Source organism: Paenibacillus sp. (assembly GCF_048976745.1).
Lineage (GTDB): Bacteria > Bacillota > Bacilli > Paenibacillales > Paenibacillaceae > Paenibacillus.
In genome coordinates, this window is the sequence record NZ_JBHGUU010000006.1 from 865,072 (window position 1) to 922,742 (window position 57,671).

Consider the following 57,671-nt stretch of genomic DNA (forward strand, 5'->3'; position numbering starts at 1 on the left):
TGCCGAGATGAATGCTAATTTGGAATATGCATATGCGGGAATTGGCAAAGCATTGCTTCGTCAGAAGGAATACGCCGAGTCTGCGAAATATTTTAAGCGCAGCATGGAGCCCAAAGGGTATTCCAAAGCTTTTCTTTTGTATCGCAAAGAGCTGATGCGTGAGCATTTTTCATGGATGATGTCCGGACTATTCCTGGCTGTTGCTGCGTTTGTCACCATCATCATCGTTCGCAGGCAGAAAAGGAGGACTACGAATGCAGGCATCAAGTAAGCAATTGTACCAGTACCCGCTGCATCTGATATTTCATCCGTTTGACGGATACTGGGAATTGAAATATGAACGGAACCAGAGAAACTCACTGCTGATTGCTTTCATGATCCTGGTGCTTCTGGTGATCACCAAAATTTTGCATGCCCAGTACAGCGGTTTTCTCATTAATCTCAGTAATCCAAAGTACCTGAACAGTCTGCTCGAAATGGTATATGTCATTATACCGGTGCTGTTTTGGTGTGTAGCCAACTGGTCGTTAACCACATTGATGGACGGGGAAGGAAAATTCTCTGAAATTTTCATGTCCACGTGTTTTGCATTGGTACCGCTTTTCCTTATTCATTTCCCATGGATCTGGCTGAGTCTTGTGATTTCTGCGCAGGAAACTGCTTTTTATTATTTCTCCAATGCACTCGCTGTCGCGTGGACAGTATATCTGTTATTTGTGGGAAATATGACAGTTCATCAGTATTCACCAGCCAAAACGGTGCTTACGATGCTGCTGACACTTGTAGCGATGGCGTTTATGGCATTTCTATGCCTGTTATTCTTCAGTCTTGTACAGCAGATTGTATCGTTTGTCGTAACTATTTATCAGGAATTAGTGCTTCGGGGCTAAGGGAGGAGGAATCGGTTATGAAATATGCCGTAGCCAAAAAAATAACAGGAATGCTGCTCGCGAGCAGTCTGCTTCTTGGTGGATGTCAATTCTCGCCAACACCGCTCGCTCAAGAGACAGTGACTGCCGCGGATCAGACGGAATTTCCCTCCCTGCCTCCCGGAGAGAAATTGAAATCATCGTTCAGCGATGTCCGCCTACCCGGCATGGTAGGCATTGCGCAGAACGCTGCGCTGAAGTTGTTCATTCATGAAGAGACAGCCGAGGTTGCAGTGATTCACACCCAGAGCGGGCAAATCTGGCGCAGCAACCCAGCAGATCGTGAGCAGGATGGAGTTGCAGCCGGGATAAATAAAGACCTTTTGTCATCACAAACAAAGCTCAGCTTCTTCAACAGCCTTGGACAGAGCAGCACCGTGAATTCCTTCACGGATAGTGTTGCACATAAGCAGATAAGCTACGAGGTGCTGCCAGCTGGCGTACGAGTTCACTACCAGTTTGGAAGCACTGAGCGATCCATCGAAGACTTGCCGATGAAGATCAGCAAGGAACGATTTGAACAAAAACTGCTTGCACAGCTAGACAAGGCTGGGCAGCGGGCCTTGAAGGTCGGATATGCGGAAGACAAGGATGAGGGTGCTTACGTCCGAATTGATAAGGCGATGCAAGGATTGCAGCTGTCCCGGGCCTTGAAGGCTTTGGACACAGCCGGTTACACACCGGAGGATCTGGTTCAGGATCATGCCGAATTCGGCATCGAAGAGGAACGAAGCGGACCACGGCTGTTTATGCTTACGATGGAATATGAGCTGGATGGAGAGGATCTGCTTGTGCGTGTTCCGTCCTCAGGCATTCATTTTCCGGAGGAATATCCAATCAACAGCATATCTGTACTGGATTACTTCGGGGCCGGGGGTGCAGATGAAGAAGGCTCCATACTGGTGCCGGACGGTTCGGGAGCACTGATCCATTTTAACAATGGCAAGCTGCAGTATCCATCCTACCAACAAGACATATATGGACCGGATATGACCATGAAACTGCGGGAAGCAAGTTCGAATGAAGCCAGAGCCAGGCTGCCGGTATTTGGACTGATTCGGAAAGAGGGAGCTTTCCTGGGCATTATTGAAGAAGGGGATGCCGTTGCTGTTGTGAATGCCGATATCAGCGGCAAGCTGAACAGCTATAACAACGTATATCCAAGCTTCTATGTCGTGAACAAGAGCGATGTGACGCTTCAGGCAAGCGATATGGTTCGTACACTTCCGAAGTTCCAGAAGAAACCAACCATGTCCGACTTCGTTGTTCGATATGCTTTTGTAGGGAAAGATAAGGCCTCTTACTCCGGGCTTGCCTCTATCTATCGGGAGTATCTGTTGCAGAATGGCGGACTTCCCGAGCTGAATGCCAGCAAGGAGCAGAGCAACGTTCCCTTTTACCTGCAACTGTTCGGTGGCATGACAACACGGAAGCATATGCTGGGCATACCGTATGATTCGACGGAGGCTTTGACCACGTTTGATGAAGCCAAAAGCATTCTCTCCGCCTTGACAGAGAAAAAGGTATCCAATATTCAGGTTCGCTATTCAGGATGGCTTAACGGCGGACTTCATCATCGACTTCCGGATTCCATCCAAGTAGACGGCGCTATAGGCGGGAAAAAGGGATTGCGGGAATTCAGCGCATACACACAAGAAGCGGGCATCGGCTTCTATCCGGATATCGCTCTGCTGAATGTGCAATCCAAAAAGGGGTTCAAACCATCCAAAGAAGCTTCACGCACATTAACTCAGGAACCAGCGGTCATGTATCCGATGAATCAGGCCATCCAGCGGCGGGACCGGGATCGTTCACCTTCCTATGTGCTTTCGCCCAACTTGCTTGAGGACGTGACGGAAGACATGTTAGATGAGCTGAGTTCTCTTCAAAAGGATGGACTTACGCTGAGCCTGAATGACTTGGCAGGGCAGTTAAACAGCGATATGAATCCGAAAAAACTGGTGGACCGAACACAAGCGCTCGGTTCCGTAAAGAAGGCTCTTGAACAGATCCGGCAGCAGGCTGGCTCGCTTGTTGCTGAAGGCGGGAACGCTTATGCCCTGCCGTATGTAACCGGTCTGACAGATGCGCCGATGACCAGCAGCCGTTTCAAGCTGGAGGATGAAGAGATTCCGTTCTATCAGCTCGTTGTACACGGTAGCATCAGCTATACAGGTACTCCATACAATCTCTCCACATATACCAACGCAAGGCAATATGTGCTGAAGTTGATTGAATATGGAGCCAGCCCTTACTTTGCATGGTTCAATGCGCCAAACCATGTTGTGAAAGAAACCGATTATGATGATCTCTACGCGGCGAATTATGAACAGTGGATCGATCTGGCTGCCGAGATCTACAACGAGGTGAACCAGGTGAACCTCTCGTTTGGCGGACGTTCCATGATGTCCCATGAATCCCTGGAGGAGGGTGTCTTCCGGACAACATATGAAGGTGGCGGGTTCGTAATCGTCAATTATAACGACTTCCCTGTGAAAGTTGACAACGATACAGTGGAAGCCCAAAGCTATGTGACTGGTGGTGAGCAGCTCTGAAGACGCTCCTGAAATGGAAATGGGGAAGTCGTACGTATGCTCAGCAGAAAGCCATGTGGGGCGTAATCTACGTGCTTCCCTGGCTCATTGGTTTTATATTGTTTTTCTTCATTCCGCTGTTAGCCTCTCTGCGATACAGCATGAGTACCATTCAAGCCAACGCAGAAGGCATAGCGATTCAATTCACAGGTGTCGCCAATTACATTCAGGCACTGACCGTTAATACAAGCTTTAACCGTGCATTAATTGAGGCAATCACAGATGTGCTCATCAACGTACCGCTTATCGTTATATTCAGTCTGTTCCTTGCCGTCGTCCTGAATCAGAAGTTCAGGGGCCGGGCTGTAGCACGGTCGATCTTTTTCCTGCCGGTTATTCTGGCATCGGGAGTAATTATGACGCTGGAGAGCACCAGCCTGATTGAAGCGGTTAATCAGAGCAGCACCGGTGGAAGTTCACTCGGGACATTTGAACTCGAAAATCTGATGGTAAACGCCGGAGTGAGCGATTGGATTGTCACGTATCTGAGTAGCGCCGTAGATCGGATCTATCAGATCGTCAGTCAATCCGGTGTACAGATTTTGATCTTTTTGGCAGGGATCCAGACGATTTCCCCTCAACTGTATGAGGCTTCGAAGATGGAAGGCGCGACGGGGTATGAAGCCTTCTGGAAAATTACGTTTCCGATGGTCAGCCCGCTTATTTTTGTCAATGCGATCTATACCATCATTGATTCGTTTGCCAATAACGCCATGACGGAACTGATCCGGGATACCGGCTTCGTCAAGTTTGACTTTGGATTAAGTTCTGCCATGGCATGGGTCTACTTTCTGGCTATTGCCATCATTCTGGTTATCGTATCCATCATTTTCTCGAAGCGAGTCTTCTATCAAGATTAGAAAGGAGGGTGTCCCACGTGAAAACATCACGATTATTATCGTTGGAGCATTGGAAAGGCTGGCTGTGGGCCATAATCCGATTCGTTCTGATTACCGGGCTTTCCTTCGTTATCCTGTTTCCCATATTCCAGAAGGTTTCAACATCCGTCAAGGATAAAGGCGATCTGTATTCGGCAGTGGTCGTATGGATTCCACAGAACTTCTCCATTGACAATTTTAAGCAGGCGATACGCGTAATGGATTACTGGGCAACGCTGTTTAATACGTTTGCTCTGTCTGCAACCACAACATTGCTGACTACAGCATCCTGTGCACTTGCAGGATACGGATTCGCCAGACTGAAATTCAGAGGAAGCAACTGGCTTTTTGCCGGTGTCATTCTGACGATTCTTGTACCGCCAACGACCATTCTTATTCCGGTATACCTTAATCTGAAAAGCTTTGACCTGATGGGGCTTGTAACGCTCTTGACCGGCAAGCCTGTTAATCTGCTCAATACGTACTGGCCTTTCATTCTGACGGCGATTACAGCAAATTCGCTCAAGGCCGGGTTGTATATCTTTATTTTCCGGCAATTCTTCAGAGGCATTCCGAAGGAAGTGGAGGAGGCGGCTTATGTGGACGGTGCGGGCATCGGGCGTACATTTTCAAGAATCATGCTGCCCAATGCCATTCCGTCCATGGTGACAGTCATGCTGTTTTCCTTCGTATGGCAGTGGAATGATAGCTTTTATACAACCACTTATCTGACTTCGAGTAAAGTCATGTCGACTCAGTTATCGTCCCTTCCGTATAATCTGGCCCAGCAGGTTACGGACGGTGCAGCTTCCCAGGCCGATCCGTTCTATCTGAGTATGATCCAGGATACAGGAATTCTTCTTGCCATTTTGCCATTGATCGTCATCTATCTGTTTGTGCAGCGATATTTCGTAGAGAGTGTAGAGCGTACGGGAATCGTCGGTTAAGTTAAGTTCTCCTGTACGTTTGAGTTGGAATTAGACTGGAAAAGGAAGGAGGAACTTCATGCAACATTCCATCTATGAAAAGGGGGCATGTAATGATCTCATGAACATTTGCTCGCAGCAGAACCGCGACCCTTCCCTACGCAGTATCCCCTTGCTGGTGTGGAACGGATTGCGGGAGCGGGCACCGACCTGAGCGATATGTTTGATCAGAGATATTTTGACGGAGCTTACCTCGCAATAGTGCAAGGCAATATATCAGATCAGGAGGAATTATAGTGAAGAAGTTCATGACATCTTGTAAACTGTTACTCATTCTAGCTTTATTGATCACCATTGCTCCATGGGGAGGCAGCCGTGCCGAAGCATGGGTGGGCATGCCGATGGGCAAGCTTCACGTAAACGGCAAAAACCTGGTGAACAGCAACAACCAGCCTGTGCTTCTGAACGGTTGGCATCAACCTTCAGGCGCCTACTGGACATATCAGGACAGCAATTATTATCTCAACCTGCACGGCAATAACCGTCACGCAGCAACACTGGCTTATCTGAAAGACATTACGGATACCTTTGCAGACACCAGCCCGAAATACGGAAGCAACCATGGCTGGAATATGAATCAGGTACGTCTGTTCATCGATCGTCAGGACATGGGTGATGTGGCTGCTGGTACATATAACTTTGCCGGTGTGCAGACGGTTACGCAAAATGTAATTATTCCATACATTCAATACGCCAAAACTAAAGGTGTTTATGTTGTCCTGGGACTGGACTTCACGTTGAAGGATGATCAGGCAACAACATCTGACAATCTGCAAAAGTTCAATCAAATCTGGGGTTATCTCGCTTCACGCCCGGAGATCAAAAGTGCAGACAACGTTCATTTCGAACTGATCAACGAACCGGTGAAATCCTATGCTAATGGACATTGGGGTGGGTACAACGGGGAAAATGATTTTGTGGATCACTGGAATGACTTGCGCAATTTCCAGAATTCCATGATTTCAACGATTCGCAGCCAAGGTGCGGACAACGTGATCTGGGCGGCTGGTCTGGGTTACAATCAATTTTACAGCTTAACGGCAAGCCATCCATTGACAGACCCGCTCAACAACTATGGATATGCGGTTCACTGGTACCCTGGTTATGGTGCATATGACAACTTCTCCATCCTGCAAGACCAGTGGAATACCAACGTGAAGGCAGCCGCTGACAAATATCCGATTAACATTACCGAGGTAACCTGGTTCAAAAACAAACCTGGCGATTCGGCTTATTGGAACTTGTTTAATGGCAGCAATGAAGGTTTTGGCACGAATACCAAAACAATCTTCAACGCAGCAGGGAATGTCAGTATTGCAGCTCATATGAACGGATTCATTCTAAGTGAAGGACCACGAAGCTCCTTTGCCGATCCTACGGCAGGCCTGAAGTGGGACGGGGATGCTTCACGGAGTGCCATGGGACGATTCCTGTTTAACTGGTACCATGAACGTGCTCAGACTTACCCGGGCAGTGGAACAGGCGGACCAACAACGGGTCTGGTATCCGGGGCAACCTATAAAATTGTAGCCCGGCATTCCAACAAGGTTATTGATGTCCCAGGTGGTGTAAACGAAAACAATCTTCAGCTCCAGCAGTGGAGTGATCTGGGCGGCAACCCTCAGAAGTGGGTTCTGACCTCGATCGGCAGCGGTAGCTATACACTGACAAGTGTGAACTCGCCGGACAAAGTCATCGATATTCGCAACGGTACCAGCACCAATGGGGAAGTGGTCCAACTCATGAGCAATCTGAACACCACCGCTCAGCATTTCAAAGTGAATGATCTTGGAAACGGATACTGGAGTATCATCAACGTGAACAGCAATAAAGCGATTGAAGTCGCCAATGCTTCCACTTCGGATGGTGCCAAGTTGCAGCAGAACACCTACACGGGTGCAACAAACCAACAATGGAAATTTGTTGCCGTCAGCAATTAAAAAGAGCCACGTTAACCAAAAACCTCCCCAAGCCATTCCTTGTCTGGGGAGGTTTTTTTGCGTTTATTTTAGATACTGGGGCGTGAGGCGGTGCCAAGGTAACACAACTCTATTTGTGCGCCAAACAGCAGATAGACAATTATTTTCATGCAAGCATTGTACGCTGTGGTAAGTAAATGTACCATAAGGAAGAAGTTGTACCTTCACCAGGAAGAAATGCCCGGTGTATCATTGAACAGCTACCTTATTACAGAGAAATGTAAGCGCTTGATTAAAAAAGGGAGGGTACATATGCAGCTCCTATGGTCCAAATTTTCACCTGTGTTCCGCCGATTCCTCATTTCGTATCTCATCATTCTGATGATTCCTCAAATTGCGGGATATGCCTCTTACCGAGCTTCCATTGAAGCGGCTCGTTCCAGCTCCATTGAGAACAGCTTGAAGTCGCTGAGTCTTGGCAAAGAGATCATTGAGCGTAACCTTCTTCAAGTCGAAGCTTTTACGAGGCAGCTTGCCGTCAATCCCGATTTGCAAAATTTAATTGCTGGCCCGAAGCCGCAGGATCTCTACAACGTCTACGGTATGAACCGCATGCAACGGAGCCTCTCCATGTACAGCAGTACCAATGATTACTTGTCTCATTTCTTCATTCACATTCCGAACTACAATGCCATCATCACACCAAGAACCGTCTATTATCGTCCGGAGCATTATTATGCGGCCAATCAGCTGGATGGTATGTCGTATGAGCAATGGCATAACCAAATTCTCAAACAACCTCACTTCAACGAAATCATACCGCTTCGAAACTATAAACGTGAAATACTCGGCACAGTGCTTGCAGACGTTCCCGCCATCACGTTTCTGCAATCTCTGCCTTTGAATAGCTTTAACAAACCCCAAGCCACGATTGGTATCATGATTGATCAGGATCAGATGGCCAGTCTCACTCAAAATATTGTGGATCAATATGGCGGCTGGACTCTCGTCACCGATGCGGAAGGGCAGATCATTTTCTCCCTTGGTATTGAACAAGCCGAGGCCGAGCGAATGGCACAGAGTCAACGGAGTGAAGGTAACGCTACAGACACGGAGCGGAACGGGCAGAACGTACAGCCTGGAAGCGATGGTCGGCTGCTGATATCGATACATTCCAGTCAAAATGGATGGAATTACATGGCTGGAATTCCGGAGAAAGCACTCATGACAAAAGCGGATCAAATCAAGCACGTTACGCTAGCTTTTACTTTGGCAACCATTGCCTTGGGTTTACTGTTCGGGTTGGTTCTGGCCTACCGGAATAGTGCACCCGTGTACAAACTGTTGGCTTCTTTTCGGGAACAAATCACCGATTTTCCTGGCAAACGGGGAAATGAATATGATTTTTTGGCAAGCCATATTAACAATCTCATTGCGAATAACGACTCACTTAAAAACGCCATGAATGAGCAGATTCCGTTATTGAGAGACGGTTTTATCAAACGGTTGTTAACCGGAGAAGTCTATACTTCACTGGAGTTGGAGGTTATCTCATCCCAGGCGCACATTTCTCTTCAGAGCAGCAAGGGCCTGGCAGGCTTAGTGAAGGTAAACGGATATGCCAATCCGGACAGTGAAGAAATTATTCATGAACTGGGCGTCGCAAGGTTGCTCGTCAAACAGGTACTTACCGAGTGGAACGCTCAGGTTCTAATCACGGATTGGGGAACCGACCAGATTGCTTTTGCCTGTCCATTGGATGAGTACCCACTAAATGAAGCTATTGGGAGATGTGAAAAAGAGCTGAACAGCTTGATGGAAGTAATCTACCAGGAGCATCGGATATCCACAACAATTGGCACAGGTTCAGCTTACGAGGTCTGGAATGATGCGGGGCGCTCCTTTGACGAAGCCAAACAAGCTCTCGATTATGCCATTCACATGGGAACAGATCATCTGGTGAGATTTGAAGATACGATGAAGGAAAATGAAATGTTCTATTATCCAATTGAGTCTGAACAGCGCCTGCTGAACACCATCAAAGTCGGCGAACCTGAAGAGGCAATACGCATTCTGGAGCAATTGTTTCTTCGTAATTTTGAAGAGCGGGAACTCTCCTACGAGATGGCGCAGCAGTTCATCATGGAGCTGAAGGGGACATTTTTGAAGCTGGACGAACCAAAATTCAAGTTGGATTCCTCCCTGCCGGAGGAATATAAAACTAGGGTGACATCCATTCAGATGACGGAAACGATTGCTTCGCTGCGTGAAAAATTCAAACAGTTAACAGAAGACATCTGCGGTGATTTTCAGAGAAGAAGAACAGGAGCGCATGCAGATACGGTAAGCGAAATGATTCGTTTTATCCAACAAAATTACGGGGATGCAAACTTGACGATCTATCGGATTGCCGAGCATATGAGCAAGTCCGAGAAATTTATATCCCAACTGTTCAAAGAGCATACGGGAGAGAATCTTTCCGATTATGTAGAACGGGTACGCATTGATGCTGCCTCGAACCTGTTGCAGTCCACCGGTCAGACCATTGACGAAATAGCGGAGGCCACTGGGTATAACAGTGCACATTCATTCCGTCGAGCTTTCAAGCGGGTACGTGGAATTTCCCCGAGTGTGTTTCGGAAAATGGACGTTCATAGCGGTTAATGTAGGGTGTTTCTGATGATATACATTCGCTTTTTGTACTTTCCCGGCGTAACTGTACCTTTACGCAATCCCCAGCCCAATCTTATGATTACTCAAAAAGTAAGCGCTACCAAACTGAGCTGAAATTCAGCACGATTGGGAGCCAAGAATGGGGGGATGATTCTGAGAACAACAATGACCAGTGAATCCAAGTCCGTGGAGAAAACAAGTAAACCGTCTGTCTTGAAGCAAGCTTTAGCCAGAAGCTGGAGGCGACATTGGCAGCTATATCTGCTGATTTTGCCACCGATTGCTTACTTTATTATTTTCAAGTATGTACCCATGGTCAATGCGGTCCTGGCATTTAAAGATTACAACGTCATCAAGGGAATCTGGGGTAGTCCATGGGCCGGAACCAAGTATTTCGAATTGCTTTTTCAGAACCCAGCATTTGTTATGCTGATCAAGAACACGCTCTACATTTCGTTTTACAGCCTGATTGTGGGTTTCCCAATTCCTATATTACTGGCGCTCGCGCTGAACGAAATCAAAAACATACGATTCAAAAAAACAGTACAAATGGTGACGTATGCTCCATACTTTATCTCTACCGTTGTGATGGTCTCCATCATTATGCTTTTTCTGTCCCCTAGGCTGGGTATTGTCAACACGATTGCAGGCGCCCTTGGTTTCGAAGCGGTGAATTTTCTCGGTGAGCCTGGACTGTTTCGATCCATCTACGTATTCTCCGATGTGTGGCAGGGAATGGGATACTCCGCTGTCATCTATCTGGCTGCTCTGGCAGGTGTAGATCCATCCCTGTATGAAGCCGCCAAAGTTGATGGAGCCAATCGAATACAGAAAATCATCAATGTTGATCTGCCCGGACTACTTCCAGCAGCCGTCATCATTCTGATCCTGAGTGTGGGGAATATCATGGCTGTCGGGTTCGAGAAAATATATTTGCTGCAAAATCCGCTCAACCTGTCTGCTTCGGAGATCATCTCCACGTATGTCTATAAAATAGGGTTACTGAATGCCAATTACAGCTTCGCTACTGCGGTTGGCCTGTTCAACTCGGTGATTAACCTGATTCTGTTATTAATCGTGAACGCGGTCGCCAAACGACTGTCCAATACAAGCTTATGGTAACGGGAGCGAAAGGAGGAGAACCAGCCCATGCCTAACACTCAGACAAATGCAGGTCGTCCGCGAATCAAGAGCAGCAGTACGATCCGTGAATCATGGGGAGACCGCGTATTTATAACGGTTGTTTACTTCATGCTGACCGTAGTACTGATTGCCGTGCTGTATCCCTTGATATATATTGTGAGTTCTTCGCTCAGCAGCCCTGCTGCCGTTTCCTCGGGAAAAGTCTGGTTGTGGCCCATTGACCTGACGTTCGACGGGTACAAGTCTGTTTTGAGGAATGATCAAGTTCTTACGGGGTATGCCAATTCCCTATTCTATACCGCTTGCGGCACTTTCATTAGCGTGGCTCTGACGATTATGATTGCGTATCCGTTATCCAAGAAGACATTTGTCGGCCGCAGCTCGTTAATGATGTTTATTACCTTCACCATGCTGTTCTCGGGTGGTTTGATCCCTACCTATCTGGTGGTCAAAACGATGGGACTGATTGATACCCGCTGGGCGCTGCTAATTCCCAATGCCGTCTGGGTATGGCAAGTCATTATTGCCCGTACCTTTTTTCAGAATTCGATACCGGAAGAGTTGTCCGAAGCAGCAGACATCGATGGCTGCAGTGACATCCGGTTTATCTTCAGCATTATCCTGCCACTTGCCAAACCGATTATCGCCGTGCTGTCGCTGATGTACGCTGTCGGTCAGTGGAATGCATACTTTGACGCCCTCATCTACCTGAAATCACAGTCACTCTATCCGCTACAGCTGATATTGCGCAGTATTCTAATCCTGAACAGCAGTACGGGGAACATGGATGCATCGGAAATGATCAAACAGCAGCAAATGGCTGAACTCATGAAGTACTCGTTAATTGTCATGGCCAGCTTGCCGGTTCTGATCATCTACCCATTTGTTCAACGGTATTTCGTGCAGGGAATGTTAATTGGCTCAGTCAAAGGATAAGTTCATTTCTATTCTATATGAGGGAGAGGATTGTATTGAAAAAAGCGGGATTCATCATTCTTGCCTGTATGCTGTTCACGTCGTTGGCACTGGCCGGATGCTCAAGTTCTGATAAGGGGAACGGGGAAGGCAGCAATCCGTCTGGCAAGACAGCCATTAATGTGTTTGCACACCAGGGTTCGGATACCAACCTGTCCACAAACAAATTCACAAAGAAAATGGAAGAGAAGTTTGATATTCAATTCAACTGGACGACAGTTCCGTTCGACGGTGCAGCGGAGAAAAGACAGATTTCACTGGCTTCCGGTGATTATCCGGACCTGTATCTGCTTATCCCTTGGGTAGACCGTTTCTCCCAGACAGATTTGTTGAAGTTTGGTCAACAGGGAGTTATTTTACCGCTGAATGATCTGATTGAGGAGTATGCTCCCAATATTAAAAAAGTGCTTGAAAGCAATGACTATTATCGGGCCATGAACACCGCTCCGGACGGAAATATCTACGGTCTGACGGGTCTGAATGAATGTTTCCACTGTTCATACCCGAACAAGATGTGGGTCAACACCAAATGGCTGGAACAACTCGGTTTGACCGAACCTGCTACAACAGAGGAGTTTAAGGAAATGCTTCAGGCATTTAAAACGAAGGACCCGAATGGAAACGGCAAAGCTGACGAAGTACCACTAAGCGGTTCGACTGAAAATTTCGGCGTGCACATTATCCCATACTTGATGAACGGTTTTATCTACGACGACGATCGGAATTATCTCATTGTCAATCAGGGTAAAGTGGAGACCGTAGTGAATAAACCGGAGTGGAAAGAAGGGCTCACCTATATCAAATCGCTGTACGATGAAGGATTGATTGATCCGGGAGCCTTTACTCAAAACGTGGGTGCGTTCAAAAAAATCGGTGATAACGCCGATGCGCAGCTTCTCGGTGCAGGAGCAGCGATGCATCCATCGTTATTTGTAACTACAGCCGAAGGTTCACCTTACGGGAATGATTACAATCCCATCCCTCCACTGAAGGGACCAAATGCCACGTATGCTACGTATAACTATCCGATTGATCCCGGAGCGTCCTTTGTGCTGACGAACAAGGCCAGTGAGGAAACGCAGATCGCAGCTATAAAGCTGCTGGATTATTTCTACACCCAGGAAGGAACGATGGCGTCTTATCTGGGAGAAGAGGGCACAAGCTGGCGCAAACCACAGGAAGGCGAAGTGGCGCTCAATGATCAGATAGAGCCGCTCTATAAAGCCATTCCGCTACCTTCCGGAGAAGAACCCCGTAACGATAGTTGGGCTGCATTGAGTCAGTACAATCATCACCGGGCATATCGGGACGCCGAAGTGCAGGGAACAGACATCTATGCCAATGATGGTTATGAGCGACGGCTCTATGAGGCTACATTGTTAATGGAGGGCAAGGAACCGAAAGACGTTTTCCCTCATTGGGCATTATGGGTTGATCCGTCTCTTGCCGATGAAGCCAGCATGATGCAGACAAATCTCAAGGATTACATTGATCAGAACGCTCTGCAATTTATTACAGGCGCCAAAAGTCTGGATAAGGATTGGGATGAATATGTAAAAGGTTTGGAAGGGCTGAACATTAATCGCTATCTGGAGATTATGCAGTCTTCCTACGATACTTCTTCAGTTACCAAATAATGAGATGTTGTTGAATGTATTTGCAAATGCAAATGTTCCCGGTTCGCAGTCAGTATATGCGAGTCGGGAACTTTTTTTGAATTCAGATGCTCAAAATTCAGCTTCAGGTTATGTTTGCACCTGTCCTGCAAGCCAAACGTTTACTGGACAGGTACAACGGCTCGTGCACATCTGCTTAGTACATGCGATATCTTCCACTTAGGGCCAGCATGCTAAAAAAATACAGGCAATTGTCGTAATAACGTCGTTCTCCCTGACGCAGGGGTGTATTCCAAAACTTGCGAACAAAGGAGTCCGCATGTGGACCGTCCGCAGCCAGTGAAGCCATGGCATTGGTAGCCAGTAAACCTACAGGATGCAGCGCAGATTCGTCAAAAGCTTCTCCATCTATGGTATAACGACGATAATCGGAAACTTCGATATCACTGAAGAAGGACTGAATCCGATTGGATTGTTCGATCTGCCATGGGTCCTTGCGGAACCATTCCCAGTCTAGCGCTATATTCGCAGCAACACGGTAAGCATCACTGTAAAAATGTCTGAAATCACCATGTGGCTGTATTGGAGCCGGAGAGCCGTCATAGTTTGCATATTCAGGTGAAAGTCCGGTTACGGGATGGCAGGCTGTATGCAGGTAAGCCCGACTAGCAGAGGCCGCTTCTTTCCAGAAGTTCCGATCTTCTTCATCCGCATATTTCGCGAATAGTTCATAAAAATGAGGCAGATGGTAGGACGGGTCGCTAAACGGTGTTTCTGGAATGAATTTGATCAGTTTCGTTTCAGGGTCCCACATCGGGTCTCCTTCACCGTCTTCGCCCTGATGTATACATGCACGAAGGATCTTGCGGGCTTGAGCCTTGTAATCATAAGGTTCAGCACCATCGCCCCAGCGGTTGGAGGCAAAAAAAAGCGCCATGGCAAAAAACTCTTCACCATCAGGAGCAGGTCCTTGTGAGAGTCGGGTACCGTCAGGCTTGCAATGCCAAGCAAAGTAATCTTTGTATCGGCCCTCGTTATGCTGCATAAACGTGTGGGAGAAATTCCAGAGTCGATCAAATTCTTCCTTCTTGTCCATCTGAACAGCCATCATCATGCCATAGGACATGCCCTCGGAACGAACATCAAGGTTACCGGTGTCCAGCAAATATCCCTTGTCCTCACCCATGGGGTAATATATTCGAGTATTTTCATCGCCATAAAACAGTTCGTTCCATGTATCTTCCAATCTGGTCGTAATCTCATTCTCATCGCAGCCTAGCTTCAGAAACAGATTCGTATAAGTACCCGTATCCAAGGCGCCTTGACCCGTGATATTCATGAGTTTCCTCCTTCATCTAAACGGTTTTTCAAAATTATAACATGGAAACAGTATACAAAATAAAGCGTTTACATGAAAAATTATAGGTGTTCTGATCTGCATGTCATTGTAGTCAACTTAAAATGATATAGTGGTTGAAATCCTATACTTTGTCAGGTTGTTGTAAAATTATGTAAGAGATACACTTTGGGAGAAGGATCACACTTGATCTACTAATCATACAAGCTGTGATCCTTTAAATGTTTTTGAGGATGTTCAGAATCTAGCCGAAAGGATGTGATGGTGTCTTATGCTCCAGGATTCAGAAGATGCAGGTGAAAACACCGAATTCACTGCACCGCGCGATCCAGTCGGAGTGACAGCGTCAGCAGTCAAACCCGAAATTGACTTTGAATCACATGGATATCGCGATATGATTGGCCGGTCTCTTCTGAACAAAGGCAACAATGTCAGATTAAAACGAGCCATTGAGAAGGCAAAAAACGGCGAACCAGTTGTTATTGCTTATATTGGAGGCTCCATTACTCAAGGTGCTGGTGCAATACCTATTCATCTCCAAAGTTACGCTTATCGGTCGTATGAGTCATTTAAATTTATGTTTGCGCTTTCAAAAGATAGTCCGATTCATCTGATTAAAGCAGGTGTGGGAGGTACTCCATCGGAATTGGGGATTGTACGTTATGATCGTGATGTATTAAGGGGAGGTACGGTTAAGCCGGATATCGTTGTCATCGAATTTGCAGTTAATGACGCAGATGATGAAACCCAAGGTAAATGTTACGAGAGTCTGGTGCTCAAAGCACTTGCTGCCGATAACAAGCCAGCAGTCATCTTGTTATTCAGTGTATTTGAAAATGACTGGAATCTACAGGATCGTCTCGCCCCGGTCGGCTGGCATTATGATCTGCCCATGGTAAGTGTGAAAGATGCTGTCGTTGATCAGTTCAACAAGACAAAAAGTGAGGGCCACATTATTTCCAAAGAGCAATTTTTCCATGATATATATCATCCGACGAACACAGGACATCGGATTATGGCCGATGGTTTGGAATATTTGTTCGACGTGACAAATTGTTCTGAGTGGGATGAGAAAGATCATGATATTGAAAAGGCTCCGCTAATTGGAAATGAATTTGTTCATGTGAAGCTGTTGGATCGAAAAAATGGCAATACCATTGCCCGTATCGATGCAGGCTCGTTTTGCAAAACGGATGCGGATCTGCAGATGGCTGAGATGGATGCTCATGACTATGGTACACCCCAGTTCCCCAACAACTGGATGCGTACAGGAGAGGGAATAGAGGATCAAAGCAGCTTTAAAATAAGTTTGCAGTGCAGTCGCCTCATTCTGATCTTCAAAGATTCTGGTAACGATGAATTCGGAACCGCACATATCAAGGTAGATGGGGTATTCGTCCAAAAAGTCGATCCGCGTAAAATCAACTGGACCCATTGCCATGCCACACTTCTGCTGAACGAAGAGCATGTTGGGGAGCACTCCATCGAGATCGAAATGGCGGAAGGTCATGAACATAAATGTTTCACCATTCTGGGGTTTGGCTATGTGGATTAACCGAAGACGGATAGTCATTCATATGTTCGGAGGAAAAGAGAATGAAATTGATCTCATCAGCAGTAGCGGGGTATGACCAATATCGGGAGAATATACCACGTGGAGCCATGGAGACGGTAGAGTATATATCCAGGACGGTTGGCAGTTTCCGTAAAGCGATGGTTTACACCCCACCAGAATTTTCTTCGACAACGATGTATCCTGTACTTTTTCTATTGCATGGTATTGGTGGCGACGAGTCTGAATGGCATACTCATGGTTCTCCGCAAATTATTCTGGATAATCTGTACAACGATAACTTGCTTGAGCCAATGATTGTTGTTTTTCCCAATGGTCGCGCAATGTTGAATGACCGGGCCGAAGGGGACCTGTTTGAACCTGAGAAAATCAAAGCATTTGAAAGATTTGAATCCGATCTGCTTCACGATTTAATCCCTTACATGGAGTCGAACTATCCTGTTCTTACAAGCCGGGATAAAAGGGCAATTGCTGGTTTATCCATGGGCGGAGGTCAATCCTTAAATATCGGATTAAGTAATCTGGACCATTTCGCATGGATCGGCGCATTCTCCGCAGCTCCGAACACCAGAGAGCCGGGGCTGCTTGTCAACGATATTACGAAAGCGCCTTCATTACTCTCGCTGTTGTGGATCTCTTGCGGTGAGCAGGACAATCTTATAGAGATTAGTTTCGGGGTTCACCGATATTTGGCGCAACACGGAGTACCTCACATCTGGCATGAGGAAAGTGGAGGCCATGATTGGCCCGTGTGGAAGAACGATCTGTATCTGTTCACGCAACGTCTATTCAAGTGAATGTGCTGAAGAACATTCATATCGGATTGTAACATCAACCAAATCTATTAAAATATCAGGAGGTATTATTCTATGTTCAAATTCGGTAAAAAATTAATGACGGTTGTTCTTGCAGCTTCCATGAGTTTTGGTGTCTTCGCAGCAACATCCAGTGCTGCAACGGATTATTGGCAGAATTGGACAGATGGTGGAGGAACAGTCAACGCCGTTAACGGATCAGGAGGGAATTACAGCGTGAGTTGGCAAAATACCGGGAACTTTGTTGTTGGGAAAGGGTGGACATATGGCACACCTAATCGGGTAGTCAATTACAATGCCGGTGTGTTCGCTCCTTCAGGTAACGGCTATCTGACCTTCTATGGTTGGACTAGAAACGCTTTAATTGAATATTACGTGGTGGATAGCTGGGGAACGTATCGTCCGACCGGAACGTATAAGGGCACGGTGAATAGTGATGGTGGCACATATGATATCTATACAACGATGAGATACAATGCACCTTCCATTGATGGTACGCAGACTTTCCCTCAGTATTGGAGTGTTAGACAGTCCAAGAGACCAACTGGTGTCAATTCTACCATTACGTTCAGCAATCATGTGAATGCGTGGGCGAGCAAAGGAATGCACCTTGGAAATAGTTGGTCCTATCAGGTGATGGCAACAGAGGGATATCAAAGCAGCGGTAACGCCAACGTGACGGTTTGGTAAAAATGATGTAAATTTGTTCAACGTCTGCACCTGTAATTGAATTCAATTTTCCGGAAGCGTTGAGGATCGTTATTCACCAGACTAACGGACCTCGACGTTGCCGGATTTATGCTTAGCAAAGGAGAATAATGGAATGAGGAAGCTGATATGGTTCACTTTAATCGCCATAGTTATTAGTCTAAGTGCTTGTTCAGTGAGTAATTCTGAATTAAGCGATGGCTTGGTATTTGTCGAAGGGGGAGCCTTCAAGAGCAGTAAGTCGAGTCAGCATGATAAAAATGAAACGTTGGATTCCTTCTATATTGGCAAATATGAAGTGACTCAAAAAGAATGGATGGAAGTTATGGGGGAAAACCCGTCTGGCTTCAAGGGAGATGACCTGCCCGTTGAAATGGTCAGCTGGTATGACGCAGTGGAATACTGTAATCAAAAAAGTATAAAAGAAAACCTGAAACCTTATTACAATATAGACAAGGACAATCAGGACACAAATAATCACAATGAAAACGACAATATTAAATGGAATGTAACGATCAACAAAGACGCCAACGGTTACCGTTTACCAACAGAGGCAGAATGGGAATACGCTGCAAGCGGAGGCCAAAAGAGCCTGAATTATACCTACAGTGGAAGTGATAATCCTGATGAAGTTGCCTGGTACTGGAAAAATGCCGGTAACAAGATTCTGACGGGTGACTGGAGCTGGCCCGCTATTGAGAGCAATCGTAATCAAACCCAAAAAGTCGGAACTCAGAAGGCAAATGAGTTGGGTATCTATGATATGTCCGGGAATGTGAGAGAATGGTGCTGGGAGTGGTACAGCGATACGGAGAGCCCAAAACAAACTTGGCGAGTTGTGAAAGGCGGAGGCTGGATGGGCGGTGTCAATAACAATGAAATATCATTCCGAGGCAAATTTGATGCCAATGGTTTTGGTCCCGATCAAGGATTCCGTATTGTGCGCGGAGAATGATTTTTTTTCCTGACAGTAGATTACTTCCGGGCTAAACCTATAGTTTGTCGGGTGAAAACCTATAGTTTATCAGGTTGTTGTACCAAAATGTAAGCGTTACACTTGAAGTGTTATCCGGCGCTTCGCTACAATCGGAGCGTTCTTATCGTACGGTCTGATGAAACCATTTCCTATGTCATGGATGAATGACGATGAGACTGGTGGAAAATTTGTTCTCCAAGTTGTGTGAGCAGACAACAATCCTGCTGTTGTTCTGCTGTTTAGCATTTTCGCAACAACTGGAATCTACCCATAGATATAAATAAAATACATGCAGCTGATCACGGACAAAAGAGAGGTGAGCTAATGTACAAGGTCATTGTCGCGGATGATGAGCCGTTTATGCTAGAAGGATGGAGAACGATGATTGACTGGCGTGCTTGTGGATATGAACTCTGCGGAACGGCAACGGACGGGGAGGAAGCACTTGCTTTATTCAACTCGGTTGAACCGGATCTTGTCGTTACGGATATTCAAATGCCTGTTATGGATGGTCTTGGTTTGATTCACACCTTGCGAGAAGATCTCGCCTATACCTCTAAAATTGTTATCGTTACAGGATACTCCGATTTTAATTATGCAAAACAAGCCATACGGTATCAAGTCGATCAGTATGTGCTTAAACCTCTTGTTCCCGAGGAAATTCATCAAATCCTTATGGAAATGATTGAATCTCTGGACAAACGCAAAAAACAGCAGAATGAAATCATGGTTACAGATGGAGCCTATGAAAATCATCTTCATGAATATCGATTAAGCGAAGCATATGATTTAGAGCAAATGATGAACATCTCCAAAGAGATCTTGTCGCTGATTGAAGCAGGAAACACGTATTCCATCGATATTGCTGTGAGTGCATTGCTAGAGAAGAGTGAAAAAGCAGAAGTTTCGTTGGAATGGATACATCATGTCATCCGATATATCCATGGGGAGTTGTTGCGGAAATATGGAAAAAGAGAGTTTTGCAGAGAAATACTATGTGAAAAAGAGTGGCACGAGGCTGCGAGCTGGTCTTCTGGCACATTGCAAGACCTGTGTGTTCGACTGTCCGAGGAACTTTTCCAGTCTGAATTGAAGCAGAAGACGGGTACAGGAGGGCTAGTTGCAGAAGCAGTGAATGAATTGAAGCAACACTATCGAAGTAAAATTAAATTACAAGATGTAGCTAATCGTATTCATGTGAATTCTGCCTACCTGGGTCAACAGTTCAAGCGGGAGATGGGAGTCAGTTTCAGTGACTATGTGCATCAGCTTCGTGTTGAGGAGGCTCGTAAACTCTTGCGACGTACCAATATGAAGATCACTGACATTGCATTCAGGCTAGGATATCATGATGCTGAATATTTCACCCAAAAATTCAGAGCGCATACAGGGGAGCTTCCATCCGTCTACAAAAACAAAAACCAAGGGTGATTATATGCGTCATAAATTCATGATGTTTCGTAACGTTAATGATATTCCTCTCCGATCCAAATTTCTGCTTATTTATGTACTGAGTATTCTCCTTCCCGTAATAACGATTAATATATTCTTCTATCAACGAACCTCTGCGGATATCAAGATTAGAGAACAGGAAAATCTGCGTAAATCCATCGACAGGGCTGCGGGGGAACTGCTTGGGATGATTGATGAGAGCGTTGCTCTGAGCCGGATTATCGCTGCAGACGATTCACTCTACGAGGCATTGGATCGGACCTATCGTTCCCCCGTCGATTATTACAACGTGTACCATGCATTTCTGCGAGATAAATTAACACGGTATATGTCAGCGAATATTCTGGAGGTGCGTATCTATACCGATAACGATACCATCCAGACGGGCAGTCATTATATCGTGATGAAAGACAAGAATGTACTTCCTGGATTGAAACAGCTGAAATCCACCAGTGGAGGCATTCTTGTCGTTGATTATTTTGAGCCATCCGGATTTAACGCGGGAAGACGGATCAGTGTGATTGGCAAAATGGATACTTATACTTCCTATGCCAATTACAACAAGTATTCCAAGATTGATCTGGAACTCAGCCGGGTGTATAGCATTTTAAATCGTGAATCAGACAGTCTTCAGCTGCGTCTGGTAGATAGCAACAATCGAACAGTCGTTTCAAGTGGGGAATTCAGCGAAACCGACGTATCCAACCCGGATAACGATTCAATAGCCAAGGAATCTGGCCATTCTGCTTATACGCTTGAGAAGTCATTGGGGAATCTAGCGTACCTAAAAGGGTGGAAATTGATTGGAGTTGCCGATACACGTCACCTTGACCACTTGCTGCAAGAAGCCTTTAAATCCATTCTGGGGTTACTGGCATTAAGTATCGTGGCCCCCTCGGTGTTGATCTACATTATTTTGCGTTCCTACCACTATCGGATTCGCAAGTTATCCAGACATATGGAGAAGGTTCGCAATGAACGATTTGATCTGATTGAAATTCAGGAAGGCCGCGATGAAATCGGCGGGCTTATTCGTACATTTAACATCATGATTGGTAAAATTCATACCCTGATTAATGACGTATATAAACTGGAAATCCGTCAAAAAGATTTGGAGCTGGATCAAGTGAGGACTGAATTGTCCATGCTTCAGAGCCAGATGAATCCACATTTTTTATTTAACACATTAAATGCCTTGCTGGTCGTTAGTACAAAGAATGGATATACGGAAGTAATTGAGATTATTAAAAGTCTGTCCAAGCTGATGAGACAGTTGCTTAGTCATTCTGACAATTTGATTCCTTTGCAAGAAGAGCTGCAATTCACGAATCTTTATCTCCAGATTGAGAAGTTTCGTTTTGGAGAGCTATTTGATTACACCTTCGAGGTTGATCCAGATGCAGCTTCGTTGCTCATTCCCCGCATGAGTATTCAACCGCTCGTTGAAAATGCCTGCAAACACGGCTTGCAGGCGCGAAAAAATGGAAGACAGATCAAGATAACAGCGAGACGAAACGCTTCTGAACTGGTTATTCAGGTGATCGATAATGGAATCGGTATGAATGCAGGGAGATTAACCGAGCTCCTGAGAGATATTCGTTCTGAAAGACCGAGGAACGGCGAGCATGTAGGACTTCGCAATGTCTACCGCAGGTTGGAACTCTTTTATGAAGGAAATGCGATATTCGATCTAAGCAGTGTACCAGGAACGGAAACCATAGCAGGATACCGTATACCAATCGCCAGGCTGGAACAGAGGAAATAGGAGGTAAACTCTCATGTATAAAGTACTGTTAGTCGATGATGAACCTTATGCCATTGAAGGGTTACAGCTTCTGATCAATTGGGAAAAGCATGGTTTTGAAATTAGAGGGGTGTGTGCCAATGGTGAGGAAGCCATCCGTATGATGCAAGAAGATCGACCTGATCTCGTGGTGACAGACATTCGGATGCCTGTCATGAATGGGCTGGAACTTGTAGAAGAAGCACGACGATTGGAACATGAATCGGTACTGTTTGTCATCACGAGTGGATACAGTGACTTTAATTATGCCAGACAAGCTATTCGATTAGGTGTCTCCAACTATCTAACCAAACCCGTTGACAGTACAGAAGCAGAAGATATGTTGGTCCGTCTCCGTGTGCAATTGCAGGAGCGTGAGAACCAGGAGCGCATTCGGGAACAGGCCAACGAGCAAAGGATCAAAGCGTTTTTGTCCGCACTGATTAAGGATAAGCAGAATATATCGGAGCAGGAGATGTCAGAGATCCTTCCTCATTTAGTCAAGTCTCATTGGGCATACCTGCGGATAGCTTTTCAGGGAGATATTCAGGAAGCCTGTTCAGTAGCCGAACAAACGGCTGATGTAACAACTTGTTGTTATGTTATAGACAAAACAAGAGACTCATTGGGACTTGTATGGGGGGAGGAGGTGAATGATAGAAATGGGAAATCTGAAGCAATTAAAGCCTTTGCCCAACGTTTGATGAGCAACATGCAAATAAACGGCTGCGAAGATATTCATATCGCGGTTGGTTTAACGGTCAACAAACTGGAGCTTTTATCTGAATCCTTCCGTTCCGCTCAGGAAGTTGGGCGTTATTTGTTTTTTAATCAAGAGCGTCTTTTGATTGCCGAAGAAATTCAGCTGGAGAATTGGCAGTTTGATCCGGAAACACTGTCAGAGGTGGACCATATTAGCGAATTGCTTGAAAACGGTTCTGTAGAGGAACTCTCAAGTTCCATTCGTAGTGCCTTTGAACTGTTTATACAGATGAAGGCTGCCCCAGAGATTGTACATATTTTCTCTACTCACATTATATTCCGCGGACTGTCCCTGTGTAGAGAATTAGGAGGAGAACCTAATGCACTAATGAACGAATTGGCGAGCGGTATTCTGGAGAAGGGCCATCGAAATATAGAAAAGGTTGCTAACAATCTGGAACATTTCTGTTTGCAATGCAAGTCAGAACTGGCTATTTTCCGGGAGAGGCAACTTGGAGGCATTCAAGCGACGGTTGCTGAATATGTGCAGATGCATTACAGGGAGACATTTACGATTCAGGAGCTTGCAGAACGATTTTACGTGAATCCAGTCCATTTAGGACAGTCCTTTTTACGAAAGTACGGCAAGGGTGTCATCGAGGTAGTCCATGATCTGCGAATGGAAGAAGCGAAGCGTCTTCTCCAGCAGACAGATCAGACATCAAGTGCGATTGCAGAGCAAGTCGGATACCGCAGTTACCAGCATTTTCTCAGGCACTTCGAAAAACGTACAGCCATGAAACCTTTAGAATACAGGCAAAAGTACACGAATTGATCCTTGAAAATGAAGAACTCCTCCTGAATAAGACCTGCAATTACAGGGGGGAGGACCTTAAATATATATATTTTGTAACCGCATACATTTCTTCATACTAAAAACAGTAAGACATACCACTTCCAAGGAGGGCAAGTACATGGGGGGACTGAAAAAAAAGAAGCTTTGGGGTTCCGTATCACTCGTTCTGGCTTTGAGTTTGGCACTTGCAGGATGCAGCGGTGACAATGAGAAAGCGACTACACCGGATGGGAAAGAGGTACTGAACATCACGGCCTTTATCGGGACGCCAAATCAGGCGCCAGCTAAAGATAACCGAATCTACAAGAAGATCCAGGATGAACTCGGCGTTAATCTTGAGATGGAGTTTCTGGTGGGCGATCTTCAACAGAAGCTCGGCGTTATGATTGCCGGTGGTGATTTCCCGGATCTGATCACAGCAGACACCAAATTGGTCTCAGCCGGTGCGGTGATTCCGCTCGAAGATCTGATTGAAGAGCATGCACCCAATCTGAAGAAACATTACGGTAAAGACTGGAACCGGATGAAAGACTCCAGTGACGGGCATATTTACTGGTTGCCTAACTATGGTGTGTATACAGGGGAGTTCATTAGTAACTATTATTCTGGTCCTGCATTCTGGATCCAAAAGTCCGTACTGAAGGATGCCGGGTACCCGACTCCTAAAACGTTGGATGATTTCACAAAGTTGATCCGTGATTATGCAGCCAAGAATCCCACTATTGATGGTCAACCGACGATTGGTTTCACTACACTGGCTTCAGACTGGCGGACGTTCCCTTTGCTTAACCCACCTGAACATCTTACGGGTCACCCCAATGACGGAGGCGTAGTCGTAGATGATAGTGGAGTCGCAACCGTTTTTGCCGACAAAGATATTTCCAAACGGTATTATAAAGAACTAAACAATCTGTATAATGAGGGATTGCTTGATAAAGAAGCCTTTGTTCAGAACTATGATCAATATTTGGCCAAAATTTCTTCAGGACGTGTGCTTAGTATGTTCGACCAGCACTGGAATTTCCAAGCCGGCGAAGACCCACTCGTAGCACAAGGGAAAATTGGCCAGACATATGTAGGCTTCCCGTTAGTCTATGATACAAGTATCACAGATCATTATCTGGATCGTCCGGTCATTAACTTGAACAATGGTTTTGGTATCAGTAAAGATGCTGAAGATCCTGTTGCACTCATCAAATTCCTCGATAAGCTTATGGACGAGAAATACCAAAAGCTCTTGTCATGGGGTGAAGAGGGTGTAGATTATCAGGTGAATGAAGAGGGAAGATTCTATCGTACGCCAGAGCAACGGAAAGAGCAGGATGATCCGGCATGGAGATTGATCAACAAAGCAGAAGGTTTCTACGCCGCTGCACCGAAGCTCGAAGGAACATTTGAAGATGGCAATGCAATTGGAGCGATCAACCAACCAGAGGAATTCTATGACAACCTCAAACCGGAAGACAAAGAACTTCTGGATGCTTATGGCTTCAAAACGTGGAGTGACTTCTTCTCTCCTGCACCAGAGAATCCTGTGTACTATCCAGCATGGCAGGTCGATCTGAAAGAAGGCTCTGATGCTGCGGTAGCGAACAAACAAATGACAGACACTTCATTGAAATTCTTGCCTAAGGCGATCATGTCCAAACCGGATGAGTTCGATAACATTTGGACGGAATATGTAGACGCTTACAAGAAAATTGATGTTAAATCCTATGAAGATCGAATTAATGAACAATTGAAATGGAGAATCGAGAACTGGTCTGTTAAATAAAAAAATGCGGCAATGATTCTCTCGGAAGGTATCAACCAGAGGGTTCCTCAGGCGAATGCCTTCCGGAGACATCATGCATAAAGTCGCTGCAAGCCAATAGGAGGAGTGAAAGATGGCGAACACGCCTGGAGCCATACCAGAGCAAACTACCCGTACAGTCGTTACCAAAACACCACTGTTAAAACGATTGCGCGGACAAAGACAACTGATGTTCATGTCCTTGCCCATCGTTGCGTACATTCTCGTATTCTCGTATTATCCCATCTGGGGCTGGGTTATGGCCTTTCAGAATTACAGTCCTGCCAAGAGTTTCTCCCAACAGGAATGGGTCGGGCTCAAACACTTCAAGTTTTTGCTAACGGACGATGCATTTCTTAACGTACTTCGTAATACCATTGCGATGAGCGTAATCAATATGGTGCTCGGATTTGCGACAGCAATTATATTTGCCATTTTACTTAATGAGATCAAACATAAGCTCTATAAACGAACCATTCAAACGATTTCGTATTTACCTCACTTTCTCTCATGGATTATTGTGACAGGTATCGTAGCAAGTTCACTATCTGTTGATGGTGGGATTGTCAATGTGGTACTCATGAAGTTGAATATCATTCAAGAACCTATCATGTGGCTTAGCGTTCCGGAATACTTCTGGGGCATTGTAGGTGCATCCCATGTATGGAAAGAAGTTGGCTGGAATGCCATTATCTATTTGGCGGCCATCACGTCTATCGATCCTTCCCTCTATGAAGCGGCAGAGATTGATGGGGCGAACCGATATAAAAAAATGCTGTATGTGACCTTACCCGGAATCAAATCCATTGTTATCATTTTGCTGATCATGAATATGGGCTGGATTTTGGAAGCCGGATTCGAAGTTCAGTATCTGTTAGGTAATGGTGTGGTTGTTGACTGGTCACAGACGATAGATATATTTGTTCTGAAATACGGACTGCAGATCGGGAATTACTCTTTAGCTACTGCGGCAGGTATCTTCAAGACAGTAGTTAGTATTACGCTGATCTTTGCGGCGAATTCTATTTCCAAACGGCTCGGGGAAGACCGATTAATATAAGGGGGACTAGAGATGGGAATCAATAAATCTCGGCTTGAACCGATTGTCTTCCATACGTTAAATGGTATACTCATGATCGCAATCGCGATTGTTACCCTGTACCCGTTTGTGAATACACTCGCCGTATCATTCAATGCCGGTAATGACACTATCCGGGGTGGGATTTATCTGTGGCCTCGGGTATGGACAGATCAGAACTACAGAGCAGTATTTGCAGGAGGAACCATCTTCAGCGCCTTTGGTATATCAGTGGCAAGAACGGTTTTGGGGACAGTTTTAAGTCTGTTCTTAACCTCCATGTTGGCTTACACACTAAGCCGTAAAGATTATATATTACGTAAGCCCATTACCATTTTCGTTGTTCTTACGATGTATTTTAGTGCAGGTCTTATTCCAACTTACTTCCTAATGAAAGATTTGCATTTGTTAAACAACTTCTTGGTATATATTATTCCTGGGCTGATCAGTGCCTTCAATATGATTGTTATTCGTACCTATATCCAGACACTGCCCGAGGGATTGATCGAATCGGCCAAAATTGATGGTGCTGGAGATTTTAGAACGTTCATATCCATTATTCTACCGCTGTGCCAACCGGTACTGGCTACGGTTGCACTGTTCATTGCAGTCGGCCAATGGAACTCTTGGTTCGATACGTTTCTGTACGCGTCTTCCAAACAAAACCTGAGCACGCTGCAATATGAGTTGATGAAACTATTATCGTCTTCCATGAATTCTAACAGCAGTGCCGCCGTTGCCAATGGGGCAGATCTTGGCGCTGCACGTAACATGGTTACTCCCATGTCTATTCGAGCAGCCATTACGATTGTAGCTGCATTACCCATCTTGGTCGTATATCCATTTTTGCAGAAGTATTTCGTTCACGGCTTGCAGCTTGGAGGGGTAAAAGAGTAAAATTAATGCAGTTCCGGATAACCGATCAAAACGGTCACTAGGGTGACCGTTTTTTTCGTGTTTTTAAACGGCGGGGCAGAGTATGTCAATTGCACACGAATCTAACTTATTCAATAATCTTGTTGACAATTAAATTAAAGTTAATATAATTTATATTTACTTGATTCACCTGTCAGTCTCTTTTCAGGGTGCCACTGCGCGCAAAAGCCCTCTATCAAGAACTGTCCACAGTGCCAGACCATCCCGAGCTCTTACCATTTTATCAAGGAGACTGAAGAGAAAATGAAAGTATTAATCGTGGAAGACTCGATTTTCGTACAGAAATTACTTACAAAGCTTATTGTTGATCATATTCCAGAATGCGAGATTCAGATTGCTAACAATGGAGAGCAAGGTTACGACCGATTCAAGGAGTTTCAACCTGATTTTATAACCACTGACCTGCTGATGCCTGGTTTGAATGGACAAGAGATGCTTCGAATGATTAGGGAAACGGATAGCAAAGTCAAGATTATTATTCTATCTGCAGATATTCAGAAGACAACTAGGGATGAAGTTGAATTATTGGGCATTTCTGGATTTTTGAATAAACCGTTAACCGCGGAAAAGGCAACGACCATGATTCAACTCATTCAGGCGGCCTATCATGCTGAATGAGTTACAGAAGGATTTGCTGACTGAACTTGTGAACGTTTACGTGGGACAAGCGGCTAACATGTTGTCGGAGATTGTAGATAAGCGTATTGTATTAAATATTCCTGAAGTGGAACTCATCTCCATATCCGATGTAGACCCTGGCGATCGAAGATACAACATTTTCTTTAGTGAAGGTCACCTGTTCAGATCCTCCTTACAGTTTGGATACGAATTTCAGGGAAAAGCATTTCTGATGTTTCCTGTTGAGCAGGCTAAAGTATTGGCAAACATCTGTCTTGGGGAACTGGGTGAGAGCGTTATACCGAACGATCCGAACCTGATGGACACGGATTTGGACGTTTTGAAGGAAGTTAGCAATGTCCTGCTTAACGCCATTATCGGAGAATTCGGAAATTTTCTGGAGATCAAATTGGAATACGTCCTGCCTGATATTGAACTGATCTATGTCACCAATTCCGATCAACAAATATTGCTTCAGAATGAAGTCTATGTCCTGGTTTTACACACCTCTTTTTTACTTGCTGATACGGATGTGACAGGGATCATTGTCATTGCATTGAGTATGAATTCCATATCAAGCCTCTTGGCCAAAATGGACGCATTGTTGGAGGCGGGCAATGGATAATCTCATTTCGCAAGCTTTGAACAAAGCCCATATGGGAATCATGATCGTGGACCGACATTTGAAAGTTGTTGTGTGGAATGCCTGGTTGGAACGGTTTACTGGCAAAAATGCAGAAGAGGTAATAGGCTTGAATCTGCTTGAGGTCAGCCCACGGTTTAAGTCAAACATGTATCTAAATATTTTGCAAAATGCGTTGTATCATGGACAGAGCAGATTTTGCTCAAGTGCTTTACATAAGGCATTCATTCTTCCTAATGACGGAGAGGAAGGGCAATTATTCAGACAAAATATGCATGTTGAACCGCTTTATCATGAAGATCGCAGTTATGCCCTTATTCAGATTACTGACATGACAAACACAAACACCCGGGTATATAAACTTAAAAATCTGATTAAAGAACTGGAGACAGAGTACGCCAAAATCAAAATCTCCGAGAAGATCAGCAAACATATGTCTTTGCATGATCCACTTACAGGTCTGCCTAATCGTCTTGCTTATAATGACCGTCTTGCCTGGGCTATCAGTCACGCTCAAAGAAACCATAGCAAACTTGCCATTATGTTTGTGGATGCGGATGGGTTTAAACAAGTGAATGATACGTATGGGCACCATGTTGGTGACCAAGTATTGCTGGAGATGGCCAAGCGATTAAGCGAAACGATTCCAAGTACGGACACAGTAGCACGGCTTGGCGGGGACGAATTCATCATTTTAAACCACCTGAAAGATGATTACGATGCTGAAATTATCGCTAAAAGATTGGAAGCTGCATTCAGTACCCATTTCAAAATTTCCGGAAACCATATCAACCTTTCGATGAGTATTGGTATCAGCCTATTTCCCAAGCATGGACAGGAGCCTTCCGAACTTCTGAGACATGCGGATGGAGCCATGTACAAGGTTAAAAAGAATGGCAAAAATGGTTACGGAATTTATGAACCTGAAAATGTTTGAGAAATCTAAACATGCCTTTTAATAAAGTTGCTATTGTAGCAACTTTATTTGTCTACATAATTAACATAAGAAAAAATTCGTTTTCAGCTAAGGATATACTTCTTCTACAATGAAGATAAGAGAGTAAGGTTACAAGAAGCGCAGGGGTGTGAAGACGAACGATGAGTCGGTGGCTCTGATGATAAGCAAGCTAGTATTAAACTATAGAGTTTAATGTTGACACGACAACATTATAAGGGACCTGATTATCGCCCCATAGAGAGCCGCCGATGAGCGGCTTTTTTGATTTTTAGCACAGATTAAACACCTCTAATGAAGGGATAAAATTGTGATAATTCAAGTTAGTTTTGTTCATTTCTTTGCTATTGAAATTACAGTACACTGAAATAACATACAAACGGAACACACTAAACATGAAAAATGTGAGTAATTATAATTGGTTGGAGGGTTAACGTGAAGACCAAAAATATCTGGTTTAATCAACCTGCTGGAACATGGGAAGAGGCATTGCCTATTGGAAATGGAACTCTGGGCGGCATGATTTTTGGGGAAACACAGATTGAGAGAATTCAGCTTAATGAAGATAGTCTGTGGTATGGTGGTCCGATGCAGCGGAATAATCCTCAAGCACTTGAATCTTTATCTCAGATCAGAAACCTGATTTTTGATGGCAAGATTAGTGAAGCAGAGGAACTCGCGGCAGATACTCTGGTAGGTGTTCCTGACGGACAAAGGCATTATGAGCCATTAGGGGATATCTATATTGCTATGGATCACAGTGAACAAGAACCGAATGAATATCAAAGACATCTCGATCTGGAACAAGGCAAGGTAAACGTGAACTATACCGTAGATCAATCCATTTACACCCGTGATTATTTTGCCAGCTACCCGGATCAAGTACTCGTTGTTCATCTCAAATCCAGCGTACCTGGAAAGTTATCTTTCTCCACTATTTTTGGCAGGGGAACTATTCTGAAATCAACATCGTGGTCCGATATTCTCAAGCATCCTGTTGGGTTCCAATCCAATCTGGATCGGATCGAGAAGCGTGGAACGAATAACTTGATTATACGAGGAAGAAGTGGGGGAGAAGAAGGAATTCGATTTTGTTGCGGGATTCGCCTTATATCCGAAGGGGGGCAGGTTCATTATTCAAGCGGCCAGCTTTCTCTGAAGGATGGTAATTCAGCGACTATCCTAATCTCGGCTTGCACCGATTTTCGAGTACCCAAAGAACAACTCGAAGCGGAGTGCCTCCAAAGAATTGATGCCGCTTCAACAAAGCCATACAGCCAACTGCTCGCCAATCATGTCTCGGACTATCAAGCCCTGTTCAAGAAAATGGATATACATCTCGAAGATGAAAATGAAGATGTTATAGCCTCTGAACTTCCAATCGATCAGCGCCTTGAACGGCTTAGAGATGGTAAGCATGATCCGGAACTGATGAGTCTATACTTTCAATTTGGTCGTTATCTGCTTATCTCAAGCAGTCGTCCAGGCTCTTTACCGGCAAACCTCCAAGGGATATGGAATAAAGACATGCTTCCAGTATGGGATAGCAAATATACGATTAATATTAATACACAGATGAATTACTGGCCTGCAGAAAGCTGCAACCTGTCTGAATGTCACGTCCCATTGTTTGATTTTATAGAACGACTGCACGTCCGAGGCAAGGAAACGGCCAGAATCATGTATGGATGCAATGGGTTTGTTGCTCATCACAATTCGGATATTTGGGCAGACGCTGCTCCGCAGGATGTATGCATGACATCGACGTTTTGGACCATGGGAGGAGCATGGCTTTCAATACATCTGTGGGACCACTACGAATACAACAACGATGTGCAGTTCCTTAAGAAAGTGTACTCCACCATGAAAGATGCGGCTGTGTTTATTCTGGATTATCTAATCGAGGATCCTTCCGGCAATTGGGTGATATGTCCTTCGTCCTCACCGGAAAATCGCTATATATTAGATAATGGAGAGTCTGGAGCTTTATGTTTTGGTGCTTCAATGGATAATCAGATTATTAGAGAACTCTTCACACGTTGCATTGAAAGTATCCGGATCTTGCAGGAAGATCTGGAATTTGGAGAAGTGCTCCGTAATGCTTTAACCAAAATACCAGAGACCTCCATTGGAAAACATGGACAGATCCAAGAGTGGAGTACCGATTATGATGAATTGGAACCTGGGCACAGACATATCTCCCATTTATTCGCCTTGCATCCAGGAACGCAAATTACGTTGCAATCAACGCCTGACTTGGCTGTGGCAGCTCAAGTAACACTCAACAGAAGATTGGAACACGGTGGCGGACACACCGGATGGAGCAGGGCGTGGATTCTCAACATGTGGGCACGATTAGAGGAGTCGGAACTTGCGCACGATAACATCGTGGAACTTCTACGTTCCTCTACGTTACCCAATCTGTTCTGTGATCATCCTCCATTTCAAATTGATGGGAACTTTGGAGGTACTGCAGGTATGGCCGAGATGCTTCTCCAGAGTCATGACGAAGTAATCCGATTGTTACCTGCTTTGCCTGCAGCGTGGCCAAAAGGATACATTCGTGGTATTCGGGCTCGTGGCGGATTTGAATTAGATCTGGAATGGGAAGCGGGTCGTCTGTTGAAAGTGAGAATTCGCTCTATTGGAGATGGAGAATCAAGAGTATCCGTATCCTATCAGGACCAAAAAATAGAATTAATCTTTCCTGGTCCCGATTCCATGATTGAATTAAAAGGATACAACTGGAGTAATCAATAAAAATCCTAAATGGATATGAGCGAATATCGCCTGATGAAATTACCGGGCGAATTCGCTCTTTTTCTTTTCGGAGCTAAGATACAGCCAGCCATTGATTCTAACTGAATCAACGGCTTTTTGGTATGAAGCCGATGTCCTCAATAGTCCTTTCGCGCAATAAATATAGCGATCTATGCAATGAAATTACAGATCTCAACCTATAAAATGTAAGCATATTACATATTTGAGTATAATTAATGCAAGCGCTTCCAGATAGGAGATGACTAGTCTATGTAGAGACATTATTTAATAAGAGCTCGCAGCAAGAAACATATTAGATTCCGCCGATAGGGAGAGCTTGGTACCGCAGTTTATTTTCATTGAAGGAAAGGGGACAAACGAATGTTAACAGTACTACTGGTAGATGACGAGATGTATGTACGAAAAGGGCTGTATGAACTCATAAGCTGGATTGATCTCGATATGGAGATTATCGGAGAGGCGGAGAACGGTGTAGAGGCACTGAATCTGATTGAACGCCTGCAACCAGACGTGATTATAACCGATATCCGTATGCCGATCCTGGACGGACTGGAGCTTATACGGGCCGTAGAGAAAATGTCACATCTGGAACCTGTGTTCATTATCATCAGTGGTTATCATGACTTCAAATATGCACAGCAGGCAATTCGGTATGGTGTTCAAGACTATATTCTGAAGCCTATTGATGATGAAGAACTGACGGCGACGTTGCAGAAGTCGGCTAATCTCATTTGCAATAAACGAAAACATATGCTCTTGGCTGAGGAACAAGCCAGTAATATCATGCTGGAAGATATGATCAAAGGCCATATACAGAAGGAGGATGAACAACGATATGCCGAGATGCTCGGAATTGATCATAACTCCAGTCTGCTCATGACATTGATTGAACTTCAGACAGGATTAGATGAAATTCATATCACCATTGAACAACTACGTGAAGCGATACATTCTCTGGAGAGTAATCTATGTAAAATGTTCATCAGTGAGCAACAACGCGGCATGTTTGCCTTATTACTGTTGTGGTCCAAACATGATCAAGGGGAATCGGCGTTGCAGGATAAACTGCATAGTATTCATATAACACTGAGCAAAAGATTTAACCTGGACATTGGCCTTTATGCAGGAAAGCTCGTCAACGAAATTGGTGATATCCCACAATCCCTTAACGCGGCTGAAGAAGCAGCCAAACATAAGTATGCAGAATCCGGTGGTGTCGTGTGCTACAGGGACATCAAGGACAAACCACTGTTTGTTTTCAATGTATACCAGGATGAGGTGGATCAATTAATCTTGAGCCTGGAAGAGGGGAATAGGTCAGCTTACCACAACATTGTAGAAGAGAAATTCAAATGGTTTCATATGAATCGATTTTCTCCTCAGGCTGTCTCAGGTTCTCTATTCCGCTGCATAACGGGTATTCTCGCTGTGGTCCACGAAATGGGTGGTACGGATGAAGGGCTGCAGCAGCTAAAGGAGCTGGCACAACAAAGTCATGAAGGTTGGAATTTACAACTATTGAAGAATGCTTTTCTCATCGCACTGGAGGAGGCCGAAGATTATGTCTCTCAATTGCGGATGGAGCGATCCAAAGGGGATATTAGCAAGATCAAAAGATATATTGACGCAAATTATACAGAGAACATCAATCTCAAAAGCATTGCTGCGCTCTTCTACATGAATCCCGTTTATCTTGGGCGGTTATTCCGCAAAAGCTACAATCAATACTTCAATGACTATTTGCTGAACCTGCGGATTCATGAGGCGAAGAAGTTACTGCGTCAGACGGATCTGAGAATGTACGAGGTCGCTGCACGCGTAGGATTCCAGAATGCGGATTATTTTGTAACACAGTTTGAGAAACTTGTTAAGTTATCTCCTACAGAGTATCGCAATCTCCTTATGGGAAATGAGCAGCGAGGTGCACAATGCCAAGATGGAACCTGAACTACATGAAGCTTCGAGATAAACTACTGCTGATGTATGTCCTGTCGGTGTTTATTCCCATCGTTGTTACGAATGTGGTGTTCTACAATGTCACATCCGCCAATATTCGTAGTCAGAAAACTCGGGATGCCGGCATGGCCTTGAACAATCTGAAGAATGACCTGCGGGTAACCATCGATCAGGGCGTCGGTCTCTCTTATTCTTTATATACGGATCCTGTATTCAATGACACCATCTCACGTTCATTTCGAAGTCATTTTGAGTACATTGACGCCTATAACTCGTACCTGAAGGGGCAATTCTCCGGTCAAATGAATCAAGGGATTCGCTGGTATCAAGTGTATACCGATAATCCTACCATTTTATCTTCCGGTTATATTGATCGTTTAACTGACGTGGTCCGAAGCTCTAACTGGTACGTTCAATTTCAGGCATACTCTGCGCCTTATCCGGCACTGATCTCAGCGGATCAGATGTTGAGTCTGGTTCAACGGCTCGATAATCTGGACACTGGGGGGAGAGAGCAGTTACTTAAAATTGACCTGAACATGGATATGATCAAGCAGTATTTTCACAACAGTGGATTTGACGGAAAAGTGTATCTGGTTGATCCGGAAGGACGGATCCAATTTTCAAATGATTCAACAGAAGCATCTCAGATAGGGAAACGTTACAGCGAGATCCAGTTTCCGAATAAAATGATCCCCTTTGGACTTACGTATACAGGCATTAACTATCTGGAAGGTTGGTCCCTGCAAGGAGTCATGGATGAGGAAATTGTGTTGAAGGAGGTGCGGAAATCCCGTTCTTTCGTCGTTTGGCTGGCTTGTATTAATTTTGTCCTGCCGACCATTATCATCGCGACGATGTCCAGAACCATTCATGTCAGGCTGGTACGTATTCTGAAACATATGAAAAAAGTAAAAACACAGAATTTCCAGACGATTCCGCCTGAAGATGCAAGGGATGAAATAGGTCAACTCACAATGGAATTTAATCGGATGACCGAGACAATTCATAACCTGATTCATGAGGTATATCTCGCTGACATCCAAAAGAAAGACCTGGAGTTAAAGCAGCAGCAAGCGCAGCTTCATGCACTTCATAGCCAGATCAACCCTCATTTTTTGTTTAATACCCTGGAGTCGGTTCGTATGCGGAGCCTAATCAAAGGCGAGAAAGAGACCGCCAAAATCGTGCATAACATGGCCAAGATGTTTCGCAAGTCGATTAGCTGGAATCAGAATGATGTGACCGTGAAGGAAGAATTGGAACTCATCGAGAGTTTTTTGCAAATCCAGAAATATCGCTTTGGCGAAAAACTCCAATACAACATTGAAGCTGATCCTGCGGTACTGATGTACCGAATTCCCAAGATGGTAATCCTTCCCTTTGTGGAAAATGCAAGTATTCATGGTATTGAGTCATCTCCGGGTGTAGGCATCATTCAACTCTTTGTTACAACGGAAAATGAGCAGTTGCTTATCGGACTAACGGATAACGGGATAGGGATGTCACAAGCGAAATTGGAAGAGTTGCTGAGTTACCTGGATCAGAACACCGATATGGGAGAGCATGTTGGCATGAAAAATGCGTATAGTCGCTTAAAACTTTGTTATGAAAATCAGTTTTCATTCTACATCCAGACAGGGGAAGGAGAAGGAACGCATATCCAAATTAAGCTTCCACTTGTTCCATCAGCCATGCGAGGCGACTAATTACGAGGGATATACTTTTCAAAGTAGGAGGTACACTTTCATGGGTAACTTTGAAAGCGCTATCTTGATATATTGAGAAGGCTTAGAGATACAAACAATATGTTAAGGGGGCATCAGCTGCATGTTCAGAAAGAAAAAATTTATAACAGGTCTGGCCATTTTACTGGCTGTAACACTGGCAGGTTGCAATAAAGCCAGTCCGGAAGCCTCTTATCCTGACAGTAATGACAACACCCCGGTCACCTTCAAATATTTCACATTTGGCGGTGGCAAGAAGGACATTCTGGCAAGCAACACGACCATTGGCAAGAAGCTACAGGAACAAACAGGCGTTGACTGGAAGATGGAATATCTGGTCGGCGACGGTGCAACCAAGGCAGGTGTAATGATTGCGAGTGGGGATTACCCCGACATTATCGACTCTAGTGGTGAAATGGCCAAGTTGATGGATGCAGGATCTTTTATCCCCCTGGATGAACTGATCGATCAATACGGACCTAACATCAAGCGGGTATATGGGCCTTATATGGACAAATTCAGACAGGAGGATGGAAAGATCTATTTCTTGCCATACACGGCCAACATCGGTTATGTGTCAGAGCCTAACTTCCAGACAGGTTTCTACATTCAGCGAGCTGTGCTCAAAGAATTTAACTACCCCAAGATCAAAACGCTGGACGAATATTTTGATCTGATTGAACAATACAAGCAAAAGTATCCGCAGATCGATGGAAAAGAAACGATTGGCTTCGCGACACTTGCAGGTGAATCGGGCAGCTTCTTCACCCTGCTTAATCCAGCCATGCATCTGGCAGGTTATCCGAACGATGGCAGTGTGATGGTGGATATGCAGAGCCATGAAGCCAAACTGGTAGCCGGATCTGATTATCAGAAACAATGGATTCAGAAGCTAAGCGAGGTTAACGCACAGGGGATGTTTGATCCGGAATCCTTCACAATGAACCAGGATCAGTATCTCGCCAAGTTGACATCCGGTCGGGTGCTGGGATATTTCAGTTACTCCTGGCAGGTTGGAGACGCAACGAACAACCTCAAGAAGGCGGGTATTGACGATAAACGATATGTATCTCTTCCAATCGTATTTGATGACAGCATCAAAGACCAGTACGTAGACCCGCCAGGATTTGTGAACAACTATGGTGTCGGGATTACCGTCAATGCCAAAGATCCCGTGCGAATTATTAAATATTTTGACAATTTGCTCAAGGAAGAAAACCAGATTCTGGTTCAATGGGGGATTGAAGACGAGACATATAGTGTGAATGAGGAGGGCCGTTTTTATTTCAAAAATGAGGACCAACGCAAGGCACATGAAGATCCGGAATTAAGTCGTAAGTTCGGGTTTGACTATTTTAATTACAGCTGGCCTCGTTATGGGAATAACTCCGTACTGGAAGATGGCAACGCCTATGGACCAGGCAATCAGCCAGAGGTAGCTACCTTTAGCTACACGGATGGTGACAAGCTGTTGTTAGAGAAATATGGCGTGAAGACATTCACAGAATTATTCAGCACGCCGGATGAGCGTCCCTGGTCTCCTGCATGGTCGATTGCACTGGAGCAAGGATCACCTGAACAGATTTTTATCACCAAGGCAGAAGATCTCCAAAAGAAATATTTACCCAAAATGATTATGGATTCGCCTTCCACTTTCGAGAACACATGGAATGAATATATGAGTCAATTGAATCAACTGGACAAAAAAACATATGAAGCTACGATCACACAGGCAGTGAAGGATCGTGTAGCTGGCAAATGGTGAGTGTAATCCATAGAGACCACATGGAACGGGGGAATATTCACATGTTAAAAGCGAAATTTAGAACAGCAAGTTTAGCTGTATTACTGACCGTTTTGCTGGCTGGCTGCAGTCAGAACGATTCGTCGTCATCACCTTCAGCCACAGGTGAAGAGGAGAACAGTCCAGTCACATTCTCATATTACATGTTTTCTCCAGGCAAGAAGGATACTCTGGCAAGCGAAACAACAATTGGTAAAGTGTTGCAAGAACAAACGGGTGTGGACTGGAAGCTGGAATATCTGGTTGGTGATAGTGCTACAAAAGCCGGTGTCATGATTGCCAGTGGAGACTATCCTGATGTCATTAGCTCCAGTGGGGAGATGTCCAAGTTACTGGATGCGGGGGCCTACATTCCGCTGGATGATCTGATTGAGGAATACGGCCCTAATATCAAAAGGGTATACGGACCATACTTCGATAAAATGAAAAATGCAGAAGACGGAAAAATCTATGCTCTGCCGTATACGGCTAATCAGGGTGAATATTCAGGTAGCCCCAATGTGGGCGGCGGCGCTTTCTGGATTCAGCGTTCTGTGCTCAAAGAGTTTAACTACCCCAAGATCACTACACTGGATGAATATTTTGACCTGATTCAGGATTACAAGGAAAAATATCCAACGGTTGATGGTGCAGAGACGATCGGATTTGTGTCACTTGCGGGTGTGGCCAATAACTTCTTCACTTTGCAAAATCCAGCGATGCATCTCGCCGGTTATCCGAACGATGGCAGTGTCATGGTGGACATGACTACCCATGAAGCAAAAGTCGTGGCCGGAACAGAAGCTCAGAAAAAATGGATTCAGAAGTTAAATGAGATCAATGCGCAAGGCATGCTTGATCCGGAATCCTTTACGATGAACAAAGATCAGTATTTGGCCAAGCTGACTTCGGGTCGTGTCTTAGGATACTTCAATTATGGCTGGCAAATTGGAGACGCGTCGAAAAACCTGCTCTCGGCAGGCATTGATGAGAAGCGCTATGCTCCACTACCGATTGTATTTGATGAAGGAATCAAGGATCAGTATGTGGATCCGCCCGGCTTCGTCAACAACTACGCAACAGGGATCTCGGTGAATGCCAAAGACCCTGTTCGTATCATCAAATATTTTGATAATTTGCTGAAGGAAGAGAATCAGGTTCTGGTGCAATGGGGCATCAAGGACGAGACGTACAGTGTGGATGAAAATGGCCGATTTTATTATGCAAATGAAGATCAACGCAAGGCTCATGATGATCTGGAGCTCAGCCGTAAATTCGGGTTCACCTACTTTGGCACAGACTGGCCGAAATATGGCGGTGAATCTACACTAACCGATGGTAACGCTTATAGCCCTGGCAACCAGCCGGAAGTGGCCGCTGCATCTTACACCGAGGGAGACAAGAAATTCCTTGAAGCCTACGGTATCCAAACCTTTAGTGAATTATTTAACAAACCGGAAGAGCGGCCTTGGTTCCCGGCTTGGTCCATCGCATTGGAGCAAGGATCACCTGAACAGATCTTCACGACCAAATCGGATGATTTGCAACGCAAATACTTGCCGGAGATGATCTTGGGAGCACCATCGAATTTTGATAAGCTGTGGGATGCCTACATGGCTGAATTGAACAAATTGGACAAAGCTGGTTATGAAGCGACCATTACCAAAGTTGTGAAAGATCGTGTAGCAGGAAAATGGTAATACAACCTCTTTAAAACAAACTGTTACATGCGTAGGAGAAATTGAAAGACCCTAAACTCCAGTTCCTCCTCGCATGATTAACAGCATAGGAAAGGAGCAGGTTCACCGTGGAGAAACCGAATGTCTCCCTTAACTCGATGCCGCAAGCGCCGAATCCGAAGGGAACCAGAGCACACTCGTTCTTCAAGCGACTTGTGCAGCAACGAACGCTTGCCTGGATGTGTATTCCTTTTGTCATCTGGGCTTTTATCTTCAAGTACCTGCCGCTATGGGGATGGACCATGGCTTTTCAGAATTTCAAACCGGCGAGGTCTTTCTCGGATCAGCAGTGGGTAGGCTGGCAGCATTTTAGTACGTTATTTGAAGACAATACCTTCTACCGGGTGCTGCGAAATACGCTCGTCATGAGTTCCATTAAACTGGTATTGGGTTTTGTGACAGCAATTACATTGGCTCTTTTGTTGAATGAACTGAAAAATGTCATATTTAAACGTTTCGTGCAAACCGTCAGTTATCTGCCTCACTTTATCTCGTGGGTTGTTGCATCCAGCATTGTATTAACCGTCCTGTCACCAGACGGAATTATCAATCTGTTGCTGATGAAGCTTCACCTGATTGACAGTCCGGTACTATGGATGGGGAAAGGTGAATACTTCTGGGGTATTCTGGGGGCAACCGAGGTGTGGAAAGATGTCGGCTGGAACACCATTATCTATCTGGCAGCAATTACAGCGATTGATCCGGCACAATATGAGGCTGCCGAGATTGATGGAGCCAGTCGTTTCAAACGGATGTTATATATCACTCTGCCTGGCTTGAAGCCGGTTATTGTGATCTTGTTGATCATGAACATGGGAAGTATTCTGGAATCCGGATTCGAACCACAATATCTGCTGGGTAACGGGATGAATATGGATTATTCAGAGAATCTGGACATCTTTGTACTGAAATATGGATTAGGGATGGGGAACTTCTCCTTGGGTACAGCAGCAGGCATATTCAAAACTGTGGTCAGTTTCATCTTCCTTTTCTCTGCGAACTATATTGCGAAAAAAATGGGAGAGAGCAGACTATTCTAAAAGGAGGCCTATGCCATGCGAAAAGGAAACACATCCCGCTTGCGGAATAGCAGTACCGGGGATCGGGCGTTTGACACCATTAACATCATCTTCATGGTATGTCTGATGATTGTGACGATCTATCCCTTTGTTAATATGATTGCCGTATCCTTCAATAATGCGAACGATGCTATTCGGGGGGGAATATATCTATGGCCCCGTGTATGGACACTGGACAATTACAAATACATTTTTGGCGAATCCGATATCTATCACGCAACGCTGATCTCCGCCCTGCGTACGGTCATTGGAACCGTGGTGTCCGTCTTCTGTACAGCCATGCTTGCGTATACAGTTAGTCGTCAGGAATTTGTGCTTCGAAAGTTTGTTACGATGTTTTTTGTATTCACCATGTACTTCAGCGGGGGGTTGATCCCCGGTTATCTGCTGATTCGAGACCTTGGATTGATCGGTTCCTTCTGGGTATATATCATTCCGGGTGTAATTGGAGTCTTCAATATGATAGTCATCCGTTCCTTTATTGAAGGTCTTCCTGAAGGCATTCTGGAGTCAGCCCGTATTGACGGGGCAGGGGAGTTCACGACATTTATCCGAGTTGTCCTGCCGCTAACGATTCCCGCAATGGCAACCGTATCGCTCTTTGTAGCGGTGGGGCAATGGAATTCCTGGTTTGATGTATTTCTGTACAACTCATCCAATAAGGAATTAAGTACATTGCAATACGAATTGATGAAGATTCTGCAAACTTCAACGACCTCAGCGACTTCATCCGCAAGTGATGTTTATCAATCTGCCGAAAGTAATGCAACAGCGGTCACACCAACCTCGATTCGAGCGACCATGACCATTATCGCAAGTGTTCCCATTCTGATGGTGTATCCGTTCTTACAGAAATACTTTGTACAGGGTATGACGATTGGCGGCGTGAAGGGATAGTCATGAACTGTATATAACTTCATTGAATCTGTGAAAACGCAACAAACGATACCGTATTAGCGTCTATTCATCCATAGAATACAACAGGAGTGAAACCAATGCATGTAAAATGGATGACGATGATTGGTGCCGTTCTTGGCTCTATGCTTATTGGGGTGGGAACGGCAGCTGCGGAAGAAACGTTTGTTGATCTCAAACATTCGAAATGGGCAGAGGATGGCATCACGTATATGGCGAAACGCGGAACAGTAGCTGGATACGGCAATGGGATCTTCAAGCCTGGGGTACTTGTGACAAGGGCACAAGCCGTCACTTTTATGGTGCGGGAGCTTTATCCAGATCAGCTTCAAAGAGCAGTGGAAGGCACAACTTATTCGGATGTTCCAACTACACACCCTTTCCATCGAGAAATCATGATAGCTGCTAAAAATGGACTTGCGAGCGGTTTCCCAAACGGAACCTTCCGTCCGGACGCACCGCTTAGCCGCGCAGAGACTGCGGCCTTCCTCACACGGGCATATTCACTCGCGGAAGGTAAGAATCCCGCAAGATGGACCGATACGGACAAGCATTGGGCTGCAGCACCCATTCTTATTATGAGTTCAAACGGCTTGGTCGGTGGTTATTCGGATGCCACTTTCCGTCCAAATCAAGCTGTCACACGTGCTGAATATGCCGTATTTATGGCGAGAGTCATTCGCTTCGAACGTGAAGCGGCCATTCGGACACAAGATTGGGATAAGCTGATATCCTATATGACGGTAAGCGAGCAAGTGGGTCAGATGCTTATGCCCGATATTAGGCAGTGGAATGGCAAAGCGACGACGACCGTTAATGAGGGATTGAAACGCAGTATTCACGATCAAGACTTGGGCGGACTTATTGTTTTTGACAAAAATATTGTCAACGTGAGGCAGCTTACAACGTTCACATATGATATGCAAAGAGAAGCAGGAGACATTCCGCTATTTCTTAGCATCGATCAAGAAGGTGGCGTGATTAAGCGAATACCAGGCGGAACGAACCTGCCTGGGCAGATGGCGCTTGGCGCAGCTGGGGATGCAACGCTGGCAAAAGCAGCTGGTCAGCTGACAGGGGAAGAGCTGAAGGCACTGGGACTTCAGATAAATTTTGCGCCAGTGCTAGACATCAACAGCAATCCAGATAACCCCATCATTGGGATACGGTCGTTTGGATCGGATGCGGATATGGTAACGCGGCTTGGTCTTGCAACCATACAGGGCTTACAGCAATCCGGGGTGATGGCAGCAGTGAAGCATTTTCCGGGGCACGGGGATACGCAGGTAGACTCCCATCTCGGAATGCCGGTACTAACCCATAATCGCGAGCGGCTTGATGCGGTAGAATTAAAACCGTTTCGGGCTGCGATTGAAAACGGGGTAGATATGATTATGACCGCGCATATCGCTTTTCCCGCCATCGATAACGAACATGTCACTTCGCTCAAAGACGGTGAACCTGTGCCGATTCCAGCCACCTTATCGAAAAAAGTGCTGACAGGACTTCTTCGCGAAGAGCTGGGATATGAAGGTCTTATCATTTCCGATGCATTCACCATGAATGCCATTGCGGAGCATTTTGGGGAGAATCAATCAGTAGAACGCGCCGTTTCCGCAGGTGTTGATATCATTCTTATGCCCAAAGATGCAGCAGCGGCCCATCAAACGCTGGTGAATGCGGTGAACAATGGAACGATCAAGGATGAAACCATACACGCATCTGTGAAACGAATTTTGGAGATGAAAGCGAAATATGGTTTGTTCGAACGCAGCCAGACTCTTGCGCAAAAGCTAACTCAGCTTAACGGGATTATTGGCTCTAAGGAGCACCGAGAAGTAGAGCAGACAATTGCAGAGCGAGCGGTTACCGTACTCAGCAGCCGCGAAGGTGGGCTTCCGGATCCAATTCAGCAAGGCGACCGGGTTGTGATTGTCGCAGCCGAGCAGGAACAGGCGAAACAGCTTGAAAAACAACTGCTGCAATCCGCTAATAATCTGTCGTTAAAGACTGAGATTTCAATTGTTGGACAAGGGAGAATAAATGAAACGCTCCAGGCAATGGGTAAAGCCAATTATGTCATTCTTGCTTCTTATCAGTTCCGGAACGTAGCCAGCCAGTTCGGTTGGAGTGAGTATCAGACCTTGATTCATGCGCTGAACAAGAGTAATCAGCGTTACACGTTGATGTCACTTGGTAACCCTTATGAGATGATCCATTTGCAGAACGTGCGCTCAGGGCTTGCTGTGTATGGAAAGCAGGAGCCAAATACGTCTGCCGGGATCAAAGTCTTAGTTGGTCAACTGCAAGCTAAAGGAAAATTGCCCGTACAAACGGATTAAGGCTTCCTTAGATGAAGAAAAAAAGCGAATTCCATTATACGGAATCCGCTTTTTTTACTATTCTTTGATTTCACCAATCCATCTACCATGCCATCACTCAGGGAGTTCTTCGCTACATACAAATTGGAGTAACATCTTCACAAATTGCTCCGTCATCCGCATATCCAATGATTGATCCTGAGCAGCACGAATCGTTACCATGCGCTGGAGCATGCCCATCATCGTGGTAAAGATAAACTGAGCCAGATCCAGCGGAGGGGACGGATTCTTAATACTGCCGTCAACAATGCCTTGGGATAAAGCGCCCATCAGGAAATGCTTTTCTTTCCCGTTCTGGTTGAACGTATCATACACTTCTCTTAATTCAGGACGAAAATCATACATCTCATAGTTGATATCAAATAATTGAATAAACCGGATGTAGTCTGGATGATCCTGGGCATAACCAACCCAGGCATTCAACATGACCCTCAGTTGTTCCCGTCCGTTCATGTCCTTCATGGATGCACGGCTAACCTCATCCGTTAAATGTTCAATCAGTTGCATCTGAATGGCTAGAAGAAGCTCATCCATGGACTGAAAATGTTTATAAAAGGTCACTCTACTAAGTTCAGCTTTTGTGCAAACATCCTTAATCTTCACCTGGAGCAATCCATATTTCAAAAAAAGCTCCTTACCTGCTGCGATCAAATCATCACGATGTTTATTTCCCAATTGTTGATGCCAGTTATCATTCACTTATATACCGTTGTCCTTTCTTCGAACGAAATGCGTTCAAGGTCAGTCCGAGAGAAGCGAGCAGCATAATTGCACCAAAAATATACGGGAAGTTTATGTTTTTGTCAAACAATAGTCCTGCAATCAGCGGGCCAATCACCGTTCCGAGACTGGAAAATGTCGTATTCAGTCCCGATGCATAACCTTGCCGATCTCCTGCATTTTTGGATATTAACGTGCTGACCGAAGGTCGCAAAAATGAATTAAAGGCAAAGAACAACGCTGAAGCGAATAACAGAAAGATAAGGTTGACCTTAATTAACATTAACAATAAAGCTATGGGTGTGATTATTAAGGAGAGTCGGATCAGCTTAACTTCACCAACTCTCTGTACGAACCAATCCAAAAGCCAGATCTGCACAACGATACCGATAATTGCGCCCAAAGTAATAATGATGGAGATCGTTGCAGCGTTGAATCCATATTTTTGTTCTGCAAAAAGTGCGAATACGGTCTCATAACTCATGAGGCCAAAGGTCATAACGAGCAACACAATCAAGTATTTAAAATAGGGGACTTTAAATGAACTCCAGATTTTCTTACCCAGATGATCTCCCTTTTGAAGTCGGATGGAGACAGTTCTTTTTTCCGGGGGAAGTGTCTCAGGCAGCAGCAGCGTCATCAATGCGGCAATCAGTCCCAGACCAGCTGCAAAGAAATAGGGCATGCGAATACCCATCTCGGCGATGAGACCACCCAGACCAGGTCCAAGAACCATTCCCAAATTCATTGCTGCGCCGAAATAGCCCATGCCTTTTGCGCGAGTCTCCGGTGTTGTAATATCAGCGACATAAGCAAGGTTCGCAGGAACCATTAAACCGAGACTGATTCCACCGATAAATCGGGCGACATAGAGGAGCGGCAATGATGTCGACAACGCAAATATGATATCTGAAACAACAGACAGAAACATACCAGCCATGATCAACTTTTTACGTCCAAAACGATCAGACAATTGTCCTCCCAGAGGTGAAAAGAAAAATTGAGCGGCACCAAACGCCGCTACCAGAAATCCTGCAACAGTGCCTCCCGCATGAAAAAGCTTCAAATACTCCGGCAATATGGGGATGAGCATGCCTTGCCCCAATAAAGCGATAAACAGATTTAACATCAGAATGAACAGTGGAAAGCGAATTGCTTTGGGTAATGTACTCATGCTCCTTATAAACTCCTTCATTTACATTGTGTTAACCTTTACAGTATGTAAACCATTCTAAATGTTTCGATGGAGATCTGTAAATCTTTTTTTACGTGAAAAGAGCTATAATTGAATTCATATGGAGGTGGGAACGCGTGAAATTAGAAGAGTTGTTTACGATACATGTGAACATTGAGAGATCATATGATTTACAGAATAACGAAGATGATTCGGTTGTGATGATTACCTTTACTGGCAGCGTAACCGGAAAGTACTTTGAGGGAATTGTGCTCGGTGGAGGAGTGGATACGCAGATCATCGGCAAGAATGGTGACCCGCATACGCTTTCGGCAAGATACATGATTCAAGGCAAGGACTATACAGGATATGCTTGCAAAATTTATATCGAAAACAACGGAAACATCGATAAAACGCTGAAAACTGCTTTATTCCGTACTTCCCCCAAAATGATTACGGATAGCAAGGCTTTATCTTTTTTGAACAGTGAAACATTAGTTGGAGAAGGTCATCCAACGGAGTCAGGAGTAGATATAAAAATATACAGGACGTCATGATAACGAATGTGTTCATATGTATTCTTTTACATTCCATTAACAAAGGATGGATACAGCGCAGACACTTCTCACCTATAGTTTGATGAGCGAAAATAAACCCATATCAGGCGGACTAAGGAGAAGACTAATCAATATGATGATCAAAAAAATCGGGATTTCAGTAGTATCACTCACCATGCTAGCGTCCGTAAGTATGTTTGACGTATATGGTGCAGGCTCCAAACGCATGATCGAAGTGTCTGAACAATCGGCTAATGTGATCGTGAACGGACAAAAGGTTGAGGGTGAATCATTTCTCTACAATGGGGTCACTTATGTACCGGCAAGAGCGGTTGGAGAAGCCTTGGGGCAAAAGGTAGACTGGGATAACAAGACCCAATCGGTCTTTGTTGGACAAAAAATCAACGATGAGCAGGGATACCGCGGCACCAAAACGCCATATCCTTTTAAGGAAACCAATTATACTAAAGCTCCTGATGGATATGAACCGGTATTTATTAACTACATAGGCAGACATGGTTCCAGACATCTATCCAGCTCCAAGTACGACAAGACGCTCTACGAACTGCTCGACATCGCTGAAAAGGATGGGCAGGCTACCAATCTGGGGAAAGAGCTGAAGAAAGAAATTGGCAAATTGATGAAGGTTGAAAAAGATCATTATGGATTGTTATCCACTACGGGTGGAGAAGAATTGAAAGGAATAGGGGCCAGAGTTGGGCAGAACTTCAAAGAACTATTTACATCAGATAAAAAAGTAATTGCCCAGGCCACCTTCAAAGATCGAACACCCCAGAGCAGAGATCAATTTATTGCCGGATTAAAGGAAAGCTTGGGAGGTAACAAGGTAGACATTCTGTCTTCAGCTTTTGAAGAAGGGAAAGACCCCTATCTACGGCCCTACGACTTGGCTACGAAGTATAACGAGTATGTAGAAGATGGAGAGTGGGTTAAGTTATACGAGGATTATGTTACACAGAGCACTGGAACTCGTTATGCAAAAGAGGTTCTTTTGCAATTTTTTACTGAAAACTTTTATCAGAGATTGAATTCGGGCGAGTTCGAGCTGAAGGATGAGAAAGGAAAAGTGAAGCTCAGCAATCCAACCGAAGCGGCTTCGAATTTATACGAACTGTACATCATATCTTCGAATATTAAAGGAGAAGGGGACTTCGAATTCGGGCGGTATTTTACGACCAATCAGTTGAAGTGGTACGAGAGCGTTGATAATATCAATGACTTTTATGAAAAAGGTCCATCCTTAACATCAACGGATCTGCCACAGAATATCATTGCACCCCTGGTCAAAGAATTGATCGTGTCTACCGAACAGTCCATTGAGCAGAAAGACACGGCTGGTATATTTCGTTTTGCTCATGCAGAAACCATTATTCCACTATCTTCATTCCTGGATATCGCCGGGGCTAATGTTAGTATCGATAAACCGCAAGATGTAACCAAAAACTGGAATGGCTCGGTCATCTCACCGATGGGAGCAAACATCCAATGGATCTTGTATTCCAATGGGAAGGATGTTCTCGTGAAGATGCTTAGAAATGAAGAAGAAATCGCGTTCCCGATCGAAACAAAGACCTACCCATACTATAAATGGGATGATGTGAAGACATATTACCAAAACAAACTGCAGAAAGTAGGCGTGGAGCTCGATAGCAGCCTGGAAGATAATATCGAGCTTTTACAGAAGAAATTCTAGTCGGGGAAACGATATACAATTAATATCCAGATAAAGACAAAGATAAAGATGAAGATGAAGAAAGCGACTCTCTCCACGGAGCTGCTTTCTTTTTTTGCATTTAGAATAAAATGGACAAATAAAAAAATCAAAACAAAATGTGACCAAATGTCGTCCTTAGGAGTGTTAGAGGTATAAAGGAGGGCATACCAACCATGCAGCGATCAGTGCCCCAGCTGGGAGATCATGTGATGAAAGTCTACGAGACATACGCGGATACGCTGTTCCGGATTGCCATGGTGCACCTCGGCAGACGGGAAGACGCGGAGGAAGCCACTCAGGATACCTTCATCAAACTAATAGAAAAAGCCCCTACGTTCAACGATGCAGAGCATCAAAAAGCATGGTTGATTCGGGTCATCACCAATCATTGCAAATCCTTATTAGGCAGAGGCTGGCGCAAACGGGAGGTCAAGCTGGAGGGTGTCGATGCCCTTACAACGGACAACCCGGAAGATCACGCGCTGATCGAACTCGTGATGTCACTGCCCCTCAAGTATAGATCGGTGGTTCATCTGTATTATTACGAAGATTATGCAATTCGGGAAATCAGCGAGATTCTGGAGATTAGCGAGTCAGCGGTGAAGATGAGATTAAAGCGAGGAAGAGAGCTGTTAAAACTGGAGCTGGAAGGAGAGGAACTGCAATGAACGAAGAACAATTCAAACAAAACTACAAGAAAGCGGTGGATCATATGAAAACAAACGAGCAAATGAAAAAACGGGTAGAACAAGCTTTGAACACGCAACATCAGGGGCCAAAACGTCAACGCAAACCACTATACATTGCAGCAAGTGTCGTTATCGCTGCCAGCATTGGCTTGGCTGCACCGAGTGTATGGCAACAATTCAATGGACCCGCTGCACCAACTCCTCAGGTGGCAGAGGTGACTCCGGGCGCGTCGTTTGATCCGATTGTGATTCCGAAGATGGAGTTGCCGGATTCTCAGGGTAAAGGCGCGATGGCGGATATGTTGCAGCTGGTTGTGTATGGAGGAAACGTCTATACACAGTCCCCAACATTGCTTGAGGGCGCAAATGCACTCCCTCTGCGGGGCGAGAAGCTGGGTACTACAACTGGCGGCATCCACGAACTTAGTGGTCAGGATAAATACACGGAGCTTGCTTCCAACATTGGAGAAGCAGACATCTATGCGGTTAATGGCTACGATAAGGACTTCCGCATCATGTCTTACACCGAGATCGACGGTCAGGTGTATGCTCAACTATTTGACAAGAACAACGGGATCACCATTGGTACTGGTGCTGACCTGATCGGTAAGCTTCATCTCGAAGGCAACATCGCTTCGGCACAATGGGAGACATTTGACAGCTGGAACAACGGATTGCAGCAGTTTCAGCCGTTAGCAGCGGATGAAGCATTGGACAGCTTCATCTCATCGCTAAATGCTGCCAAACCGATTGCAACGAGTCCGGAATTGGAAGAGAACCTCTATGGCAAAGAAGATCGCGAGATTATCTATCTCACGCTGGAAGACAAAACGCAGGTTCCACTAGTTCTATTCGGTGAAGGTCTGGTGCGTTATGGTAATGTTCCTGCCTTTCTCGAAGTTGAAAAAGGCGCGTTTCAATCATTCTGGAACAGCTTGGGCGAGTAAGACGAAGGGATCGATACGGATGCATGAAGAAGAGCGAACAGGGCACGAAAGTGCTTTGTTCGCTCTTTTGATTAACGTTGGGAGTAGATTAATTGTAATTTTTGTAATAAACCAAATGATCAGTCCACTCCTCATTTTCGTGTATGAAACCTTTACGTACACATTCAAATTCCATACCCACGCTTTCAGCTAACTTTACTGAAGGGGTATTATCCAAATTGATATGGGCTTCTATACGGTGGAACTTCAAATGTTTAAATGCAATATGAAGAGCCTCATTCACAGCTTCTTTGCCATAACCTTTTCGCCAATACTGATTATGGATGGAATATCCAAAGCTTCCCCATTGGAAATCATCTCTTGCCAAGGTTGCAATATCTACCATACCCAGATGCGTACCGTCTTCTTTTCTGAAGACACCAAATACATAAACGGCATCTGTACGCGCTAACTCCTGGTGTCGATCTACCAGATCATGAAACCAATCCAAGGTACATTCACTCATATCCATTTTCCCTTTATCATGGCAGTGTTGAGAGGGCAAGCGGTTTTCAAATTCATTCAACCAATTCTCATAATCGTTTTTCTGTAATGGTCTGATTATTAATCGTTCTGTCTCTGAAATATAATCAAATTTTTCTGCTTTTAAGTTCAAAAGTAATAACAACTCCTCTGGATTAAATTTCTCCTCAAGTCATAGCACCGAAATAGTTCATAACCACGCTCCGAAACTCCAAAGCTGCTTTTGAAATATATCTGTTTTTGTGCGAAAGCAGAGCGATCTCCCGAACGAGTTTGTGCTCTTCTACCGGCAGGTATCTAATACGTTCATGCGGGTTTCTGGCCGTGCTTGGTATAAATGCAAGACCGATCTCCGCCTCCACCAAGGCAGTTAATCTTGCGGGCTCATCACCTTCATATACATACTTCGGTAGGAAACCAACGGATTGACATGTGGAATCCACCATATCACGAACACCATAACCTTTCTTTACCCCAACAAACGACTCGTCCTTTAGCTCGGCTAATTGAATGCTAGTTCGATCTGCATATCGATGGCCCAGGGGAACGGCTACTACAATTGGATCGTCAAACAGCATCTGACATTCAATATCGTCACCTTGAATCGGAGGGGAGGCCAGACAAAAGTCCACTTCGCCCCGATGCAGAAGTCTGGACATGTGTTCTAACGAAACCATTTGTACATGGAACTGAATATCTGGCTTGTTTTTCCGAAATTCCCGCAGTATGCCTGGCAAGGTACTCGCCGTAGTCACCGCCAATTGAAGTATACCCTGATCCGGGTTGGAGAGGTCAGTAATTTCCCGCTGTCCCTGTTCCAATTCAAATAAGGCCTTTTCAGTTCGGTGAAGAAATGTTCTTCCAAAGTCGTTTAGTCGCAGTTTTCTTCCGATTCGATCAAATAAAGGGACTCCCAGGTCATCCTCCAATCGTTGTATCGTTTTGCTCAGGGAGGATTGCGTGACATGTAGCTTGCCTGCGGCTTCGGTAACATGCTCGCATCGAGCCACTGTCAGGAAATATTTTAGTTGAAGAAGCTCCATTGGCATCATTCCTTCATTCCTTCTAGTTCATCAAATCATAACATACAATGCGTTGGAATAAATGAATGATCTCAAGTAGGATGACATCAGAAGAAGGAGAGGTGTACCCATGAACATTCAGAAAAAAGGATTGATGTTAGCTGTTGGGCTCGGAATCATGTTAAATCCGTTGAATTCCTCCATGATCTCTGTGGCTATTTCAAGATTGCAACTCGTGTATCAACTTGATTTTCCAGCCGTTTCGTGGATTATTTTATCGTTTTACATTGCCAGTGCTGTTGCTCAACCCGTTGTGGGGAAGTGTAGTGATTTGTTCGGTCGCAGGAAGATCTTCCTTCTGGGTCTTGTTATTGTTTTCGTTTCATCCATGTTAGCTCCATGGTCTCCCAGCTTTTCGTGGCTCATCGTATTCCGGATCGTTCAATCGATTGGCACAAGTATGATGGTGGCCGTCGGAATGGCGATTATAAGAATTAACGTGACTGACAAACAAGCATCCGCACTGTCCATTTTGGCGGTTTTCCTTTCCGGAGCAGCTGCAATCGGGCCCTTTATTGGCGGAGTATTAATTCATTGGTGGGACTGGCACAGCATATTCATCGTTAATATTCCCTTTGTTATGGCAAGCTTTTTGTTCGCCTGGAAAACAATACCGAAGGACGAGTCATCTCCATCGATATCTAGTCACCTGTCCATTCGGCAATGGCTTGCGTTAATTGACGCACCAGGTATCCTGATGTTTACTGTAGCTTTGGTGACTCTTCTCATCAGTTTACTTTCAGTAAATTCTGCAGGAGCTAGTTCAATATGGCATCTGCTGACAGGAGGAATCGGGTTAATCGCACTCGTTATGTTCATCCGACATGAATTAAAAGCGGCCACGCCTTACATTCCCCTGCGAACGTTTGCCACATATCCCGAGATGACTTGGGTGAATGTGCAATACATGTTGGTGAACATCCTGTTTTACGCCCTTTTTTTTGGAGTTCCCACGTATTTGAAGCAGGTACGTCATCTCAATGAAGTTCATACAGGAATAAGCATGCTTGCTTTGGGGTTATGTTCAGTCATTATAGCTCCGATCGCAGGGCGCTGGATTGACGGATCAGGATCACGGCCAGCTCTGATCGTATCAGCTTCTTTAATGACATTTGGCTCTATATTGATCGCAGTTATGAATGAAGCTTCTCCAATATTCATTGTCATTGTTACCCTAGTTTTATTTGGGATAAGTAATGGCTTAAACGCGGTTGGTATGCAAGCAGCTCTGTTCAAAAGCACACCCAAAGAAATAATTGGAGTAGCATCGGGAATTTTTAATACATCACGCTACCTGGGGACCATCTTATCGTCGCTATTGATTGGTATTGTCATGGGAGATACATTCAATGTGACAGGATTTCAGGTGCTGGGAATCATCCTTACGGTATTAGCTGCATCATTAATCATGATGAGCGTACGTCGCGAGGCAGGTGCGGTGAGTCCTGAACAAGTAAGCAAGTAAAATAGCGAATTCGAATTGCAATAACACGTTTGCACCCAATGAATCAATAGCTCTATTGGGTGTTTTTTTTGTTTTTCACCAAGTTGTCAGAAAGAGTTGATCCTTTCTTGAACGTTTAGGGTAGAAGACGTGACTTGGATTGAATTAGATAAAAATAAAGATATAATAATTTTGATTATTAGGTCTCGTTTAACCATTTCGATGTATTGAATATCAGGAATCAACAGGAGTAATCACCAAGAACATGTGGCAACATATCGTTGTCGTTTACTTTGTGAAATTTTTCTCTTGTCCTGCAATGAGTAGCAGACCTGGTCAGAAGCAAGAGTTTATCACTACAAATGAACAGAGGTTGAAAGGAGGCAATACAAAGAATGGCTATTGATACGGTGTTATGGAGCAGACTGGTGACTGGTTTGACACTCGGATTCCACGTTATTTTTGCGACGCTGGGTGTCGGTGTACCTTTGATGATTGCTATTGCAGAGTTCATCGGCATTCGAAAGAAGGATCATCATTACATACTTATGGCGAAGAGATGGTCCAGAGGATTTGTCATATCTGTGGCGGTGGGGGTTGTGACAGGCACAGCGATATCACTGCAGTTGGCTCTGGTATGGCCGAATTTTATGAAACTGGCCGGCAATGTCATTGCACTGCCCCTATTTATGGAAGTATTCGCGTTCTTTTTTGAAGCGATCTTCTTGGGCATCTATCTGTACACGTGGGATCGGTTCAAAAATCCTTATATTCACTGGTTGCTGACTATACCGGTTGTTGCCGGGGCAGGTATGTCTGCTGTTTTTATTACAACAGTGAATGGATTCATGAACCAGCCTGAAGGCTTTGTTATGGAAGCAGGTCAGTTCATGGCAGTGAACCCCGTGCAAGCCATGCTGAATACGGCGACGTTCTCCAAGGTGTTCCATGTATTAAGCTCGGCGTATCTGACAGGAGCTGCGCTGTTAGCCGGAATTGCAGCCTTTGCGATGTTGAGAAAAGGCGTGTCGGCCTATCACAAGAAAGGCTTAAACCTTATGATGGCGGTTGTTCTGGTATTCAGTTTATTAAATTCCTTAGCTGGAGATGTATCTGCCAAGTTTTTGGCTGAACATCAGCCGGAGAAACTCGCAGCTGCCGAGTGGCATTTCGAGACGGAAAGCGGCGCGGACTTAATTTTATTGGGATGGCTGAATGCAGAACATGAAATTATAGGCGCTCTCCATTTGCCAAAAGTGCTCAGTTTCCTTGCCTTTGGAGACTTTAACGCCGAGGTAACCGGGCTGAATGAATTTCCACCCGATGAGCATCCACCGTTACTTGTGCATTACTTGTTTGATCTGATGGCTGGAATCGGATTCGCTCTGCTCGCGATCTCATCTCTATACTTCCTGTTTGTGTTCTGGAAGAAGCGCAACCAATTTAACAAGTGGATGCTACGTATGGTTGCTCTCAGTGCACCGCTTGCATTTCTGGCTGTTGAGATGGGCTGGTTCTATGCAGAAGTGGGGCGGCAGCCATGGATCATCCGAGGTTATATGCGAGTAGAAGAGGCCGCTACTTCTTCACCGAGTGTGAGAATTTTATTTTTCGTTTTCTTGCTTCTGTACATCGTGCTCGGCGTCATCTGTGTCCTCGTGTTGAGACGTTTGTTCAATAACAATCCTGCAGAGCTTGAGATGGAGAAATGGTTGAAGGAGAAGCAGGATCAATCAGCCGAGAAAGGGGATAAGAGCTGATGAGTTATGAGTTGATTGGGATTTCGGTACTCTGGCTGTTCTTGTACGGTTATCTTATTGTAGCTTCGATCGATTTTGGAGCAGGTTTTTTTGCCTTTTATGCACGCCTGACGAAGCAGGATCATCTGATTAATCGTCTGATCTCCCGTTATCTATCACCGGTCTGGGAGATCACCAACGTATTTTTTGTCTTTTTCTATATTGGCATCGTTGGATTCTTTCCAGATACGGCCTATTATTATGGTTCCGCGCTGCTTGTTCCGGGAAGTATTGCCGTCATTCTGCTTGCCATTCGTGGGTCATTCTATGCTTTCGAGAATTATGGTTCCAAAAATAACATCGTATATCTGTTTTTATACGGAGCTACAGGCTTACTTATTCCGGCGTCGTTGTCAGTGGCACTGACATTGTCTGAAGGTGGCTTTATTCTAAAGCAGGCGGACAGCGTCTCCCTGGATTACTGGGCTCTGTTTACCAATCCGTTATCATGGAGCATCGTTGGACTCGCCATCGTATCCGTATTGTTCATTAGCGGATCATTTCTCACATTTTACGCTTCTCGGGCAGAGGATCATTTGGCCTTAAAGCTGATGCGGAACTATGCTCTGTTCTGGAGCACACCGACCATTATTCTCGCGCTGACTGCATTTATATATTTGGGTCAACACAATGAGCGTCATTTTCAAAACATGATGGATTTATGGTGGCTTCTGGCGCTATCCGTTTCATTTTTCATGATTGCCATGTGGCTGTTATATAACGGACGCCGTTACGGATTAGCTTTTATTTGCATCATGCTGCAATTTTTCACAGCCTTTTTTGCATACGGGATTGGACAGTATCCTTATATTCTTGATCCATTCATCACCATTCAGAGCAGCGCCACACCACCAGCGATGGGGTTCGCACTCGTCGTTGTGTTTATCGGTGGTCTGTGCCTGTTAATTCCTTCTCTTATTCTGGTCTTTAAACTGTTCCTGTTTGATGCGGATTATGTGAAAGGTAAAAAATAAAGGAGGAGCGTTCAATGAAGAGGAGAGCCAAATCCAATCTGATCTCGCAGCAAATGTCTTTACAACGAAAAAACAGGCTTCTCCTTGCGATCATTTCGCTGGCGCTTGGTGTAGCTATTGTAAGTCAGGCCGCATTGGTGGCTGAAGCAGTGCAGCGAATCTTTGTAGAGGGAGCTTCCTTCTCATCCGTAATGCTGTTGCTCGGCTTATTGCTAGCTGTTATGGCTGTACGCACACTGTTGATGTATGGTAACGGGAAAGTGGGCTTGCATATGGCAGCCCGTGCCAAGACAAATATGCGAGCATCGGTGTTGCAGAACCTGACCCGAGCTTCCATGCCTTCAACCCTTCGTGGACAGACGGGAGGAAAGGTCAGTGTTGCTCTGGATGCTGTGGACGAAGCCGACAGTTATTTCAGTCAGTACATGCCGCGTATGATGGAAGCAGCGATGATTCCGATTCTGATTCTGATTGTTACGTTTACGCAGCACGCCAACACAGGCTGGATTATGCTATTTACGGCACCGTTTATCCCGCTGTTCATGATTTTGGTGGGACTTCAGACAAAGAATAAATCCGAAGAGAAATACGCACAACTGGCCGAGTTCTCCGGTACATTTCTGGATTCGCTTCAAGGGCTGGTTACGTTGAAAATATTCGGACGGGCCAAACGTCAGCAGCAGAAGATTGAACACAGCAGTCTGGGGTATCGTGATGCCACCATGGGCATTTTGAAGATTGCATTTACAAATACGTTTATGCTGGAATCAATCGTGATGTTAAGCATCGGAATCGTTGCGCTTGAACTGGCAATTCAGTTACTTGTGTTCAAATCGATGAGCTTCCACACGGCCTTTCTTGTGTTGTTGCTCGTCCCTGAGTTTTACAGTCTGTTGAAGAATACGGGAACGGCCTTTCACAGCGGGCGAACCAGCATGGGGGCGATTCGTAAGGTGGAACAGATGCTTGAGGAAACCAATATCATGAGCACACCAACGAAGCTTGAAGAAGGGTCCGATCAAAACAAACTAACTGATGCTGATGCCGATGCATTTGCACAGACCGAAGAGTCCCATACAACTCGTCCCGAGTTGATTACATGGCCACCAACCATTGAACTGGACGATGTCCGGTTCCAGTACGCATCGGATTCCTTTGGACTTGAGACAGGGCAGATCTCGATTGGACCGGGAGAACAGATCGCTATTGTAGGCAAAAGCGGCTCAGGTAAAACCACGCTGCTTCATCTCATGGCCGGTTTGCTGAAACCAGATTCGGGAGCGGTTCTGGTTAACGGAAGCCAGCTTTCACAACATGATGAGGCTGCATGGTTCGAACGTGTTAGCTACATTACACAGCATCCGTATATTTTTGCAGGTACATTTGCCGAGAATATCTCAATTGGCGCGGGTCGAAATGTCTCCAGAGGTGAAATAGAGCAGGCGGCAGAGGAAGCAGGGCTTGTTGGCATTGTCGCTCAATTGGAGCAGGGGTTGGATACCTTTGTTGGTGAAGGTGGCCGGGGATTATCTGGAGGGGAAAAGCAGCGACTTGCCTTGGCACGTGCTTTCCTGAAGAGACCATCCGTGATTTTGTTCGATGAACCCACAGTAGGACTGGATCTGCACACCGAGCGGGTACTGCAGCAGTCTATTGCTTCATTAGCCAAAACGGCGACGATGATTACGGTGGCACACCGGTTATATACGA

The 57,671-nt window shown here is 45.0% G+C and carries 45 protein-coding genes (2 of these 45 only partly in view); 40 read left to right on the forward strand and 5 right to left on the reverse strand.

Going from position 1 to position 57,671, the window contains the following annotated elements:
- From ACE3K2_RS10575 to ACE3K2_RS10625, 11 genes are all read left to right on the forward strand, one after another.
- Positions 1 to 271, forward strand: partial view of a hypothetical protein gene (locus ACE3K2_RS10575; RefSeq protein WP_421889578.1) — the end only. Its footprint begins 1,193 nt before the window's first position; the window shows 271 of its 1,464 coding nt (coding positions 1,194-1,464); its start codon lies beyond the left edge, outside the window; its stop codon occupies positions 269 to 271.
- The gene (locus ACE3K2_RS10580; RefSeq protein ID WP_421889580.1) at positions 255 to 890 is read left to right on the forward strand and encodes a YIP1 family protein; all 636 of its coding nucleotides are present in this window, start codon (positions 255 to 257) and stop codon (positions 888 to 890) included. The genes ACE3K2_RS10575 and ACE3K2_RS10580 overlap by 17 nt, the downstream gene beginning before the upstream one ends.
- 17 nt (positions 891 to 907) lie before the next feature.
- Positions 908 to 3,484, forward strand: a complete 2,577-nt coding sequence (locus tag ACE3K2_RS10585; protein ID WP_421889582.1) for a DUF5696 domain-containing protein — start codon at positions 908 to 910, stop codon at positions 3,482 to 3,484.
- Between the two features lie 53 nt (positions 3,485 to 3,537).
- Positions 3,538 to 4,383: a carbohydrate ABC transporter permease gene (locus ACE3K2_RS10590; protein ID WP_421889584.1), complete on the forward strand. Its 846-nt coding sequence runs from the start codon at positions 3,538 to 3,540 to the stop codon at positions 4,381 to 4,383.
- A 17-nt stretch (positions 4,384 to 4,400) separates the two neighbouring features.
- A complete protein-coding gene (locus ACE3K2_RS10595) occupies positions 4,401 to 5,348 on the forward strand; it encodes a carbohydrate ABC transporter permease (RefSeq protein WP_421889586.1) in 948 nt (315 codons plus the stop codon).
- A gap of 58 nt (positions 5,349 to 5,406) precedes the next feature.
- The gene (locus ACE3K2_RS10600; protein ID WP_421889588.1) at positions 5,407 to 5,541 is read left to right on the forward strand and encodes a hypothetical protein; all 135 of its coding nucleotides are present in this window, start codon (positions 5,407 to 5,409) and stop codon (positions 5,539 to 5,541) included.
- An 82-nt stretch (positions 5,542 to 5,623) separates the two neighbouring features.
- A complete protein-coding gene (locus ACE3K2_RS10605; RefSeq protein WP_421889590.1) occupies positions 5,624 to 7,327 on the forward strand; it encodes an RICIN domain-containing protein in 1,704 nt (567 codons plus the stop codon).
- A gap of 291 nt (positions 7,328 to 7,618) precedes the next feature.
- The gene (locus ACE3K2_RS10610) at positions 7,619 to 9,970 is read left to right on the forward strand and encodes a helix-turn-helix domain-containing protein (RefSeq protein ID WP_421889592.1); all 2,352 of its coding nucleotides are present in this window, start codon (positions 7,619 to 7,621) and stop codon (positions 9,968 to 9,970) included.
- A gap of 156 nt (positions 9,971 to 10,126) precedes the next feature.
- On the forward strand, positions 10,127 to 11,101 hold the full coding sequence (locus ACE3K2_RS10615) for an ABC transporter permease (protein WP_421889594.1): 975 nt from the start codon (positions 10,127 to 10,129) through the stop codon (positions 11,099 to 11,101).
- Positions 11,102 to 11,128: 27 nt separating this feature from the next.
- Positions 11,129 to 12,058 carry a carbohydrate ABC transporter permease gene (locus ACE3K2_RS10620; protein ID WP_339301490.1) on the forward strand — a complete coding sequence of 310 codons (930 nt, stop codon included), beginning with the start codon at positions 11,129 to 11,131 and terminating at the stop codon, positions 12,056 to 12,058.
- 68 nt (positions 12,059 to 12,126) lie between these two features.
- Positions 12,127 to 13,734, forward strand: a complete 1,608-nt coding sequence (locus ACE3K2_RS10625; RefSeq protein ID WP_421891143.1) for an ABC transporter substrate-binding protein — start codon at positions 12,127 to 12,129, stop codon at positions 13,732 to 13,734.
- A gap of 175 nt (positions 13,735 to 13,909) precedes the next feature.
- Here the strand turns inward: ACE3K2_RS10625 and ACE3K2_RS10630 are convergent, their stop codons facing one another.
- The gene (locus ACE3K2_RS10630; RefSeq protein ID WP_421889596.1) at positions 13,910 to 15,052 is read right to left on the reverse strand and encodes a glycosyl hydrolase family 8; all 1,143 of its coding nucleotides are present in this window, start codon (positions 15,050 to 15,052) and stop codon (positions 13,910 to 13,912) included.
- Between the two features lie 289 nt (positions 15,053 to 15,341).
- On the opposite strand from ACE3K2_RS10630, the gene ACE3K2_RS10635 reads away from it, so the two are divergent.
- The 21 genes from ACE3K2_RS10635 (at position 15,342) to ACE3K2_RS10735 (ending at position 44,279) form a co-directional block, all read left to right on the forward strand.
- Complete coding sequence (locus ACE3K2_RS10635; protein ID WP_421889598.1) at positions 15,342 to 16,625, forward strand: SGNH/GDSL hydrolase family protein; 1,284 nt, start codon at positions 15,342 to 15,344, stop codon at positions 16,623 to 16,625.
- A 41-nt stretch (positions 16,626 to 16,666) separates the two neighbouring features.
- A complete protein-coding gene (locus ACE3K2_RS10640) occupies positions 16,667 to 17,440 on the forward strand; it encodes an alpha/beta hydrolase (protein ID WP_421889600.1) in 774 nt (257 codons plus the stop codon).
- Positions 17,441 to 17,512: 72 nt separating this feature from the next.
- A complete protein-coding gene (locus tag ACE3K2_RS10645; RefSeq protein ID WP_421889602.1) occupies positions 17,513 to 18,148 on the forward strand; it encodes a glycoside hydrolase family 11 protein in 636 nt (211 codons plus the stop codon).
- A 133-nt stretch (positions 18,149 to 18,281) separates the two neighbouring features.
- On the forward strand, positions 18,282 to 19,121 hold the full coding sequence (locus tag ACE3K2_RS10650; protein WP_421889604.1) for a formylglycine-generating enzyme family protein: 840 nt from the start codon (positions 18,282 to 18,284) through the stop codon (positions 19,119 to 19,121).
- Between the two features lie 345 nt (positions 19,122 to 19,466).
- Complete coding sequence (locus tag ACE3K2_RS10655; protein ID WP_421889606.1) at positions 19,467 to 20,573, forward strand: response regulator transcription factor; 1,107 nt, start codon at positions 19,467 to 19,469, stop codon at positions 20,571 to 20,573.
- Between the two features lie 4 nt (positions 20,574 to 20,577).
- Positions 20,578 to 22,359, forward strand: coding sequence for a sensor histidine kinase (locus ACE3K2_RS10660; RefSeq protein WP_421889608.1), 1,782 nt, complete (start codon positions 20,578 to 20,580; stop codon positions 22,357 to 22,359).
- A gap of 13 nt (positions 22,360 to 22,372) precedes the next feature.
- A complete protein-coding gene (locus ACE3K2_RS10665) occupies positions 22,373 to 23,914 on the forward strand; it encodes a response regulator transcription factor (protein WP_421889610.1) in 1,542 nt (513 codons plus the stop codon).
- Between the two features lie 139 nt (positions 23,915 to 24,053).
- Positions 24,054 to 25,709 (forward strand): ABC transporter substrate-binding protein, encoded by a 1,656-nt coding sequence (locus ACE3K2_RS10670; protein ID WP_421889612.1) that lies wholly within the window; start codon positions 24,054 to 24,056, stop codon positions 25,707 to 25,709.
- Positions 25,710 to 25,821: 112 nt separating this feature from the next.
- The gene (locus tag ACE3K2_RS10675; RefSeq protein WP_421889614.1) at positions 25,822 to 26,787 is read left to right on the forward strand and encodes an ABC transporter permease; all 966 of its coding nucleotides are present in this window, start codon (positions 25,822 to 25,824) and stop codon (positions 26,785 to 26,787) included.
- A gap of 12 nt (positions 26,788 to 26,799) precedes the next feature.
- On the forward strand, positions 26,800 to 27,702 hold the full coding sequence (locus ACE3K2_RS10680; protein ID WP_421889616.1) for a carbohydrate ABC transporter permease: 903 nt from the start codon (positions 26,800 to 26,802) through the stop codon (positions 27,700 to 27,702).
- A gap of 282 nt (positions 27,703 to 27,984) precedes the next feature.
- Complete coding sequence (locus ACE3K2_RS10685; protein ID WP_421889618.1) at positions 27,985 to 28,359, forward strand: response regulator transcription factor; 375 nt, start codon at positions 27,985 to 27,987, stop codon at positions 28,357 to 28,359.
- Positions 28,349 to 28,984, forward strand: coding sequence for a chemotaxis protein CheC (locus ACE3K2_RS10690; protein ID WP_421889620.1), 636 nt, complete (start codon positions 28,349 to 28,351; stop codon positions 28,982 to 28,984). Before ACE3K2_RS10685 ends, ACE3K2_RS10690 begins: the two co-directional genes overlap by 11 nt.
- Entirely contained in the window at positions 28,977 to 29,939 is a 963-nt protein-coding gene (locus ACE3K2_RS10695; RefSeq protein ID WP_421889621.1) for a diguanylate cyclase domain-containing protein, read from the forward strand. The genes ACE3K2_RS10690 and ACE3K2_RS10695 overlap by 8 nt, the downstream gene beginning before the upstream one ends.
- A gap of 453 nt (positions 29,940 to 30,392) precedes the next feature.
- On the forward strand, positions 30,393 to 32,717 hold the full coding sequence (locus ACE3K2_RS10700; RefSeq protein WP_421889623.1) for a glycoside hydrolase family 95 protein: 2,325 nt from the start codon (positions 30,393 to 30,395) through the stop codon (positions 32,715 to 32,717).
- A gap of 381 nt (positions 32,718 to 33,098) precedes the next feature.
- Positions 33,099 to 34,685: a response regulator transcription factor gene (locus ACE3K2_RS10705; protein ID WP_421889625.1), complete on the forward strand. Its 1,587-nt coding sequence runs from the start codon at positions 33,099 to 33,101 to the stop codon at positions 34,683 to 34,685.
- Complete coding sequence (locus ACE3K2_RS10710; RefSeq protein WP_421889627.1) at positions 34,667 to 36,403, forward strand: sensor histidine kinase; 1,737 nt, start codon at positions 34,667 to 34,669, stop codon at positions 36,401 to 36,403. The genes ACE3K2_RS10705 and ACE3K2_RS10710 overlap by 19 nt, the downstream gene beginning before the upstream one ends.
- Positions 36,404 to 36,524: 121 nt before the next feature.
- Positions 36,525 to 38,186 (forward strand): ABC transporter substrate-binding protein, encoded by a 1,662-nt coding sequence (locus tag ACE3K2_RS10715; protein WP_421889629.1) that lies wholly within the window; start codon positions 36,525 to 36,527, stop codon positions 38,184 to 38,186.
- Positions 38,187 to 38,227: 41 nt separating this feature from the next.
- A complete protein-coding gene (locus ACE3K2_RS10720; RefSeq protein WP_421889631.1) occupies positions 38,228 to 39,904 on the forward strand; it encodes an ABC transporter substrate-binding protein in 1,677 nt (558 codons plus the stop codon).
- Positions 39,905 to 40,041: 137 nt separating this feature from the next.
- Positions 40,042 to 40,983: an ABC transporter permease gene (locus ACE3K2_RS10725; RefSeq protein ID WP_421891146.1), complete on the forward strand. Its 942-nt coding sequence runs from the start codon at positions 40,042 to 40,044 to the stop codon at positions 40,981 to 40,983.
- A 15-nt stretch (positions 40,984 to 40,998) separates the two neighbouring features.
- Positions 40,999 to 41,919, forward strand: coding sequence for a carbohydrate ABC transporter permease (locus ACE3K2_RS10730; protein WP_421889633.1), 921 nt, complete (start codon positions 40,999 to 41,001; stop codon positions 41,917 to 41,919).
- 98 nt (positions 41,920 to 42,017) lie between these two features.
- Positions 42,018 to 44,279, forward strand: a complete 2,262-nt coding sequence (locus ACE3K2_RS10735; RefSeq protein WP_421889635.1) for a glycoside hydrolase family 3 N-terminal domain-containing protein — start codon at positions 42,018 to 42,020, stop codon at positions 44,277 to 44,279.
- A 93-nt stretch (positions 44,280 to 44,372) separates the two neighbouring features.
- Here ACE3K2_RS10735 and ACE3K2_RS10740 read toward each other — a convergent pair whose 3' ends face one another.
- Both ACE3K2_RS10740 and ACE3K2_RS10745 read right to left on the reverse strand, forming a co-directional pair.
- Positions 44,373 to 45,017 carry a TetR/AcrR family transcriptional regulator gene (locus ACE3K2_RS10740; protein WP_421889637.1) on the reverse strand — a complete coding sequence of 215 codons (645 nt, stop codon included), beginning with the start codon at positions 45,015 to 45,017 and terminating at the stop codon, positions 44,373 to 44,375.
- A complete protein-coding gene (locus ACE3K2_RS10745; protein WP_421889639.1) occupies positions 45,010 to 46,212 on the reverse strand; it encodes an MFS transporter in 1,203 nt (400 codons plus the stop codon). Before ACE3K2_RS10745 ends, ACE3K2_RS10740 begins: the two co-directional genes overlap by 8 nt.
- Positions 46,213 to 46,349: 137 nt before the next feature.
- On the opposite strand from ACE3K2_RS10745, the gene ACE3K2_RS10750 reads away from it, so the two are divergent.
- The 4 genes from ACE3K2_RS10750 to ACE3K2_RS10765 all read left to right on the forward strand — a co-directional run bounded on the left by ACE3K2_RS10750 (position 46,350) and on the right by ACE3K2_RS10765 (position 50,140).
- A complete protein-coding gene (locus tag ACE3K2_RS10750) occupies positions 46,350 to 46,769 on the forward strand; it encodes a DUF3237 family protein (protein WP_421889641.1) in 420 nt (139 codons plus the stop codon).
- 133 nt (positions 46,770 to 46,902) lie between these two features.
- Positions 46,903 to 48,483, forward strand: a complete 1,581-nt coding sequence (locus ACE3K2_RS10755) for a histidine-type phosphatase (RefSeq protein ID WP_421889643.1) — start codon at positions 46,903 to 46,905, stop codon at positions 48,481 to 48,483.
- A 194-nt stretch (positions 48,484 to 48,677) separates the two neighbouring features.
- A complete protein-coding gene (locus tag ACE3K2_RS10760) occupies positions 48,678 to 49,172 on the forward strand; it encodes an RNA polymerase sigma factor (protein WP_421889645.1) in 495 nt (164 codons plus the stop codon).
- Positions 49,169 to 50,140, forward strand: a complete 972-nt coding sequence (locus ACE3K2_RS10765; RefSeq protein ID WP_421889647.1) for a hypothetical protein — start codon at positions 49,169 to 49,171, stop codon at positions 50,138 to 50,140. Before ACE3K2_RS10760 ends, ACE3K2_RS10765 begins: the two co-directional genes overlap by 4 nt.
- Positions 50,141 to 50,228: 88 nt before the next feature.
- Here the strand turns inward: ACE3K2_RS10765 and ACE3K2_RS10770 are convergent, their stop codons facing one another.
- Together ACE3K2_RS10770 and ACE3K2_RS10775 are read right to left on the reverse strand one after the other, a co-directional pair.
- Positions 50,229 to 50,795: a GNAT family N-acetyltransferase gene (locus tag ACE3K2_RS10770; RefSeq protein WP_421889649.1), complete on the reverse strand. Its 567-nt coding sequence runs from the start codon at positions 50,793 to 50,795 to the stop codon at positions 50,229 to 50,231.
- Positions 50,796 to 50,829: 34 nt separating this feature from the next.
- Positions 50,830 to 51,705, reverse strand: a complete 876-nt coding sequence (locus ACE3K2_RS10775; RefSeq protein ID WP_421891149.1) for a LysR family transcriptional regulator — start codon at positions 51,703 to 51,705, stop codon at positions 50,830 to 50,832.
- 109 nt (positions 51,706 to 51,814) lie between these two features.
- Between ACE3K2_RS10775 and ACE3K2_RS10780 the strand changes: the two genes are divergently transcribed.
- The 4 genes from ACE3K2_RS10780 to cydD form a co-directional block, all read left to right on the forward strand.
- Positions 51,815 to 53,209: an MFS transporter gene (locus ACE3K2_RS10780; RefSeq protein WP_421889651.1), complete on the forward strand. Its 1,395-nt coding sequence runs from the start codon at positions 51,815 to 51,817 to the stop codon at positions 53,207 to 53,209.
- 374 nt (positions 53,210 to 53,583) lie between these two features.
- On the forward strand, positions 53,584 to 54,948 hold the full coding sequence (locus tag ACE3K2_RS10785) for a cytochrome ubiquinol oxidase subunit I (RefSeq protein ID WP_421889653.1): 1,365 nt from the start codon (positions 53,584 to 53,586) through the stop codon (positions 54,946 to 54,948).
- Entirely contained in the window at positions 54,948 to 55,961 is a 1,014-nt protein-coding gene (locus ACE3K2_RS10790; protein ID WP_421889655.1) for a cytochrome d ubiquinol oxidase subunit II, read from the forward strand. The genes ACE3K2_RS10785 and ACE3K2_RS10790 overlap by 1 nt, the downstream gene beginning before the upstream one ends.
- A 14-nt stretch (positions 55,962 to 55,975) precedes the next feature.
- Positions 55,976 to 57,671 carry the 5' portion of a thiol reductant ABC exporter subunit CydD gene (gene cydD / locus ACE3K2_RS10795; protein ID WP_421889657.1) on the forward strand. Its footprint extends 134 nt past the window's final position, so only the first 1,696 of its 1,830 coding nucleotides appear in the window; the start codon lies at positions 55,976 to 55,978; its stop codon lies off the right edge, out of view.

Excerpts from the sequence above, each read along its gene's own strand:
- ACE3K2_RS10580 (WP_421889580.1), top strand. The coding sequence starts at position 255 with ATGCAGGCATCAAGTAAGCAATTGTACCAGTACCCGCTGCATCTGATA.
- ACE3K2_RS10585 (WP_421889582.1), top strand. The coding sequence starts at position 908 with ATGAAATATGCCGTAGCCAAAAAAATAACAGGAATGCTGCTCGCGAGC.
- ACE3K2_RS10590 (WP_421889584.1), top strand. The coding sequence starts at position 3,538 with ATGTGGGGCGTAATCTACGTGCTTCCCTGGCTCATTGGTTTTATATTG.
- ACE3K2_RS10600 (WP_421889588.1), top strand. The coding sequence starts at position 5,407 with ATGCAACATTCCATCTATGAAAAGGGGGCATGTAATGATCTCATGAAC.
- ACE3K2_RS10610 (WP_421889592.1), top strand. The coding sequence starts at position 7,619 with ATGCAGCTCCTATGGTCCAAATTTTCACCTGTGTTCCGCCGATTCCTC.
- ACE3K2_RS10615 (WP_421889594.1), top strand. The coding sequence starts at position 10,127 with ATGATTCTGAGAACAACAATGACCAGTGAATCCAAGTCCGTGGAGAAA.
- ACE3K2_RS10620 (WP_339301490.1), top strand. The coding sequence starts at position 11,129 with ATGCCTAACACTCAGACAAATGCAGGTCGTCCGCGAATCAAGAGCAGC.
- ACE3K2_RS10625 (WP_421891143.1), top strand. The coding sequence starts at position 12,127 with ATGCTGTTCACGTCGTTGGCACTGGCCGGATGCTCAAGTTCTGATAAG.
- ACE3K2_RS10630 (WP_421889596.1), bottom strand. The coding sequence starts at position 15,052 with ATGAATATCACGGGTCAAGGCGCCTTGGATACGGGTACTTATACGAAT.
- ACE3K2_RS10635 (WP_421889598.1), top strand. The coding sequence starts at position 15,342 with ATGCTCCAGGATTCAGAAGATGCAGGTGAAAACACCGAATTCACTGCA.
- ACE3K2_RS10640 (WP_421889600.1), top strand. The coding sequence starts at position 16,667 with ATGAAATTGATCTCATCAGCAGTAGCGGGGTATGACCAATATCGGGAG.
- ACE3K2_RS10645 (WP_421889602.1), top strand. The coding sequence starts at position 17,513 with ATGTTCAAATTCGGTAAAAAATTAATGACGGTTGTTCTTGCAGCTTCC.
- ACE3K2_RS10650 (WP_421889604.1), top strand. The coding sequence starts at position 18,282 with ATGAGGAAGCTGATATGGTTCACTTTAATCGCCATAGTTATTAGTCTA.
- ACE3K2_RS10655 (WP_421889606.1), top strand. The coding sequence starts at position 19,467 with ATGTACAAGGTCATTGTCGCGGATGATGAGCCGTTTATGCTAGAAGGA.
- ACE3K2_RS10660 (WP_421889608.1), top strand. The coding sequence starts at position 20,578 with ATGCGTCATAAATTCATGATGTTTCGTAACGTTAATGATATTCCTCTC.
- ACE3K2_RS10665 (WP_421889610.1), top strand. The coding sequence starts at position 22,373 with ATGTATAAAGTACTGTTAGTCGATGATGAACCTTATGCCATTGAAGGG.
- ACE3K2_RS10670 (WP_421889612.1), top strand. The coding sequence starts at position 24,054 with ATGGGGGGACTGAAAAAAAAGAAGCTTTGGGGTTCCGTATCACTCGTT.
- ACE3K2_RS10675 (WP_421889614.1), top strand. The coding sequence starts at position 25,822 with ATGGCGAACACGCCTGGAGCCATACCAGAGCAAACTACCCGTACAGTC.
- ACE3K2_RS10680 (WP_421889616.1), top strand. The coding sequence starts at position 26,800 with ATGGGAATCAATAAATCTCGGCTTGAACCGATTGTCTTCCATACGTTA.
- ACE3K2_RS10685 (WP_421889618.1), top strand. The coding sequence starts at position 27,985 with ATGAAAGTATTAATCGTGGAAGACTCGATTTTCGTACAGAAATTACTT.
- ACE3K2_RS10690 (WP_421889620.1), top strand. The coding sequence starts at position 28,349 with ATGCTGAATGAGTTACAGAAGGATTTGCTGACTGAACTTGTGAACGTT.
- ACE3K2_RS10695 (WP_421889621.1), top strand. The coding sequence starts at position 28,977 with ATGGATAATCTCATTTCGCAAGCTTTGAACAAAGCCCATATGGGAATC.
- ACE3K2_RS10705 (WP_421889625.1), top strand. The coding sequence starts at position 33,099 with ATGTTAACAGTACTACTGGTAGATGACGAGATGTATGTACGAAAAGGG.
- ACE3K2_RS10710 (WP_421889627.1), top strand. The coding sequence starts at position 34,667 with ATGCCAAGATGGAACCTGAACTACATGAAGCTTCGAGATAAACTACTG.
- ACE3K2_RS10715 (WP_421889629.1), top strand. The coding sequence starts at position 36,525 with ATGTTCAGAAAGAAAAAATTTATAACAGGTCTGGCCATTTTACTGGCT.
- ACE3K2_RS10720 (WP_421889631.1), top strand. The coding sequence starts at position 38,228 with ATGTTAAAAGCGAAATTTAGAACAGCAAGTTTAGCTGTATTACTGACC.
- ACE3K2_RS10725 (WP_421891146.1), top strand. The coding sequence starts at position 40,042 with ATGCCGCAAGCGCCGAATCCGAAGGGAACCAGAGCACACTCGTTCTTC.
- ACE3K2_RS10730 (WP_421889633.1), top strand. The coding sequence starts at position 40,999 with ATGCGAAAAGGAAACACATCCCGCTTGCGGAATAGCAGTACCGGGGAT.
- ACE3K2_RS10735 (WP_421889635.1), top strand. The coding sequence starts at position 42,018 with ATGCATGTAAAATGGATGACGATGATTGGTGCCGTTCTTGGCTCTATG.
- ACE3K2_RS10745 (WP_421889639.1), bottom strand. The coding sequence starts at position 46,212 with ATGAGTACATTACCCAAAGCAATTCGCTTTCCACTGTTCATTCTGATG.
- ACE3K2_RS10755 (WP_421889643.1), top strand. The coding sequence starts at position 46,903 with ATGATGATCAAAAAAATCGGGATTTCAGTAGTATCACTCACCATGCTA.
- ACE3K2_RS10760 (WP_421889645.1), top strand. The coding sequence starts at position 48,678 with ATGCAGCGATCAGTGCCCCAGCTGGGAGATCATGTGATGAAAGTCTAC.
- ACE3K2_RS10765 (WP_421889647.1), top strand. The coding sequence starts at position 49,169 with ATGAACGAAGAACAATTCAAACAAAACTACAAGAAAGCGGTGGATCAT.
- ACE3K2_RS10775 (WP_421891149.1), bottom strand. The coding sequence starts at position 51,705 with ATGGAGCTTCTTCAACTAAAATATTTCCTGACAGTGGCTCGATGCGAG.
- ACE3K2_RS10780 (WP_421889651.1), top strand. The coding sequence starts at position 51,815 with ATGAACATTCAGAAAAAAGGATTGATGTTAGCTGTTGGGCTCGGAATC.
- ACE3K2_RS10785 (WP_421889653.1), top strand. The coding sequence starts at position 53,584 with ATGGCTATTGATACGGTGTTATGGAGCAGACTGGTGACTGGTTTGACA.
- ACE3K2_RS10790 (WP_421889655.1), top strand. The coding sequence starts at position 54,948 with ATGAGTTATGAGTTGATTGGGATTTCGGTACTCTGGCTGTTCTTGTAC.